Here is a 57671-nt window from a genome sequence, read left to right as displayed (position 1 = left end):
AATAGCCACGACGACTGTCGCCAGTGCGTTCATTTCCGGATTCATGCCCAATCGCACTCTTGAGAAAACGACCAGAGGTAACGTGGTTGACCCTGGCCCGGAAAGAAACGCGCTCAGGATAAGATCGTCGACTGATATCGTAAATGAGAGAAGCCACCCTGATACGACTGCCTGATAGATGAGCGGGAGGGTTATGTAGAAGAAAACACGGACTGGCCCGGCGCCAAGGTCAAGTGCGGCTTCCTCAGTTGCCTTGTCCAGTTCCTTTACGCGGGATTGCACTACGATTGCGACGTAGGACACGCAAAGAACGGTATGGCCTATGGTCATCGTGAGCCAACCTCGCCCGCGCGGCCAGCCGAACAATTGCTCCATTGCAACGAAAAGCAATAGCAACGCAATCCCGATGATCACCTCAGGAATGACAAGCGGCGCATTGATCATCAAGGAGAACAGCGTTCGACCTTGAAATCGATTGAAGTGCGCGAGGATAAACCCTGCCCACGTACCCACTACCGTTGAGGCGCACGCCGTCAGGAGCGCGATTTTTAGCGAGAGTACGGCGGCATCAATTAACTCGTCGTCGCTCAACAGCGCGGTGTACCACCGAAACGAGAAATGAGACCACACGCTGACGAGTCTCGAGTCGTTGAATGAATAAATGACGACGCTCATTATGGGAGCGTACAGAAACAGAAATCCCATGACTAGCACTGCAGTGCTGGCTTTGGCCGTTGCGTTTTTCATGCTACACACCTCGCTCTCGATTTTGATAATGTTGAAACGCAGCGATGGGGCCCAACAGCAGTACCACCATCGCGACGGTGACAGCAGACGCCATCGGCCAATCGGTGTTGTTGAAGAACTCGTCCCACATAAGCCGTCCGATCATCAACGTGCCAGAGCCGCCCAATATCTCAGGGATGACGTACTCGCCAACCGAAGGGATAAAGACCAGCAAACTACCTGCGATGATGCCGTTTCGGGAAAGTGGGATGGTCACGCGGAAGAACGCCTCAACAGGTCCCGCTCCGAGATCGTAGGCTGCCTCGAGCAGATTCAGATCCATCTTTGCAAGGTGCGCGCAGAGTGGCATCACCATGAAGGGCAGGTACGAGTACACCATCCCGATGTAGACGCCAAGGTCAGTGTGGTAAAGACGTATCGGAGACGCTATAAACCCAGCTGCCATTAGCGCGCGATTGAGCAATCCATCGTCCTTGAGGATTCCGACCCACGCGTAAACGCGAATTAGAAATGATGTCCAGAACGGAAGCATCACGCCGATCATCAGAAGATTTCTCTTGCCAGGCGCTGCCCTGGATATGCAATAGGCAAACGGATATCCAATTACCAGGCTGAGGATGGTTGAGATGGATGCAATTTTGAGGGAGCTAACGTATGTCGAAACGTAAAGATGATCCGTCAGGATGTACGCGTAGTGTTGGAGACTAAGGACAATACGAATCACTGAATCGCGTACGGAAGTCGTGTCGGTGTAGGGCGGGCTGCGAAGCGCCACTTCTGAAAAACTGATTTTGAGCACGAGCAGCAGCGGAATCGCGAGAAAGAGCACGAGCCATGCAGAGGGAACAGCGATGGCAGTCGTGCGGCGGGAAGGCAATATCAACCGCAAGCGCGCCAACGCAGTGTGCAACGCTACCAGCGGACCAGTTGCCGCAGATCGGGTTTGGAATGTTTTCATGACGTAAGTACCACCCCGTCAACTGCATCCCACGATACGAAGACATGATCCCCGCATTCCGGGACCTTCTCATCCGTTGCGCCGTGTATTGGAATGTTCGCCAGTAAGACCATGCCGGCAGGAAGCCGAACATGACAAATCGAATAGTCGCCCATATAGGCCACGTCGGTTACAAGGGCGGAAGACCAGTTAGCCGGCTGACGCGGGCTGCGGAAAGAAACGCGAACGCGAGCGGGTCGAACTGAAATAGAAACGGACATGCCGACTGGGCCGGTAATGCCATGGTTGATATACAAGGGCGAATCCAACTGGTCGCACCGGATGACAACATGATCTGCTTCGTCCTCCACCGTGACACCGTTAAAAATATTAGCCGTACCGATGAAGCTTGCTGTGAAGCGGCTATTCGGGAACTCGTAAACTGCGCGAGGTGTTCCGCATTGAACGATTGCGCCGCCGCTCATTACGGCGAGGCGATCGGCCATGGTCATCGCTTCTTCCTGGTCGTGCGTCACCATAATGCACGTGACCCCGACGTTTTCGATGATCTTCGCAAGTTCTAGCTGCGTCTTCTGGCGGATTTGCCTGTCTAGCGCCGACATGGGCTCATCAAGCAGGAGAAGTTTGGGCTGTTTGGCAAGCGATCGGGCAAGCGCAACGCGTTGTTGCTGGCCTCCCGACAACTGGCTGGGCTTCCTGTGCGAAAACTGTGTCATCTGAACTAGCTCTAGCATGCCCATAACACGCTCTCTGCGTTCGCCACGCGTCAAATTCTCCCATTTCAAGCCGAAGCTGACGTTTTCTGCAGCGGTCATGTGAGGGAAAAGCGCGTATGACTGGAACATCATGTTGACCGGTCTGCGATAGGGGGGAAGGTCTGTGATGTCCATACCGTCCACAAGAATGCGGCCGGTCGTGGGCGCCTCGAAGCCCGCGAGCATCCGAAGCAGCGTCGACTTTCCGCATCCGGAACTCCCCAGTAAGGCGAATAATTCGCCTTTATCCACCGAAAGATTTACGTCTTGTACAGCCGCCACGTCCCCAAACTTTTTAACCACGTTCTCGATAAGTACGAACTGGGATTGGCGGTGCGCTTGATGATTGTGTCTAGCCTGCTGCTGGAGCGAGGGCGGGGCATCAGTGAGATTCATGAATGTATGAGCCGTCTGAAATGGAGATTGCGTTGACTGGATGGGGCGTGCATCGCGCCGTGGGGAGCGACGTACGCCTCGAGTGGGGATCAATGCTCAGAAGGTATAGACGAGCGTCGTGCCAATCACGTCGTTGCTCTTTCGCCAGGAGCCGTCTGCTCTTTGGAAAACATTGCGATTTGACCAGTCATGTCTGTATTCGACCTTAACTGTGTAACTCACGGCCGGGTAGAACATCAGGTCCAGCGCTATATCCTGATGGTTTGCACCTTTACAACTTTGCCCGTTGTTATTGGACGAAGCGAGGCACGCGGGATCGATACCAAATCCATTGAGGCCGTCTGTTCCAGGCGATGCTGAGCCGGCAATAGACGATCCCCCTACATAAGTATTTCCGCCGCCGCCGCCGTTTTTGCTGTCGTTAAGATAGTCCCAGCGCGCCGCGAATCCCATTAAGCCGATAGTCGGGAGGCGCCACTTTTGGGTGTACAGGAGCGAGAAGCCCCACCAGGTCGCATCGCCGCCGTTCCATGCAGCGTGTTTCTGGTTGCCTAGATCGAACTCGGCATTGAAGGTGGAATCGGCGACCGCGTACGAAGCGTCGATCTCCGTGAACATGTAGGTCGAAAACGCACCACTGCTTGAGCAGTTATAGCCGAACCCTCCTGACGTGCAATCCCCTGCAGCATTGCCGGAATAAATCAGCTGTCGACCAACAGCGGCCGACCAACCCCAATCCCACGCACCCTTGGACCGGTCAATCCGCCAGTTGATCATCGGCGTGAGGTTTGTATGAAGACGTGCGCTTGAGTCCGATGCGGTTGCTGCATGCGTCAGATTCTGTTCATTGCCTAGAATAACCTTCCACGTGTACTCGCCGTGTGAGCCGTTGTAGCCAATTCCAACAAAATATCCGGGAATACTGAAGTCGTATAAGAGGTTGTGCGTGAGCGTCGGCAACGTGTTCGATTGCTGATACTCATATCCCGCCAAACTGGGCATCAAGCCGGCCACGAACTGATTCGCGTCGTCGTGCGGAATCGTCACGAAGGCCGTGTTGAACATGTTGTTACCCTTCGCGCCGTCGAGCGTGGTATTGCCCGCGCCACGGTTTGGCTGGATCTGGATTTCTGCAGAGGGCGCTAGTGGGCCGACGCCAAATGTCTTCTTGATATCCAGATAAACATCTCCTGCATTTCCGTTGTAATACGTATATGCACTGTTATGGTCCAGGAAGGAGAACCCGCCGCTACGGGCGTTTCGATTGTAGAGGTATACCGGGTCGAGATAACCTGTAACAGAAAGGCCCGCGGTTGGACCTTCACTGGCGGCAGTGCTCAAGGTCTCGACCTGCAAATCCTGTTTGGCTACCTGTTGCTTAAGCGAGGCAAATTCAGTGGCTGACACACCCGGGTCCGGGTTCTGCGGCTTTGCGGAGGCGGCTGCGGCCGCCGACTTTTCAAGGTCATCAACCTTCCGCTGAAGAGTGAGCAGCTCCGATTTCAGTTCGTCGATGCTGGTATCTGCGTGCGAAACGCCAGGCAAACCGGCAATCAACAATGCTCCTATTATTTTCTTCATTACGCGAATCCCGAGTGTTTATTTATTTAGGTATGCGATGTATTTGAGAGATATTCGATATCTCGTTTGAGACGCCGCCGGCGGCGACGTCTCGAAGTCTTATCGGCCTGCCTTGAGCTCCAGATAATCCCGATTGATCTGACGCATAACGGCAATAGGCAGCGGTTTCTCCATGATCACCCTCTTCATGTCCTGGGGCAGGGGATAGATCGCGGTGTCGTTGATGATCTTGGGGTCGATCAAAGGTCGGGCGGCACCCACCGACGTTGGATATTTGAGTTCGTTTGTTTGTGCTGCCGCGACGTCTGGGCGGAGCATGAAATCAATGAACTTCGTCGCGTTTTCCTTGTGGGAAGATGCAGCAGGGATGGCAAACATATCGACCCAGAGTGGGGCACCTTCCTTGGGTATAACAAATGTTAGATCGAATTTCCGGCCGGCGGCCTTTGCCTGTAACTTGGCAGTTTGAGCATCGCCTGAATAGGCTACTGCTGCGCAAATGTCGCCTCCGGCGAGGTCGTCTATATAACTGTTTGAACTGAACTGGGTGATGGATGGACGGATCGCTTTCAGCGTCTGGAGCGCTACCTTGAAGTCTTTAGGATCCGTGGTGTCGGGATTGAGCTTCGCACCGAACAGCGCGTCCTGAAAAGTTTCCCCGCCGTTGTCTTGCAAGGAGAGGCCGCAAGATTTCAGCTTTCCGGCCCACTTTGGATCGAAGATCATGTCCCAGCTGTCCAGCGGGGCGTCGGCGCCTACGCGTTTTTTTACCTCTGTGATGTTGTAGGCGATACCTGTGATACCCCAGATGTATGGAACGCCGTATTCCCCCTTTGGATCGTTCGCTTTGATAAGTTCGACAATTTGCGGATCAAGATTCTTTAGCTTCGAAAGCTTGGACAGATCAATTTTCGCGAAAATACCCGCCTCTTTCTCCTTGGCGAAATAGTTGTTGCTGGGTACCACGATGTCGTAGTCCGATCCGCCGGCGAGCAACTTGGTCATGAGCGTGTCGTCTGAATCGTAGACGTCGTAGGTGACCTTGATGCCCGTTTCCTTCTCAAACTTTTCGATGGTGCCAGGCGCTATGTTCTGGGAGAAATTGTAGATATGGAGAGAATTTCCGTCGTCGGCCCTTGCTAGTCCGCAGAACGCCATTGCCACAGACACGCATGAAATCGCAATTCGTATTGCTTTCAGGTGAGGTTTGGGTACCATGATTTTTGATAGATCCATGAATATGGGAAGTGGCTTACGCACGAGAAAGGAGACGCCCGGCGACCTTGAATCGAATCCGTGTTGCATTGCCAGGCAGATAGGAGAGAGGTATGTCCTCCTGTTCGAGCACTTCGACGGTGGCCGGGTCGGCTCCGGCCAGGATGGCGGCCTGAATTGCCTCATTTCGCAACGACGCCAAAGTCTGCTCACGGATTTCATCACGCATGGTGACGATGCGGTCAACCTCCCCGCTGACATCTCCGATGGCTACCCCGATCGCATTGGCGGCGCCGAAGTTTGCGGGCCGGATGACTTCGTCGGTTCCGTCGATATGGTCAGGGAACAACGCGCTTCCGCCGCCAACCAGGATCACGGGTAGGGGAGCGGCATTGGTCCTGATGCGATCGACCCCTGTGGCGAGCCGCTTCAATACACTGTCGAATGCTCGGCTGCAGAATGTAGCCGGGACATCGGGGACGCAATTTCCTATGCGAAGACCGACCCCTAGAACAGTTGAAATGTCGGTCAAAGTCAAAGTCTTTCCGCCGAATACCATCGCTTCCGTCGTCAATCTATAGCCGACGCTTTGCGGGCCAATTACCGGTTCGCCCGTTGAATCTTTCGTGATGACGGTGCCTCCTCCTACCGCGAGAGAGATGATGTCCGGCATTCTGAAGTTCGTCCGCACCCCGCCAATATCGACGGCAAGCGCGGATTGACGCGGAAAGCCTTTGGACAGCATGCCGATGTCGGCAGTCGTTCCGCCGACATCAACGACAATCGCGTCTTTTCTGCCGGAGAGAAAGGCTGCGCCCTTTAGAGAGTTGGTCGGCCCGCATCCTATTGTAAGAACGGGGAACGTACGTGCAACATCCGCAGACATAAGCGTGCCGTCGTTTTGCCCGATCAGGGCGCGCACGTGGTCGAGTTTGGTCGCCTTTAGTGCTTCTGCGAAGCCGGAAATCACGTCGCCCATCACTTCGCCAAGCGCAGCGTTCAAAATAGAGGCATTTTCACGCGGCAGAAATCCCAGGGAGCCGATTCGGTGCGACAGGGTGATGCTTATCGGGCCCAGTTCTTCGAGGATCCACTGCTCAGCGAGGCATTCCTGCTCGCTATTGATATTGGAGAACACGCCACAGATAGCAACGGCGTCGACATTTCCTCGCCATTCGCGAGCAACTGCGCGAATCTCATCTTCAACTAATTGACTGAGGATGCGACCGTCGTACTCGTAACCGCCGCCCACGATCTGCCACTTCAGTGCGACTGCTGCTGCGAGGTCCTCGGGCCAGTTAGCCAACGGTGGGACAGCTGCCGTGGCAGGACCGGCCAGTCTCAGCAATCCAACTCGCTGAAGGCGCTTGCGCTCAACGATGGCGTTGGTGCAGTGTGTCGTGCCCAGCATCGCCAACCCGATATCGCGCGCGGCGATGCCGGTCTCGGACAGCAGCGTATTAATCGCAGCACGCACTCCGCCGAAGACGTCGTCGGTCGTCGACACCTTTGCGGTCGCTATGCATCTGAGATTTTCGTCGAGGATCGCGGCGTCCGTGTTTGTACCCCCGACATCAATACCAATCCGATAGGCAGTCATGCCAGCCTCCTGGCGATCTGCTCGACCGGTTCATAGTCGACGCCATAGCCAAAATAACGGGGGCCAGTCGTCTTAATGCCTATATTCGTGCGCCATTGGGCGTGGCAAGGACAAGCGAGAAGGGCGACGCGCATACCGTACGCAAGCGTCTCGGTAGGGACCGCCCGCGCAGTTTCGCGGTCAACGAGCGTAATCAGATCGGGCGTCGTCGCAAGTACATTGACCTCGTCCTTTGCGACCAGAAATTCATTCTGGAAATTGACGGTCACGCGGCGGCCGCTATCTCGCTCGACCCCCTCAATCACCATCGAACCTCGCGTGAATCCACCCTTCGTGTGACGTTTCAGATCAACGATCTTACCTTCGATCAGCAGGTAGCCGTTTAAGGCTGAAACGAGGTCGGAAACCACCGTGTCGGCCGTTCGTTGACTGGTACCTGAAATCAGCGCGCCGACTGCTTCCGCCTGAGTGACGGTGCCAGGTATCGCGCAGCGGCGGACTTCCTCGCCGTTGAGCGGGAAGTCGCACACGGTCGCGTTTGCGCCCATTGCATCGACCAAGGGGCGGCAAATGCGTTCGCCCCACTCTCCATCGATGGGGTGGACGGTGGCACGATTTCCACGCTCATCTGCGAACGTCGCTATGCGTGCGCCGAGTCCGTGGAGATGAAAGGAAACCATCTGGTATTCGGGAAATGCCCGGCCCATTGCATCCGCGTCCACGACGGGTAGTTTTCTGCGCGCACCCAGAATGAGAGGGACGAGCGCGTTTCCTCCACCGATTTCTACCGGCATCGTCGCGAATGCCTTTTTCCCGAGCGCAGACTCCATGTCGTCAAACACAGTGTCTAACTCGCGTCCTGATGGCAGTTTCTCGATGGATACGGCCGGCGCGCCCATCATCGACGTCGGCAAAATCAACGCATCGGAAGGCACTTCCTGTACGTCGAGTAGCTCGATCGGACCGTTGCGCCGGATTTCCTCCAAGGCCATGAAAAGACCGACGGCCGTATCGCCGCCGCCGCCCGTGCCTAGGACCGCTGCGCCCAAAGCGATGTTTTTGACTGCATCCTCATCGAGAAATCGCATGCGCACCTCCACTCGTGGATTGGCATGCGATTCCCGGCGCGTTGGCCGGTTGCTTCGTCCATTGTTCCATTTGCTGAATCGTCTCGGTTCTCTGGTTTCACCACAAAGCCGAAGGCGCATTGCGCCCGGCGTCTCGTTGGTGATAGTCGAGCACCAAATTCAGATGGTCATTGGACAAGATACGTAACCAAACGCCGGTCGTTTATCTCGTCGGGATAGTGCGCTTCCAGTGAGGTTGCGGTGCCGACGGCAGCGCAGCTGACTCGTTAGCCAGAACTCCGGGACAGCTTCAGGGCGAGATGTAATGCGAACTGCGAGCCATCCCGGATGGGTAAGCCGCCCATGATCTGTTCTATTTTGTCGAGGCGGTACTTGAGCGTTTTAGGGTGAATACCTAGACGATGGGCGGCCAGTTTGTGAGACTGTCCGGAATCGAAAAACGTCTCGAGCGTCAGGACAAGCTCGCTTCGTTGCAGCAGGTCGTGCGATGCGAGTCTTCCGACAACGCTCTCCACCCACCTTTGCGCGGCCGGTTGCGAAACGATCTGCCGAAACAGGATGTCGATTGCCACATCGTCATAGGCCACGGGGCCATTGACATGTTCAGGTGTATCGAGTGCAAACACGGCCTCGGCATCCTGCACGCTCTGGTGCAGCAGATTAGCGGATCCGACCGGCGCGCCGGACGCGATGCGCCATACGGCAATCCCGTTGTCTACCAGCCGGTCCCACACCCGTCGGACTTTGGTATCGACCGCGATTCGAACTTCCGCAAGCGAAGCACTGGGAGCGATAGACGGTAGCCAAAGCAGGCGGCCTTCCCACTCGAAGACGAGGGGTTTTTCTTCCGTCGCATATATCGCCTGCCAGGCGCTACGCGTTTCCGGGTCTCCCGATGTCCAACTTTCCTGCGACGGTTGAACACGCTGAAACATCACTGCCACACGCAAAGACGCGAGGTCCAGAGACTGCGCCGAAGCAAATGTTCGAGCAGTTTCAAAGTCACCTGCCAAGAGATATCTCATCCAGGTTCTGAAAGGCTCGGCGTACGTCTCGTCTGCTACCCGAAGCTTGGCGAGTTCCAATGTCAGAAGCGCAGCGCCCTGATCCAGCATCGCGGCCTCGAGAGCAGACGGAGCAACTGCGTCGGGAGAATTCACAATCAGGAATCCCTCGATCGGGATGTCGGGCCGGCGGGCAAGTGCCGTGATCCAGGCAGACCTTCTGACGATGGTCTTGGCAGGCGCGACATACTGCGGCAAATGGGCAATCACGTCGGCACCGACCCAATCGTCGGAAGATGCATAGAGCACGCCTCGATTGTCAACTACAGCCACTGACCTTCGAAAATGACCGGCGAGCAAGGAAACGAGAGAACCCAATCCGCCGCCGTTCAGCATTTCCTTCAGGAGTTGTTGCTGAACGAGGCTTGCTTCGCGGACGAGATAGCCGTTTTCGCCCTGAACCGCGCAAATGAGCGGGGTAAGAATATCTGCGTAATCCACACTCAAAGGCAGTTCAAAAAGCGGAAGCGAGAGTTCATCAGCTGCGTGCAAAACCGCCGGTCGCAAAGGGGCAACGAGCCCGACCTGGAAGACGAGTGCAACGCATCCGCCTCGGCTCAATTGTCTGATTAATTCAACCTGTCGATTTGTGTCGTTGCCTGCAAAGTTGAAAGTCGTCAGGAACAGGTGGTTTCGGATATCCCAATGGTCATCGTCCTCGGTAACGGCCTCGAGCACGTTAACGTGGCTCACAATGTTCGAGAGTCCCTTCTTGCCTGCGAGAAGACGTCCTTGTCGCATCCCTCCGATACTGGATGCCTCTTCAACTGTTAATCCCACCCTTGTGTCTCCTTGCTTCGGCACGATTTAACCGATCATCCCGACGCCGATCGTCGGCCATCGGGGGCGTTAGGCGCCAAATAATACCGGGTCAATATCTCGGTTGGGGACGTACTGCGTCGCGCGGCGCCATCTGACTCAAGCTTCGGCCCATGTGCAACTGAATGTACAGCTGGACTAGGGCAGTTGCAGAGCAGTGCATTGAGCGGCGGTACTGCTCAATGGTATGACCTGTCCTTGGCCGCGCATTGTAAATGGCCCATGGAACTGTTGATGCGCATGGGCGCAACACTTCGTTTCAACTCTATGAATGAGAAGGGAAATGGCGGCGGAGGCAACGGCACCTGGGACTGGTGGACAACATGCTTCGGGTTTGCCAATCGTGTCTTGCGTCGTCTGCGACGAATGACAGCGAAAGCAGGGTGCAGATCGGGTGGAGATTACTGGCAGCGCTGCTGCGACGCATCGTGGTCTGTCGAATCGACGAGGTCGACAGGTTAATCAGTTCGTTGATCGCAATTTTCACCGCAGCCAAACCGACGACGGTCGCTGGGCAACAGGGCAGTCGGTGTTTCGGGTTCAATACGACGACCCAAACCTACTGCCCGACTGTACAGCACCGTCACCGCAGTTTGACAATGGTCGATTTCAACTCGGTGTATTTTTCCAATGCGTGCAGCGAGTTGTCGCGACCGTTGCCCGATTCCTTGAAACCGCCGAACGGGAAGTTCATGTTGTCGGTTTCCTCATAGCAGTTGACCCACACGGTACCGGCGCGCAGTCGGCGTGCCGTTTCGTGTGCAGTCGAAAGGTCGGCGCTCCAGACCGATGCGGCGAGCCCGTACACCGTATCGTTGGCAAGGGCGACTGCTTCGTCCAGCGAGTCGAACGTCACGACTGACAGCACGGGACCAAAGATTTCCTCGTTCACGAGAGCGATATCGGCGCGCGGACAATCGAATACCGTCGGTTCGATATATTGACCGCCGCTGCCGTTTAACGCGCGTAGACCACCTGTCAGTAGCGTGGCCTCGTCGCGCCCCTGCTGGATATAACTCAAAACTCGATCGACTTGCGATGCATCGATCAGGCTGCCCATGCGTGTATCCGGTGACAGTGGATTGCCCGGCGCATAGCCCTGCGCGGCGGCGAGCACCCGTTCGACGAACTCGCCTTTGATATCGCGATGGACCAGCAGGCGCGAACCTGCTGTGCACATCTGCCCAGTGTTGTAGAACACCGCATGGGCGACCGTGCGTGCCGCACGGTCGAGATCGGGACAGTCGGGCAGCACGATCTGAGGCGACTTGCCGCCCAATTCGAGCCAGGCACGCTTGAGATTGGATTCGGCGGCGTACCGCGCGATCTTGCGGCCTACCGCCGTCGATCCAGTAAACGCGATGCAGTCGACATCCATATGAGTTGCAAGCGCCTGTCCTGTGTCTCCGAACCCAGGCACAACGTTGAGCGCGCCCGGCGGCAGTCCGGCTTCGATGGCGAGTTGGGCCAGCCGGATTGCACTCAACGGCGATTTCTCCGACGGTTTGAGCACGACGCTATTGCCGCATGCGAGTGCCGGTGCACATTTCCATATCGCGATGAGTGCTGGAAAATTCCACGGAACGACGGCAGCTACGACGCCCACCGGTTCACGCGTCACCAGCCCCAGCAGATGCGTGCTGGTGGGCGCCACCTCGCCGCCGACCTTGTCGATGGCTTCCGCAAACCAGCTGATGCAGTAAGCGGCTGACGGAATGTCCACGTTCGTGGTATCGGCGATCGGCTTGCCTGTATCGAGCGTTTCGAGCAAGGCAATTTCATCCGCCTGCTGGACTACGAGCTCTGCCCAGCGCAGCAGTACGCTCTTGCGCGCGCGAGGTTCCAAGTCTCGCCATACGCCGCTTTCGAAGCAGCGCCGCGCGGCGCGAACCGCCTGATTCACCTCCTCTTCGCCGCAACGTGCCACTTGGGCGAGCATGCGCCCATCGATCGGGCTGGTGCAAGCAAACGTCGCGCTGTCGTGCGCATCGCTGAGTTTACCGTCGATGAAGGCGCGGCCTTCAATGCAGAGTTGGGCGGCCTGGGTACTCCATGATTCGCGCGTCATATTCTCGTCTTTCGTCAGGTAGGGTGGCTATGGTTGATTGCAATGACTCGTCCCGCATCGGCGGGGCGTGGGTCTTGTGCGTGTGCCGTCCGGATCACGTCGAGCCGCGTTTGCAGTTCGAGCGGAAAAGGCGCTGTACGTCCTGCTTTCATATCCACGTGCATAAGCAGTTGCTCCGCAGTGGCTAGCAATGTGTCGCTTGCCGCGTGAACCATCTCGTGGAAGATATGGAGCCGCTTGTGGTCGAAGTCGAGTAGACGCAGCGTTAAGCGCAATGGCTCGCCGAGCGCCACTTCGCGGAGGTGGCGTATATGCGTTTCTGCCGTATAGATCGAATGACCGCCTGAGCGGTAGTCGTCGTCAACACCGAAGTACCGGAAGAACGCGTCGCTGTTGTCGCCGAACACGAGCAAATAGCACGACTCGCTCATGTGGCGGTTGTAGTCGACCCATTCCGGTTTTACCGTGCACCGATGCAGTTCGAGCGGTTTGGCAACCGCGGCGTTCAGATCGAACGCCTCTGTCTTTTGTCCTTCATAAGCAGACCGTAGCTGATGCACAGATGCAGCATCCTTGTTGTTCATGTGAGTTGCGCTCCCAACATAGGGTGGTTTCGACTGAGCCCGAGCGATGCGCGAGACAGTGTGTTGAATGGCTGTCCGTCACGTTTCACAAGATCGCTAACGCATCAACATCCGGATGGTAGATCGAGTTGAACGTTTTTTCAACTTCGGAAAGAGTACTCCCATGCAAACACTGATATGTTGTCGATTCGATTAATATTGAAAAATCGTTCAGTATTGCTTACCCTCGGACTCCATCGCACGATCAGATATCGAGAGACATCGCTGGCATGAAGTGGCGTTTGGCACACACTATCTAGTGTCCAAAATGACTGACATGTATGCGGCAGTGGATTGGATGCATGCATCCGGGGGCGTCGATGTGGTGATCGGTTATAGCTTTACGCCGTCTCAGAGCCGCAACCAGATCACCGCGCGCGTTGACATGCGGAGGTGTCGTTTATGGAGAGGCGAGTGCTGCGGGCGGTTCCATTCCAGCGGAGCACGCCCACGCCATTGGCGTACACAAACGCGCGCGGCTTGACTGCTCCGGCAGCCAGGAGAAAATCGAAGCAATGGATCGGCTCAAGCGCGCCTTGGATCCGCTCTGTCTTCTCTATCAGGGTCTGGTCGTCTGAGATGTTGGCCGCTTGCCCGCTTTGACGAAGCAGGTCAAAGCGGGCAAGCGGCATTGCATCAAGCGTCAAGACGGATCAACGCATCCACCGCCACGGCGTCGTGTTCGAGCACCAACAGCGGATTGACATCGAGTTCCATCAACCTGTCTGCGTGCGCCTGCGCGAATCGGGCAATCGCCATGACGTTGTGCACGACAGCATCGAGATCGGCATGCGGGCCGCCCCGATAGCCGGTGAGGAGCGGGGCGAGTTTCAGACCCAGCAACGCCGCGCGCACGTCTTCTTCACGAACGGGCAACAGCAGGGTCGCCGTATCGCGGATCAGTTCAACGAGCACACCGCCGCTGCCAAGCACGAGCGCCAGCCCGAAATCCTCCTCACGCTTGATGCCGACGATCAGTTCCAGAATCGTGGCGCCTGCCATGCGCTCAACCAGAATGCGCTCAACCTTCACCTCCGGCGCATACTGCGCAACGCTTTGCGTCATGCGCTCGACTGCCTGCGCGACGGCTTGCGGCGAATCCAGTTTGAGCGCCACCGCGCCGGCTTCGGTTTTGTGTGGGAGCTGCTCGCTCACGATCTTCACGCATACCGGAAAGCCTAGCCGTTGGGCCGCTGCGGGTGCATTGGCGGGCGCCACCCGTTCGCTCGCGGGCACCGTCAATCCGTACTCCGCGAGCATGCGCTTGCTGTCCCATTCGTCGTACAGGCGGCTCGATCCCGTGCCCTGGCCTGCTTGCAGCACCGGCAGCGCTGAGAGGCTGTCCGCTTCGAGAATGCGTGAGCGTGTGGCGCCGTACCACATCGCCGCACCGATCGCCGCGATACCGTCGGAGAGTCCCTGCAAGGGCGCGACGCCGGCAGCCGCCATTTGCGCGGCATGTTCGGGCGGAGTCAGATCGGGGAACACCGAAATGATTGCGCCGATTACACCATGCCGGCGAGCCGAATCGGCGAACGCGTGGGCGGCGATATCACAATCGGGGCGCTCGCCGGTGCTTTCTTTGGGGTAGTCCAGAATCATGGCTGCCGCGCCCGGTCCATCGCTCAGCAAGGCGTCGCAGCAGACGCGCATCGCGTCCGGATTGCCCCACGGCGTGGTCGTGAAGTCGAGCGGGTTGGCGATGTTCGCGTAAGCCGGCAATACCTGTTGCAGCGTGGCCCGACCTTGTGCGCTGACAGGCGGAAACTCGATGCCGTGTGTTTCCGCGAGATCGGCGACGAGACCCGCGTCGCCGCCGGACGTCGCGAGCGCCGCGAGTTTGCCGTTTTTCGGCACGCCGCCTAGCGACAGGAATTTCAACGTTTCCACGAGACTGACAGGATCCTTGACGCGGATGATGCCGAGCCGTTTGAAGAGCGCGTCGTACAACGCGTCGGAGCCCGCGAGCGAGCTTGTGTGGCTAAGCGCGAGTTGCGCGCCGAGCTTCGATACGCCGCTCTTGAGCGCGACGATCGGCACACCTCGCGCCAGGGCGCGGGCGGCCGCAGCGCTAAACGCATGGACGTTCTTGAGTCCTTCCAGATGGACGCCGATGGCGCGGACCTTGGGGTTGTCGAGAAACGCATCGATCAGCAGGGCCACGTCGACCATTGCCTGATTGCCCACGCTCACGAGATACGCGAAGGGCACCGTGCGGCTGCTCATCGAGAGGTTGTACGCGAGATTGCCGCTTTGCGTGATGACGGCCACGCCTTCATCGACACGCGCGGCGCCATGCGCGACCGGCCACAGCGCGCTGCCGTTCAGGCCGTTAAGTAATCCGTAACAGTTCGGACCGAGCACGGCCATGTCGCCGGCGGCTTCGAGCAGGCTGGCTTGCAAGGCGGCGCCGTCCCCTCCCATTTCCGAAAAGCCCGATGCATACGCGACTGCACCGCCGGCTCCGCGCGCGGCGAGATCGCGCACGACGCCGACCGTCTGTGCAGCCGGCACCGCGACGAATACCGCGTCAGGCGCAGAGGGTAGTTCGGTGATGCTCGCGTAGCAGCGGACGCCGTCGATTTCGGCGTGGGTCGGATTGACAAGGTAGATATCGCCGGTAAAGCCGAAGTCGCGGCAGCGCTGCACTGCGCCGGCGATGCTGCGGCCACCGATAAACGCGATGCTCGCGGGATTGAGAAGGCGGCGCAGATTCGCGGCCCGCAGCGCGTCGCGGCTCGCGGTGGCGGGAGTGTGTCCCATGGCATGTCTCTTGAATGATTGAGGGCGCGACTGCAATGCGCACCCTGCATTTTTGTTGGTAGCGCGATATCGTGCAGGTGTGCGCACGATACCGCGCCAGCCGCAAGCACTCCGGCGTTAGCTATACCTTCTGAGGATTTCCTTCGAGAGGATATGCCGCTGAATCTCCGAAGTGCCTTCCCAGATGCGCTCGATGCGCGCGTCGCGCCAAAAGCGTTCGATCGGCAGTTCGTCCATCAAGCCCATTCCGCCGTAGATCTGAACGGCATGGTCCGTGACGCGGCCGAGTGTTTCTGTCGCGAGGAGCTTGGCGAGCGCGGCATCGCCATCGGTCATGGTGCCCTTGTCGAGTTTGTCGGCGGTAAAGAGTGCCACGAGTTCCGCGGCGCGAATTTCCGTCGCCATGTCGGCGAGCTTGAACGACGTGCCCTGGAATTCGCCGATGCGCTTGCCGAACTGCTGTCGCGTGGCAGCCCATTCCGCGGCCATTTCAAAGGCCCGTTGCGCACGGCCGATATTGTTCGCGGCAACCATCACGCGGCCGGCCGTCAACCACTCGCTCGCCAGTTCGAAACCGCGGTGCTCTTCGCCAAGTATTTGCTGTGCGCTGACGCGGCAATCCGTGAAGAAGATCTCCGACTGGTGATAGCCGCGCAGACTCGTGCAATGCGGCCCGCGATGCATCGTCATGCCAGGCGTACCCTTGTCGATCAGAAAGCAGGTTACCTGTTTGCGTTTGCGTCCGCGGAATTCCTCTTCACCGGTGACCGCGAAGAGAATCACATAGTCCGCGGTTTCAGCGTGGCTGATGAAGTGCTTGCTGCCATTAATGACGTAGTCGCCGCCGTCGCGGACCGCGTGGGTGCGAATGCCCATCGCGTCAGACCCGGCGCCCGGTTCGGTCAGCGCGAAGCAGTCCACCAGTTCGCCGCGCACTGTTGGCTTCAGGTAACGCTCGATCTGGTCGCCTTTGCAGGCCATCAGAATTTTGCTCGGACGGCCGACGAACACATGCAGCGCCCAACTCGTGCGACCCAGCTCGCGCTCGACGAGCGCCTGCGTCAGGAAGTCGAGTCCTGCGCCGCCGACGCTGTCCGGCATGTTGAAGGCATAGAAGCCGAGCTCGATGGCTTTCTTGCGAATTGAGGCGGCCAGCTCCGGCGGAACTTCGTCCGCGCGATCCACTGCGAATTCGTGAGGCTGCAATTCTTTCTCAACGAAAGTGCGTAGCGACGAGACCAGCATGTCCTGCTCGTGGGTCAGCGAAAAATCCATGAATTATCTCCCTGCAAACAGTGGGGCGCGTCCTTCAATCGACGCGCGCAGTGCTTCCTGACCATCCTCGCTATGTCCGCAAGCGACGCCGGCTGCCATCTCGCGCTCCAGTTGTTCTGCCAGCGTGGCGGACAACGAAGCGGCGAGCAAGGCCTTTGCGTGATCGAATGCGACACTCGGGCCGCTCGCGAGCCGGTCGGCAAAGCGACCGACATGTTCCTGAAAGGCGCTGTCCTCGATCACTTCGGAGACGAGCCCGGCGGCGCAGGCGTCCTGCGCCGACCAGCGCTCGTTCAGAAAGATGAAGCGTTTTGCCACATCCGGCCTTGCGATGCGCGGCAAAAACCAGGTGCCTCCCATGTCGGGGCTGTAGCCCATCCCGGTGTACCCGCATCGCAACGAGGCCGATGCGCTGGCGATCCGGAAATCGCAGGCGAAACCGATGTCCGTGCCGGCGCCGACGGCCGAGCCGTTGATGGCAGCCACGGTGGGGCGCGGAAAGGCCGCTAGCGCCTGCACCAGAGCATGCGCCTTATCGGTCCAGCCGTAAGTGTCCAGCTCGCCGCGGGCTTCAGCCTGGGCCCATTCGTCCACATCTGCGCCTGCACAGAAAGCTTTCCCGGTTCCGGTAATCACCAGGCACCGCACTGACGGATCCTTTGCATAACTGACGAGTAATTCGCGCAGAACGTCCAGATGAGGGCGTGCCAGCGAATTGCGTTTAGCTGGACGGTCGAGACGAATGGTTCTGACACCGTTACGTTGCTCGACATGAATGTCTTCGATTGTCATAGTGATCGCATGTCTCCTTCGTGGTTGTATCTGATAGCCAGCAAGGGTCAGCGCTACTTGCAGGCCGCATTTCGGTATAGTATAAATTCAATTAAATGAACGTTCAACCCAAATCGGGAGATGGCGGGGAGACGAAGGCTGGAAGCAGCTCATGCAATATTAACGACGCCGCTGCGTGGCGCTCGCCGGTGGCGCGGATGAGCACAAGCCGGGTTTTGAGCGGCACCGGGCTGATGATCGACCGTGTGTCAAAGAGCTAATGCAGGGTGATGGCGGTGCGGGAAACCGCCATTGGTATTCCGCGTGGCGAGTTTCTAATTATTCTCGGTCCCTCCGGTTCGGGAAAGACAACGCTGTTGCTGCTGGCGAGTTGCAGTGTGATTGCCTTGTCGCTGACCCGCAAACGTGCGGTCGGCGATCTTTGAATTCAGGTGCTTTGGAGAATTACCCAACATGAAGGTATTGATCGTTCACGCTCATCCCGAGCCGCAGTCCTTTACCGCTTCGATGCAATGTCATGCAGTGGAAACATTGCAGGCGCACGGGCATGAAGTGATGGTGTCGGACCTGTACGCGATGAACTGGAATCCGGTGGCGAGTGCTACCGATTTCGGCGTGCGCAAGAATAGCGATTATCTGGTCTACGCGCTCGAACAACGGGAAAACGTCGCAGCTGGCGCTATCGCGCCGGACATTCGCACCGAACTCGACAAGCTACTGGTCTGTGATCTGATCATCTTCAGCTTTCCGCTTTTCTGGTGCTCGGTGCCGGCCATCATGAAAGGCTGGCTCGATCGCGTGCTTGTATCGGGCAAGGTTTACGGCGGACAGCGGTTTTATGACCGCGGTGGAATGCGCGGCAAGCGTGCGTTGCTGGCTTATACCTGCGGCGGCCGCGATTTCATGTTCGATGCACACGGCGTCCATGGAGAGATGGATCTGATGTTGCGTCATATGCTGCGCGGTACGCTCGGTTACGCGGGGTTCGATGTGTTGCCATCGTTCGTTGCATATCACGTGCCTTACATTACGCCGGGCGAACGCGAGGCGATGCTTGGTCGTTACGGCGACTATCTAACGAAACTCGATCAGCTTAAGCCGTTGTCTTTCCCGTCACTCGATGATTTCGATGCGGAAATGGCCCCGCGTGTGCGCGATCCGCAGGTCACGGAGCAGAACTGAGTCGACGAACGGGGACAGTGAAAATGAGTATGAAACTGATGGTGGCGGTGAAACGGGTGACGGATTACAACGTGAAAGTGCGGGTGAAATCGGACGGCACGGGCGTCGACATCGCGAACGTGAAGATGTCGATGAATCCGTTCGACGAAATCGCGGTTGAAGAAGCCGTTCGTCTGAGGGAAGCAGGTGTAGCGACCGAAGTGATCGCTGTCTCTTGCGGCGTGACACAGGCGCAGGAAACGCTGCGCACGGCGCTGGCAATCGGCGCGGATCGCGCGATCCTGATCGAGTCGTCTGAAGAGTTGCAGCCGCTGGCGGTTGCCAAGCTGCTGAAGGCGCTGGTTGATAAAGAGCAGCCTTCGCTGATCGTTCTCGGCAAGCAGGCCATCGACGACGATTCGAACCAGACCGGCCAGATGCTGGCTGCACTGGCGAACCTGCCGCAAGCTACCTTCGCGTCGAAGGTTGTCGTCGCTGACGGCAAGGCTACGGTGTCGCGTGAAGTGGACGGTGGTGCGGAAACGCTGTCGCTAACATTGCCGGCTGTGATTACGACCGATCTGCGCCTGAACGAGCCGCGCTACGTGACGCTGCCCAACATCATGAAGGCGAAGAAAAAGCCGCTGGAAATCGTCACGCCGGAACACCTCGGCGTTGAGGTGACGCCGCGCCTGAAGACGTTGAAGGTCGTCGAGCCGCCGAAGCGCACCGCCGGTGTGAAGGTGCCCGATGCGAAGACGCTGGTCGAGAAGTTGAAGACCGAAGCCAAGGTGTTGTAGTTAGGACCTGAGAGATAAAAATGACGAATCTGGTTAGTCTTGTAATAGCAGAACACGACGCCCCGAAGGAAGCCCCCTTGGGGGGCAACGCGTCGATCAAGGCCGCGACGCTGAATACGATTGCAGCCGCACAGCAGATTGGTGGCGATATTCACGTGCTGGTTGCGGGTCATAACGCGCAAGCCGCCGCGGATGCGGCAGCGAAGATTACAGGCGTGAGCAAGGTGTTGTTGGCCGACGCGCCGCAACTGGCAGCAGGTTTGGCAGAAATCGTCGAAGCAACGGTTCTGAACATCGCGAAGGCCTACACGCACATCCTCGCGCCGGCGACTGCTTACGGCAAGAACATCGCGCCGCGTATCGCCGCGACGCTGGACGTCGCACAGATCAGTGAGATCACGGCAGTGGTTAGCGCCGATACGTTCGAGCGCCCGATCTACGCCGGCAACGCAATCGCAACCGTTCAATCGGCAGACACGATCAAGGTCATCACGATCCGCACAACTGGTTTCGATCCGGTCGCAGCTGAAGGCGGAAGCGCAACGGTCGAAAGGATCGAAGCGGCAGCCGACACAGGCCTGTCGCAATTCGTGAGCCGTGAAGTCACGAAGCTCGACCGTCCGGAACTGACGTCGGCGAAGATCATCGTGTCGGGTGGCCGCGGTCTGGGCAACGGCGAGAACTACACGAAGGTGCTTGAGCCGCTGGCCGACAAGCTGAACGCCGCGCTGGGCGCATCGCGCGCAGCCGTCGATGCGGGCTTCGTACCGAATGACTATCAGGTCGGCCAGACCGGCAAGATCGTCGCGCCGCAGCTGTACGTTGCAGTCGGCATCTCGGGTGCGATCCAGCATCTGGCCGGCATGAAGGACTCGAAGGTGATCGTGGCAATCAACAAGGACCCGGAAGCGCCGATTTTCAGCGTCGCCGATTATGGATTGGTCGGAGACCTGTTCGCAGTCGTGCCGGAACTGGGCGTGCAATTGAGCCAAACGCGATGACCATGACGTCTAGCGACGTACTGATCTTTATCACGGGGCTCCTCACGCTCTTTTGCCCACCGGTAGCGATGCCGATGTATGCGTCCGTGACCGGACATTTTCCCGATTCGACGCAGCGGCAAATTGCATGGCGGCTGTTCGCCTGGATTGGGGCCTTAATGGTAGGTGCGGTTTGGGGCGGCCAGTTTTTGCTGCGGATGCTTGGCTTGACCCTCGGCGCGCTGACATTGACGGGTGGCCTCGTGCTTTGCCTGTGGTCAATTCCGATGATGCGCGGTACCAATAACGATGAGCGGCGCGGCGGAACGGTCAAACTGGAATACGCGCAATGGCGCAGTTCTATTGAGATGCTGGCGAAGGGCATAGGCGAACTATTGCCTGGTCTTGCTTCGTGAGCGTCAAACAATGATTCACACCGGAACATCGGATCGAACCGGCCTCCAGACTGATGGATGAAATGGCATGAAAACAGTGGGCATGTATCTGGTAGAACTCCTCGCGGCATACGGCGTGGACACCGTCTTCGGCATTCCAGGCGTTCATACGATCGACTTGTACCGTGGACTTTCCGGAAGCACCGTACGTCATATCACGGCGCGCCATGAACAGGGGTTGGGTTTCATGGCGGACGGCTACGCACGAGCGACGGGCCGTCCCGGCGTGTGCTTCGTGATCACCGGCCCTGGCGTGACCAATATCGCCACGGCGATGGCGCAGGCTTATGCCGATTCAATCCCGATGCTAGTGATCTCCAGCGTCAATCGGTTGGGGCATCTCGGCTCCGGTAATGGTCATCTGCATGAATTGCCCGACCAGCGGCTGCTCACTAGCGGCTTGGCAGAATTCAGTCATACGGTCACGCTTGCCGAGGAATTGCCGCAGGTGGTGGCGCGTGCGTTCGCGGTGTTCTCAAGTGGAAGGCCGCGCCCGGTGCATATCGAGTTGCCGCTCGACGTCATTAGCGCTTCGGCGCGGGATCTGCCCGCTATCCCCGCCGCACCGCCGCGTGTGAGTGCGGGACCGGCCGCGCCGCGCGCGATCGAGGCGGCGCTCGAACTCATCGGCAAGGCGCGTGCGCCGTTGATTCTTGCGGGCGGCGGGGCACTGGCCGCGGCTGAAGAAGTGGAGCGCTTTGCACAAGCGCTCGATGCGCCCGTCGTCATGACAATCAACGGACGCGGCATCCTGCCACCAGAACATGGACTCGGTATCTCGCTGTCAGGATCGAGCCAGGCAGTGCGCACCTTGATGCGCGAGAGCGATCTGATTGTCGCGCTCGGCACTGAGCTCGGACCGACCGACTACGATCTTTACGCGGACGGCAGTTTTGTGCCGCCAGCGAACCTGTTGCGTATCGACATCGACGCCCAGCAGCTCTTTCGCAACGCGGCGCCGACGCTGCCCATGCTGGGCGACGTCGGCGAGACGCTAGCGGCGCTGCTTCAGGCGTGGTCGGCGCCTGAACACCGCGGCAATGGGGCGGCCCGCGTGGCGGAGTGCCGTGCCGCTGGCGAGCGCGAGCTCGATGCCGTCACGCGCCGTGATCTCGACGTGCTGGCTTGTGTCAGACAGGCTTTGCCGAACGCGAGCATCGTCGGCGATTCCACGCGCTTTGTGTACTCGGGCAATGTTGGCTATGCAGCGCCGCGCCCGCGTTCGTGGTTCAACGCATCGGTGGGATTCGGCTCGCTCGGTTACGGCCTGCCTGCCGCCATCGGCGCGAGTCTTGGCGATGCCACCCGTCCTGTGGTGTGTCTCGCGGGCGATGGCGGTTTTCAGTTCACTTTGGGCGAACTCGGCACGGCGGCGCAACATAAGGCGCGCGTAATCGTGCTGTTGCTTAACAATGGTGGCTACGGTGAAATAAAAAGCGCGATGCTCAATCGCCAGGTCGAACCGATCGGAGTCGATTTGCATACCCCCGATTTTGTTGCGATTGCGCAAGCCTACGGGTGGGCCGCCGAGCGACTCGACGAAGGCACGCCGCTGGCTGATGCACTCGCACGCGCGATGCAGCAAACGGTGCCCTCACTGATCGAAATCGCGGCCGCTTGAGTCCGCCGAGCCGCTATTGCTGAGACGCCGCTGGGCCCATGACGGAGGATCGGGGCGCCCCGGCGTTAAAAAAACCGCCTCCCGGAAAAATTTGGGACGGCGGTTTTTTTACCCAGCCGGTCGACTGGCTGGCATGGGCAAACTTACGCTTTAATTACACGTCCGTCACGCTCGTTTCCTGCTCGTCGTCGGCGGCGGCAGGAAGCTCTCTACGACCTGCATGCAGCTGCGCAGCGCTTCGTCGGCTGTAAACGAAGTGGGATCTCGAGCAAGTTCGAGCCAGAAACCGTCGATGACCGCTGTCAGCGTCAATGCGGCGAGCTCGCTGTTGATCGGCGCACTGCGCTCCGCGCCTATCTGGTCGAACAGTTTCTCCAGCGCTTGTCTGTAGCCGCTATACAGTTCCTTGTGCGCCTTGCGGATCACGGGGTCGCTATGCGCGACACTCCAGAACCCGAGCCAGACCTTGACGTTCTTGGGCGCAAACACGGGCGGAGCGAAACACACCTTGATAATGGCTCTAAGTTTCTCTTCAGGGCCCGCAGCGTTCGCTGCTGCCTCCCTGGAAACCATAAGCAGATCCGCCGCCAGCCGTTTGTAAGTCTGCGCCATCAGTTCGTCTTTCGACTGGAAATGATGGTTGATCAGGCCACGCGAGACTTTCGCCTCGACGCAGATCCGGTCGATGGTGGTTTCGGAATAGCTGTAGCGAGCAATGCAGCGCATCGTCGCGTCGATGATCGATTGCTGACGCACAGCCGGCGTTTCGCGGACACCGCGTCCGCGTGTCGGGACGGGTTCCTTACCGATGATTTTTTTCACTCCATGGCCTTTCACAGTCGTTACGCGGCCGATTATAGGTGAGTACAGAACGATTGTTCAATTGATCTGTACCGGGCTTCGCTTTGATAACTGCTCCGACAAGCCGTCGATGCGTTTCGAACCCTGCATGCAAGCATAGGGACGCCGTAAAAATCTTCTGATAGGGAATATTGAAAAATGTTGAACTATCGTTCAACAGAACATATACTCATACGCACATGCAGGTTGGTCGACCATTCAACAAGGCATGGCAGCACTGGTTACGGGAAACGCTAGCGAGGGAGTAAGGAGATGGATTTTCGAAGCGTCAATCTCTGGGCACATCGTACCGCGCTCGAAAACGTCTCGAAATGCCTCTTCATGTGCTCGGTGAAACGCACACCGAAGTTGTTGCGCGCGCCGAACATTTGCTCGAACGTGTCGGCGTTGCCGATAAACGCGCTATTTACCCGATTCAGATCCTGTTGCCGACCCTCGTGGGTGAAACGGCCATGCTGCTGAAATCGACCGCGCAGCCGTCGACAGTGGCGGTCATGGACGTGTTGGGTGCCGCGAACTATATTCGCGCTTAGACCCTGCGCATTTACGATGCCGTTGCTTGCGATCCCGATCATATATGTCGTGTTCGCTTTCGTCATTGAAATGGGGGTTGGCAATCTGGAACATCGCGTGCCGGTCCATTCGTTACGCTTAACCTGAACCGCGGCGGTTGGCCTCGCGGGGGCAAGCGGTCCCGCGTCTGCCGCTGCAAGGAGTCCTTGAATGAAGTATTCGAATCTGGTGGACCGTCTGCAAGGTAAGCGGACCTCGGCCTGGGAGATTCACTATTCCGCACAGAAGGCGCTTGCCCAAGGCGAGGACGTCATTCTGCTGAGCGTAGGGGATCCCGATTTTGCTACGCCGGAGGTCATCGTCGAGCGCGCGGTCACTGCGTTGCGCAGCGGAGATACGCACTACAGCGAGGTGGCGGGCCGTGCGGCGTTGCGCACGGCGATTGCGCAGGAACATACGCGTGCGACGGGCCACGCTGTCGCCGCGGAGAATGTGATTGTGGTGGCGGGTACGCAAAATGGGCTGTTTGCCGCATCACTTTGCCTGTGCGAGACAGGCGATGAAGTGATCGTGCCTGAGCCGATGTATCTGACCTACGAGGCAAGCGTGCGCGCATCGGGCGCTACCCTCGTGCCCGTTCCGGTTGATCCGACGCGCGGTTTTCATATCGATTGCTATGCGCTTGAAGCGGCTATTACGCCACGCACGAAAGCCATTTTTTTTGCCACACCCTGCAATCCAACGGGCGTCGTGATGCCTCGGGCCGATCTTGAACGAATTGCACAGTTGGCGTGCCAGCATGATCTTTGGGTGCTCGCTGATGAGGTCTACGGGGACCTGACTTTCGAACGCGATCACTTGAGCATTGCATCCTTTACCGGCATGGCCGGGCGCACGGTGACGATAAGCAGTTTGTCAAAGTCTCACGCGATGCCCGGGTGGCGGATAGGTTGGGTTATTGGGCCGGCGCTGCTAGTCGAACATCTTGAACGCCTTGCGCTATGCATGCTCTACGGTTTGCCGGGTTTTATTCAGCAGGCGGCACTGACGGCGCTGGAGCATAAAGTGCAGATTGTTGCCGATATGCGCGAACTCTACAGGCGTCGGCGTGATGTGGTCTACAACCGTTTGCGGCAGGTGCCGGGCTTGCGTTGCCTGTTGCCGGAAGCGGGCATGTTCATGATGGTTGACGTGACGGGGACGGGCCTCAGTGCGTTCGATTTCACATGGCAGCTATTTCGCGAGCAAGGCGTGGCTCTGCTCGATGCCAGCGCGTTCGGCGATACGGCTAGCGGTTTTGTGCGTTTTGGCTTCGTGGTCGATGAAGCGCGGTTAGTGGATGCTTGTGAGCGAATCGCAACGTTTGTCAAGGGTCTGGGTGCCGGTGCATCAGTCGGGGAACCGGCGCGGTGCGTCTGAATCAGGGGCTGGTCATGCTCGAAGATATTTCGCTGACACTGAACAGCGATTCGCGCCATCCCCTGGTATTGCGGGCGTGGCGGCTTGCACGACAGGGGGGCCGCATGTGTATTTATAGGCAGGTGTTCATGCAGATGAGTTCGCCGGCATGCCGGTGTTGCACAGACTGCTGCCGCGCCTCGAGCATGCGCACGCGGCCGGACGTTTGCGCGGTATGGTGACCGTCGTGCCGCGAGCCAATCCGCTCGGCATCCAGCAGTTTTGCAACGGCCGTATTCTCGGTCGCTTTCATGGAGCCACAAGCCGCAATTTCGTTGGTCATTTCAACGAGTTTGCTGCGCTGCAACGGCCAGCAACGACGTTCGCCACGTGGCAGAGAGCGATCGTCGATCTAGCGGTTGACGGCCAGATCGTGCTGTACCTGGCTATTGTCAGAAAGGAACAGCCCCCGAAGCCCGTATTTTCCTCATTGGGGCGTCGCTGCCGTAGCCATCATCCCCCATACATTTGTTCCACTGCGAACGGCCGCTACGTAAGGCGCCCAAGGTCGCTTGTGGGTCGATCTCAGACCCTTGAGGCCAGATGGACGGCGGTTGGTTGCCTCGCAAGCTCCGCCGGAATTAGCCGTTGCGAGACTCTTGCCGTGATAATCCTATGGATTATCGCGGCAACGTTAAGCTGGATTTGGCCGCTGTCGTCCCGGTCGTTGCCAACTGGTCGATGTCGTTTCAACATCAAAGCACTACGTAAGCTGGCTGTACCATGGCCGGGAGGTGTGCGATGAATACGCTTGCGCAGGCCGTTCTCAACCCGCCAAACTGCTTCAAACAACTCGGCGACCTTCGATCGGATATCCCGGATCCGTATAGCCCGGCGTCGATGCGTGGCCGGGCGGCACCAGACTGTCCACGAACTTCTCGTCTTCGGGTCCCAGTTGCACATTCAGCGCTTGCGCATAGCTGTCCCAGTGGGCCTCTGTACGAGGACCGGCAATAGTCGAACTGACGAGTTTGTTCTTGAGCACCCACGCCAAGGCGAAAGCGATCGAAGTCGTACCGCGTGCCTCAGCGTGAGCGGCAACTTGTTGTGCGATCGCCAGCGATTCAGGCCGCCATTCAGTTTGCTGGATGCGCTTGTCGCCGCGCCCCGCGCGCGAATCCGGCGGCGGCGCGCCATCCAGCGCGTATTTGCCGGTCAGCACGCCGCGAGCCAGCGGGCTATAAGGGACGACGCCAATGCCATAGTGTGCGGCTGCGGGCAGTTGCTCGACCTCGGCGGTACGATCCACCATGTTGTAGAGCGGCTCACTTGCCACCGGCCGATCGATGCCGAGTTGGTCAGCAAGGCGCACGATTTCGGCGATGCGCCAGCCGCGGAAATTGGACAAGCCGAAGTAACGGACTTTGCCCTGGCGAATCAGATCGCCAATCGCGCGGACGCCTTCTTCGAGCGGCGCATCGAGTAGCGCGCGATGGAAGTAGAGGATGTCGATGTAGTCCGTGCCCAGGCGCTTGAGACTGGCTTCCACTGACTGAATAATCCATTTGCGCGACTGGCCTTGTTCGTTCGGACCCTGAGTCGTCGGATAGCCAAACTTCGTGGCGATCACCCAGCTGTCGCGCCGCTCGCCAAGCGCACGGCCGACGATTTCCTCGGAACGGCCGGCGTGGTAAACGTCCGCCGTATCGATGAAATTGACGCCTTGGTCGAACGCTTTATCGATGATGCGTTTCGACGTGGCTTCGTCCGTTTCGCCACCAAACATCATCGCGCCCAGGCACAGGGGCGAAACCTTGAGGGCGCTGCGGCCCAGATATCGGTAATCCATTATCTTTCTCCATGCAGGCTATGCCTGCGGTTTGTCACGATCGCTTATCCCGCTGCGAAGCTGCCATCGGCCGCCAGCGCGTGACGGACTGCGAAGCCGATTGCTGGACTGCAAAGCCAGAGCGCTGCGGAAGCGATTTACTGGGTCAGATGAAATGATAGACACATACCGTCTATAGATTAAGTCCATGAAACCGCAAGCTGTTATGAACGAGATTCATGAATTCGGATGTGCGTCTCGATCCTTGATTGCGGGCTATGGGGTACGAGCCCTATGTGATCGTGCCAAAGGCACCGCTCGTTCAAGACAGCATTGTGGGTAAGGCGGAACACAAGCTAACATTGACCTTGCGAATTAACCAGTGCGCACATGTGCGACTAGTGGTTAAATTTCGCAAACACCTATGAGGTCAGTTCATTAATGCCACGCGAAAATTTCAACGACCTGCTTGCCTTCATCGCTGTCGCCCGGGAGCGTAGCTTCACCCGCGCGGCTGCACAGTTAGGTGTGTCCCAATCGGCTTTGAGCCATACGATCCGCGCGCTCGAAAGCAGACTCGGGCTGCGGCTGTTGACGCGAACCACGCGCAGCGTATCGCCGACGGAGGCGGGCGAGCGCATCCTGCGGACAGTGGCGCCGCGCTTCGAGGAGATCGAAGCTGAACTGACGGCGGTAACCGAGCTTCGAGATATGCCTGCCGGTACTATTCGTATCACGGCGACAGATTACGCGACGAACACGATTCTCTGGCCCAAGCTGTCCAAACTGCTCCGCAAATATCCGGAGATCAAGGTTGAAATCATTACGGATTATGGTCTCTCCGATATCGTGGCGGATCGCTACGACATTGGCGTTCGTAATGGGGACCAGGTCGCGAAGGACATGATCGCGGTTCGCATTGCACCGGACATGAAGATGTCGATCGTTGGCTCGCCGGCGTACCTGGAAAAGCAGCCGCTGCCGAAAACGCCTCAGGACCTGATGGCGCACAACTGCATCAATCTGCGTCTGCCGACACTTGGGGTGTTTTACGCGTGGGAGCTAAAAAAGGGAAGTCGTGAAGTTCAGGTTCGCGTGGAGGGCCAGCTCGCTTTTAACGGCACCTATCACATGCTCGACGCCGCGTTGGCAGGCTACGGCCTTGCATACCTGCCGTCTGACCTGGCGCAGCCTCACGTTGCCGCGGGGCGTCTCGCTCGTGTCCTCGACGATTGGTGTCCGACGTTTCCAGGCTTGCATGCGTACTATGCGAGTCGTTCTGAATCCTCGCGAGCCATGGCACTGGTTATCGATTCGCTACGCTATCGTCCGAAAACGAGCTAGAGCCACGGCGGCCTTTAGGAACTCATGATTTGCCCTGGCATCATCGCGACGCCGATGGTCACCGGCATGATCGAGCGTGAACCCGAGGCGATGGATGCGTTGATGAAGGAGCAGCCCATCGGGCGACTCGGCCGGCCTGAAGAGATTGCGTCCGCAGTGCTCTGGCTTTGCAGTGCCGGCGCCAGCTTCGTGATTGGCCACGCGCTGGCTGTCGACGGCGGTTACACGGTGCGGTAAGAGAGTGGGGGCGCCCCTGTCGGATTCATCAAGAGGTAGGGATGGATTTCGGTTGAAAGAAGGATCCGTCACGCAGCATGGCGAACAGTACGTCGCAGCGTCGTCTAGCAAGAGCAATGCGCGCTGATTCTGATGCTTGCCTTGCTAGACCTTGCGAGCGTAGCAGGTCCTCGAGACCTGGTCCCGCAAGACGGCAAAGGCGGAGAGGGAGAGTGCTCTCTTGAGGACCTTGTTGCCGCATCTGGAGGGGTGTTCGTCACGGATGGACGAGCCCGAGCTTCGGGGCGAGGCCGGCGTAGGCGGCAAGATGCGCAGCTGAAGCGAAGGCTGCGTGGGCGACTTCCGTGAGGAGTCTGGCAGCGGTCCTGACGCCGACTCCCGGCATGCTGGTCAGGACCGGATTCCGCGCGATGTGCGCGCATGTCGAGCCAGGTTGAGCTCACTGCAGACGCTCACGACGAGCCATCCGGAGGTACCATTTTGCGCATCCGGTAGTCAGTCGGTGTCGTCGCCAGATACTTTCTGAACAGCTTGGCCAATTGGCCGCCGCTACCGATACCGCAGCGCCGGGCGATCTTGTCGACCGGCAAACGCGATTCGAGGAGCATCCGGCAACTCATGTTCAAGCGGGCCCGAAGCAGATAATCGGAAGGCGTCATGCCGATCTCGCTCTTGAAGCGCCGCAGGAAGTTGCGCTCACTCATTGCTGCAACCTGGGCTGCTTCGTCGATCGAGATGGGGCGATCAACATTGGCCTCCAGCCAACGCGCCGAGGCCATGATCTTTTCGCTGACTTGTGACGTCGCGTTATGGGTTATTGACGCGTTGAAGGGCGTCCTGTGCTCCGGCGCGACGGATTGGGCAACCAGCCGCGCCAGTTCGAGTCCCAGATCCTCTTCGACGACGCGCAGTACTGTGTGCACGGCGGCCGGCGCATCAGTGAGCGGGCTTGCCTGATAAAGATCGTGCGCTTCATTGTCGCCATACAGAAGCGCGCAATAGCGGCTGGGAAGCCCAGCCGCTTCCAGAAGCAGCCGTCCTTCCGCGATTGGATGAACGATCTCGCTGAAGGGGTGTCGGCGGCGCAGCCAGTTGCCAAGGCGTTCATCGCGGCACGCGTGCTGCACGCCCGCACCGCCTGCGATGAAGAGCAGGTGCGTGTCATTCGTTCCGCGGTGCGAGTCGACGCTGTCCGTCCAGACGAACACCGACGACGAGCTCGCGATGCGGCCGCCTGAAGCCGAAAGCAATGAAACGTCGTAGCGTGTGCGGCCCGATCGCTGCGCTGCGACGAGTGCGTTTGCCTTCTGGAAGATTTCGATAATCGCTGCGACCTTTGGCAGCGCAAAACCATTGAACAACGCTATGTCGACGCGGGTGATGTCGTTCGCTTGCGTCCCCACCGCACTTTGCCGCGAGCAGCGCGGCAGAGTATGCACCTGTTCCATTTTTTCCCCGGAATGTTTGGCCTGCAAAGTCCCTTCTCACGACTCTGTCTTTATTTTTGTTAAACGCATGCTATACAAATGATTCCGGCGCCATTATTACATGGCTGGATTAGCCAATACATTGGCAGTTTGAGACATTCGGATTGGGAAGCGCACGGTCGCGGTGCACATTCATGCCGGATGAGTCGCGGCATAATGCGGCAAGATATTGGAAAAATTGGCGCGATATTATTTTTTTAGTAAATGAGACGGAGTGTATGGAGCGCATTTTGAAATGCTTTATATGTTGATTGATATGAAAGAAAATCATTGAGACATTGGTGCCGGTGCATTGCTGCCAGCGTTTTCCGCTGCAGGCCTTTGCGGCTGTCGACGTAGGGCTTTTCTGAGTCCGTTTTGACGGGAGTCGCCCTTGCCATGAGAGGCGCAACGTCGGCTCGATTGCCGCACGCGGCGGGTGGCAGGCCAGCCTCAGACCGGAAGGTGTCGATGGCGGCGGTCATGCTTTTGGCAAACGATTGCACACAGGGCTAAAAAAGCCTGCCGTGCCGCCGTTAACGCGTTCATGCACAGACAAGACATTCAGACAATCGTTAATGCCGCCTGCGAAACCGCCGATTCCATCGTCGGTGCGCGCGAGTGGGATATGGCCGAAGATGCCAGCGCGATGCACGACTTGATCTTCTGGGACATGATTGGCAAGAAATTGCCCGACATCAGCGTCGCCGACGTGCTGTCGATCCTGGGACGCAGCGCATAAGGCCAGAGGTTGGCCAAGGTAGTTTCGGGCGAACCATACCGGTGCCTGCATCCTGGATGCGGTCGGCGACTGCGGTATGGGATTGGCAGACGATAAGCGCGTATTCGATAAACCGATAATACGCCCGCTTGGACGCACCAGCCTTCGTTGACATTCGCAATGCCGGTGCCACTCTGTGGCGTTCACGCTCACAAGCGAGTCTAGCTAAGATCCGCTCCGCCCATCTTTGAGGTCCGTAAAGGTGAGCGACGCGCACAGAAACACGTCCTCGATTGCCGCGGCGTGTTCGCTCATTGAGCCGCGGCCTGGTTCGCTTGAGGATCGGACGGTGGCGCTACGTTGGATAGCCCGTCGCATGCGCTCCAGTTCGTTGATTGTTGGAGCAGTCTTGGCGAGCAGCGCTGCGATTAACGTCTGGTATGCAAGGAGTTGCATCCGCATCTGAAGAATGTCTTCCATGAGCATCTCGTTCGTAAAGGTGCAGGCCATGCCCGGCGAGCGCACTGTTTGCGATTCCCAACATGTCGTCAATCGACCGTGTGGGACAGCTTCAATGTAACTGTCAATGAGCCTGTCTTGTCGTAGTCGAAGAGGCGTGACCTCACTTTCAGGATGCCGTCGAATCCCATCTCGTCCACCACCATTGTTACGTTGTCTCCGACAAGAGGAAGCTGATTTGCCGCGCGAGTCTGGATCGTGCGGTATGTGCCAAAGCCACCGGTGTACTCGTACACAACGGTTATTTCTTCGTTCATATGTGCGCCATTGGAAGTCTTGTTTCACAAAAGTCTCGCACAACTACGGATGCACCTGTTTTGCATCCTCGGAGGCTTTCGCCGGGTAATAGCGATCGCACCAGAGCGATTCGATAAAGCTGCTGAGGGCATGAAAAACCTTATGTGCAAAGGCTCGGGCAGGAATGACCTGTCCAAATAGCGGAGGCCAATCGACTCGACGTGCTGTGGATGTCAGCTCGAATTACCCACGCGGCGTGGCGGATGCGATCATGCCTTTGGCTGTTCCGCACAATAGATAGATGGCATGGCCAGTGCTCGATTCGAAGATGGCAGACGCAAATATCGGGCGCACAGATTGAAAGCGCCGCTGCATGTCACGTGATTTCTCGCCGACGTGCGAGCAGCACACCTATGCACCGCAATCACGGCGAGGAGCCGTAAATTGACGATTTGCAAACACGGACATGATGTGCCAATAGATTAAATATTTTCGAGTTTTAAAAAATTTTAATAAGTTAATTGTAAGCGCGTGTCGAAGTTCGATTATAGCTATCCAGTTTTGAATGACACTGCGAATTGATCATAGCCGCCAACATGTTGGTCGATTCAGTCATTGATTTATGGCCCGGATCATCCTTATGTACGATCGGTCTGACAAAATTGTCCGGCTCAAAGCAAGCAGGATAGGGCCAACTAATCGCCGGGGAAATTCTGATGGGGTATTCTTCAGCCGTTCACACTGCCAACGAAACGTCGCTCCATGTTTCGCCAGACATCGCCACCGTAAGGCGTGTCGGCATCGTGCTGTTTAGTGGCTTTGCCCTTCCTCAAGCCGCGGCGATCGCGGAGGTATTTCAGTCGGCGAATGCGCTCACCGAGAGCGACCGGCGCCACGGCATACGTTACCGAGTCAGTTTGTTGTCGGCCGCGGGCGGCAGGATTGACAGTTCTTCGTCGGTATTTGTGTGGACCGAAGACATCGAGGCACGCCGCCAGCCAGAGGGCTTTCACGCTTTGTTTATTGCTGGCGGCGCAGGCGTGAACAATGCACTACACGATGATGGCCTGATTGCCTGGTTGCGCCGGACTCATCCGAGAAGCGAACTGGTATTCCCCATCGGTGAAGGAAGGTTGCTGCTCGACGTTGCCGGTTTTAGGCAGGCCAGCAGCGCTAGGCGCCACGGCGAACGCACTGGTGACATCGTGCGGACCGCTGCAGATAGCAACCCTTCGAGCGCCTCGACCAGCCCATTGCGACACGCCCTTGCAGTGGTCGAGGAGGATCTTGGCGCCGAAGTCGCGCGTCAGATCGCTGATTGGGTTGCACCGTCCGGCGACAATCGTTTCACCGCTATCGTGCGCAAGAACACTTCGGCCGCCGTTAGCGAAGAAATCAAGAGGTCGGCGAGATGGCTGGAATCGAACGGTCATCGACCGGTCTCGATCAACGAAGCAGCTCAGGTCGCCGTCATGAGCGAGCGCAATTTCCTGAGACGTTTCAAGATTGAAATGGGCGTAACGCCCTCTGACTATTTGCTCCATGTGCGGCTTGATATGAGCTGCCGCCTCCTTCTTGAAAGCGATCTGCCGGTCGACAAAGTCGCACGTCGTTGCGGCATTGGATGCGGTGGCCGGCTCGCGAAACTCTTCCGCAAACATCTCGCGACAACGCCGGGAGAATACCGCGCCGGCAAGCGACTTTGAGCAACCAATGTTGCTTCGAGCGAAAAACGTAGCCTCCTTCGTCAGCAGCCGTCAAAGAGGACGAGGCAATTCGAATGTATGCGGTCTGCCTGGTCCATCGATTGACGGTGCGCCAATCGCGTCCGGTTCGGCCAAAAGCCGAATCGCTTCCGCCATGCGTGGTTATCTATTCGAATGAGGCTCTATGCTGCGGCGTGATCGGCGGAAGAGCGCGAAAAGCAGTTCGTCCGCGCGGGGGCGGCAGCCGATAGATCCCCCAAGGGCCAACCCACGCGCAATTTGACCGGGCGGCCCGTCATCGATCAAGCGAAGCGCCGTCGGCTGCGGGCGAGGCGTCGATGCGGGCAATCGCAGATCGACCATATAAAAGACATTCGGAGTTTCACATGCTAAAAGTGACTAAAGCAGTATTTCCAGTGGCAGGTCTTGGCACCCGGTTCCTCCCTGCCACGAAGGCTAGCCCGAAAGAGATGCTGCCGATCGTCGACAAGCCGCTGATTCAATACGCAGTGGAAGAGGCGATGGCGGCCGGCATCACCGAAATGATCTTTGTCACGGGCCGGAGTAAGCGTGCGATCGAAGACCATTTCGATAAGTCGTATGAAGTCGAAGCGGAGCTGGAGGCGCGCGGTAAGGAAAAGCTACTCGAGCTCGTGCGCAGCATCAAGCCGAGCCATGTCGATTGCTTTTACGTCCGCCAGCCGGAAGCGCTCGGCCTCGGCCACGCGGTGATGTGCGCCGAGAAACTGGTGGGTGACAACCCGTTCGCCGTGATTCTCGCGGACGACTTGCTGTACGGCACGCCGCCCGTGATGACGCAGATGATCGAGGTGTTCGACCACTATCACAGTTCGGTGATCGGGGTCGAAGAGATCCCGGCTGCGGACACGAAGTCGTACGGGATTATCGATGGTAAGGCGTGGGAGGAGGCGATCATCAAGATGTCGGGCATCGTCGAGAAACCGGAGCCAAGCGTGGCGCCTTCGAACCTCGGCGTGGTGGGGCGCTATGTGCTGAAGCCGCGCATCTTCAAACACCTTCGCTCGATTAAGCCGGGCGCAGGCGGCGAATTGCAGCTGACTGACGCCATTCAATCGCTGCTCGCCGATGAGCAGGTGCTGGCGTACAAGTATCGCGGAACGCGTTTCGACTGCGGCAGCAAGCTTGGCTACCTGAAGGCAACAGTGGAGTTCGCGTTGCGGCACCCCGAGGTACGCGCCGACTTCAGAGCGTATCTGGAGGAACACCTCTCTCTGATGCTTGACTGACGGCGCCGAGCGCGCCCCACAGCAAGCGTCTCGAGATCGATTAACAGACGCTTTTTGCCATCGCATGGTTGACCTGTCACGGCGTGCCGCCCGAGTCTTGGTTCCATCTTCATCGCTATGTGTCTCAGGCTGCGCAACGTCGCGCGGCTTTTTTATTGCTTCGGTCAAGAAATTTCAGATTGCATAGGAAACCGAAAATTGTGTCGAAGTAAGACTAGTCGTTGCAAGGGACGTAGCCTGTAACGCCGCAATTCGAGTCGTCTGCTGCGATTTGTCCTCGATCGCCAACCTATTATCCTAATCAGCCATCTAGCGACGCTATGCGCGCTGCTTATGTACGATTATCGAGACAGTTAAAACGGCTCGAAACGCAGCTGTAGGAGGCCACTTATTTTCGGGGGATGGCTGGATGGCAGTTTTTTTTGCCCGCGCTAGTCGCGATGCGGCTCAGCGTCAGGTAGTGCACGATGTGCGCGCAGTAAAACGTATCGGAATCGCACTGTTTAACGGCTTCGCGCTACCAGAGGCAGCCACGGTTGTGGAGATTTTTCAGTCAGCCAATGCGCTCGGTACGTCAATGCGTATCAATGGACCACGTTACGATGTCCACTTGCTGTCTGTCGGCGGTGGCAGGATAGCGAGTTCGTCATCGATGTTCGTTTGGACTGACAGCATCGAATCACGCGGTCACGCGGGTGATCTCCACGCGCTCTTCATTGCCGGCGGCGCTGCTGTTCACAGTATGCTCACCGAAGAGCGCATGGTCGACTGGCTGCGCCGGCTCGACTTGCGCCACGAGCAGATTTTTCCCATTGCGGAGGGGCGCTTGCTGCTCGATGCCGCTGAATCCCCGGATACATCCCGCAAACTGCGGCGCGGCGAGGGCGCTCATGCGATTGCGTGGAATGGATTGAATGTGTCTACATCCCAACGATCCAGCACTCCACTGCGAGCTGCACTAGCATTGATTGAAAAAGACTTTGGTGCGGAAGTGGCGCTCGAAATTACTGGCGTGGTGAGGTTGCGCTTCGAGGCGCAGTTTGCCGCCGCTCCGAATCAAAACGCGTTTGGAACTCCGAGTGAAAAAATTCGGGCATCCGCGCAGTGGTTGGAAATGAACTGCGGTAGAACGATCACGATCGAAGAAGCCGCACAATTCGTCGCGATGAGTGAGCGAAATTTCCTGCGTCGCTTCAAGGTGGAAATGGGTGTGACGCCGTCTGACTATCTTCTATACGTTCGCATTGATAAGTGCTGCCATCTTCTTTCTGAAACCGACCTTCCGGTTGACAAGATCGCGCGGCGTTGCGGAATGGGCAGCGGCGGACAACTCTCCAAAAATTTCCGCAGATATCTTGGTGTGACGCCGACTGAGTACCGGGCTAGCAAACGGTCCTTTAGCGAGGCGCGACGAGAGCTGATTTGAAGTCATTCGAGGTGCACCGGTGGAACGACCTGAAGTTGATCTACCGGATGCATGTCATTCGCCCATGAACGACGATGGCTATCAATACACCTCAGCCATGCTGAAGCTTGTACCCGTTGCGTCGCGTGCGGACGTGATCGGCGCCTTGTCAAGCTCCCAGGCAATTGCGATATCGGGATCGTCCCACCGCAACGTGCGTTCATGCTCGACAAAGCCACGCTCAGTTGTCTTGTAGAGTATCTCCGCGACATCCGACAATACCAGAGAGCCATGCGCGAATCCCGGCGGGATCCATAGTTGACAGCAGTTTGATGCCGATAGCCGCGCACTGATCCAGCGGCCGAATGTGGGCGACCAGCGTCGCAAATCGACTGCCACATCGACCACCTCACCGTTCAGCACGCGCACCAGTTTCCCCTGCGGGCGCTGGATCTGATAGTGCAGGCCACATAGCACATTATGGGCAGACACGGTGTGGTGCTCCTGCACGAACTGGTAGCCGCGCGCTACGTGCTCCTCGAATTCTTCCTGGTCGAAGCTGACAAAGGAAACGCCTCGTTTATCGGAGAGAATAGATGGCTCGATCAGCTTTACGTCGCGAATTGCCGTGTGCTTAACCCGAATTGGCATCTGTGGAAGATAAGATGAGAGATTGAAATCAACTTTGCAATGCTTGCCGCTCGACGGATGACGGTGAACACTGCGAGTTGGCCAGCGTCTCGTCAGTACGAGTGGGGTGTTGTGAATATGGCGCACACCGATCCAGCCGTTGCGCCATCGCCAAAATCTTGGCTACCTCGGTATCCCATCTGCTGGCGACAACTTCAATCTTCATTGTGTTGGCGCTTCTAAGTCCATGGATGGTACAAGAACGGTATTGGCCATTAGCGCCAAAAGATTGGTGCGACACGCCATTTGAAGGTTCAACCGGTAATTGCCAATTGACCGGTTCGGGTGGTGGATTCCAGGTCAACTTAGCTCGCCACGGTGTCGATAGAGCGGTTATCCATAGTCGGCGGAATCCTTCAATGTTTTGGCGGGCCGGCGCATATTGGATATAGGACTATCCGTCGCGGGCACCCGATTTCTTGTGGTGTTGGAGGCACAATCGCCGGGGGAGCCTCGATAGTCTCTCTACGTTCGTGCCATGCAGGACCGTACCCATTTCTGATCGCACATTGCCGCACGACCGAATATTCCTGTGCGTTTCGTCTGGAAAAGATTGACAACATGTTCGAGCCGTATGCGTAATGCCGCCTGCTCTCCCTATTGAAAATGCTTAGGTTAAGTTATCGCGGTACCAACGTGTGCATCGATCTGCTGACTTATCTCGTCGTGTCACAGCTAGTTAGGTATCGTCTGACCGACAGGTGGCTTACGGCGCGGCAAGTGGTCGAATCCACGCATCTTTGGATGTGTGTTAACGGCAGAATCGACTTGCTGCAGCGTGTAACGTTAGGCAGTTGGGCGCAGGATATCGCCGCACATGTGCTGCGAGTGACGAAGGTGCAATTCAACGCCGAAGCTTTAACAGGCGTATTTGTCGACTTCATTCACCTCGACTACCGGTCTCCAGTGGTAGCGGAAGCCCACCACGCCTGCGTAGTGCACGTAATGTTCGGGGCGAATTCTGCAGGACACCGGGAAAAGCGTGACATGCAATAGGGCGCTGCGACATCGCTATTGTCGGCTCATGCTGAAAGATAGTACGTGGGTGACGATGCGTGGGGTTCGCCGTTCGAAGACGGTTTGCGGGGCAAGGTGTCGCTATATGGCACTTTTCTGCTGGTGAAGTGCGCGGGACTTTGAGCGACTCGCAATGGAGCGCGCGACTCTGGAAGAGATAAGGAACAACAGTTTCTTTGGCGTTCTGGTGCAAACGTATGTCTGAATCGCATAGCGATTACCGACAACAATACTGTTCTCTCAAGCCTCCGGTGGTGGCCCTCGGAATAGCCGGAAGCTTCTTTAAACCGACACGATGTGTCGGTTTTTTTTTCTGACGTCAACTAGGCCCCTACCGGTTCGGTCGAAAGAACTCCCGCACGTCGATTCAGACGGCGGTGGCGAACGCGGCGCTGCAATCGACACACTGGTCGGCATCGCCAAACTGAATGGCCTTGATGCCGGGGCCTACCTGCGCCACATCATCGCTTTTATCGCCGAGCATCCTGTCAATCGCGTCGACGAACTGTCGCGATGGATCGTTGCTGATCTCCTTCAAGCCGACGCCGCCCGAATTCAACGGGCTGCCTTTGACTGCTCGATATCAACGCGCTGTCGAGAACGGTCTTGGTTGGACGGCTACGTTGCACCGAAAGCATCAATAGTAGCTTTTCAACACCCGTCACGTTGTCCTCTCATATGGACCAGTCGGCTGGCCGTACTGTACCCATCCCTGTGAACAACCATGTTCCATGTGGGCGGATGGAGCCACATCTTTGGCGGATACCTTTAGCAGAAAACACGCCGGCATGGTGTTCATGTAAGAAGGCAACGCCGTGTTGTGCAAGAGAGCGCGATTCTTGTTCGGAATATGCATGAATAAGACGGATGCAGCCAAACGTTTGTCATGAAACACGAAGCATCGGCCGGTAGTCTTGAAGAACCTCTACCGTTGCTCCTAAGTCGGTGAAATATATGGTAATTCTTCTTTCTATCCTCGCAAATTTCTGCTTCGGATTGGCGATCGTCTACCTGGTTTGCAGCGTGTTCTCCGCGTTGAAGGTCGGGAGGCGGCACTACCAGCCTTTGATATTTCTCGAGTTCCAGCCGCATCGGGCGCGTGGGGCCTGGGAACTATCACGGGCGAAACTGATGATGCGCTTGCGGCTATGGGCAATTCTTAGCGTGTTGATTGGTATTGCGTCTCTTACTGGGTATGTGTTTTTTTCCTAAAGGCCGCCAGCTCGTGCGCAGCCTCGTCGGCTGTCGTCTGCAATCAGCAAGGAAATTGGTGTCAGGCGGCCAGAATAGTGGCGCAACCTGCCAGGGGCATTTGCCTAAATGCGCCACGCCCGAGAACTTTTTTTGGTGATTCAGAAGACGGGGCTGAGCGCATATTCGAGCGACGGAAGAGTCGTCGATCGTCTTTCTTTCATTGGCGCCTTGTCGGTATTCGAGCTAACGCGCGGAAGGCGGAATCCGATGTACTTGACGAACCTTCGATGCGAGTCAAGTAGAGCGAATTTGCCGGGCTCCCTATAGCCTTGATGTCCGCGGATTTCGCCCCGACGTACGTAGGATAAGCGACTATCAGACTACCAAAGTCAGCGAGATCGGGGACCGATAGACGCTTCGATAACTCGCAAAAGAGGAGGCGCTCGCGACTTCCCGGCGCGTTGCTCCGGCGACTTATAGCAACTTTCCGCGGTTAGGCGCATGCGTTCGTCAGTTCCGAAAAATTCCTTTTCCGGGGCGTGATAAGCGAATGGGCTAAAACGCCAACATGTTGGCGTTTTCCGTCAGTCACACAATGTCGGAGAGTCGCCTATGTATGATGCACTGCAACTGAGGTCGAGGCACTTTTTGCGAGTAAGCGGTTGACGCAACGTCCGAAATGCGAAAGGGAAAGCGCAACTTTTCTGGCAACGCGAGTACCACTAGCGTTGCCAGTAGGAGAGAAATGAGCATTGACCGATTTGGATCGGAATACGTTTGTAGTCGAAAGACCGCGCATGGATTCTAAAGCAGTACGCGACTTTCACTTTGAATTCGCTCGCGCGATAGACGGGCGAAAGTCGGAAGTGGCTGGAGACGCCACGAATATCAAATCGGTTCGGTCCACCACAGATGCTGTTGTGTAGATGGACAAGTCCTTTTTTTGGACCTACGAACTACCCCGGTTGATGGATAACGATGACCCGTAACCGAAGGGTTTCGGTATTGTTTTTTTTAATTCGGCTGTGCAACTGTCCGTGCACCCAAGTCCATCGAAGTGGGCTGGAATCAACAGTTGCGCTATACGAAATGAATAGTGTTGAGCAAAAAACTGCTGTGCGAAGACTGCTCAAGTTGGAACTACGAATAGGACTGCATATGACGAAGACCTCAACGGATGAAGCTGTCGCGCACGCTGACGCCAGCAACGCCGTTTCGACGGAACAGGGGTTCTCCGTCGGGTCCGTTCGACTCGTTCCGGTGGTGCTCGCCGGCGGGGCTGGCTCACGGCTGTGGCCCATGTCGCGCGAACAGTATCCGAAGCAGTTGATTGACGTACTCGGTTCGGAATCGCTGCTGCAAGCTACCGTGCAGCGGATGAAAGGCTTCAATGCGCATGGGCGATTGGTGGGTACTCCGATTGTCGTCTGTGGAGACGAGCACCGTTTCGTTACGTCGGAACAGTTGCGTGAACAGGGTGTCGAGGCACGCATCGTGGTAGAACCGGCTCGCCGAGACACTGCGCCGGCACTCACATTGGCGGCCGCGATAGCGTGCGCGGATGGGGATGATGCGATCGTGCTGGTAATGCCGGCGGACCACGCGATCGTCGACGTCGCGGCCTTCCAGGCAGCAATCGCTCTGGCCGCACGGCACGCCGAGCGTGGCGCGATCGTGGCACTGGGTGTGCCGCCCACGCGTGCTGATACAGGCTTCGGCTATATCAAGCTTGGTGATGAGATGAGTGATGAAGCGCATCGCATTGAGCGCTTCGTCGAGAAGCCTGCGGCAGAAATTGCTGCTCAATACGTGGCGTCGAACCAGTACTGGTGGAATAGCGGCATCTTTGTTTTGCGCGCGAGTGTGTGGCTCGCGACGCTCAAGCGGCTCCAGCCGGCAATGTATGACGCATGTTTGCAGGCGCAGGCACAGGGTCACAGCGACGCTTCGTATTTCCGACCGGGCACGGAAGCGTTCAAGTCGTCCCCGGCCGACTCGATCGACTATGCGGTGATGGAACACCTCGGGTCGCAACAGGGCATCGCGGAGGGTGTCGTGGTGCCGCTCAGCGCGGGCTGGTCCGACCTCGGTTCGTGGGACGCGGTCTGGGATGCACTCGAGAAAGACGAAGACGGCAACGCTTCCCGCGGACGGGTTGTTTTCGAAGGCGCCACGTCCAGCTTTGCGCATTCCGAGAAGCGTCTGATCGCATGCGTTGGCGTGACCAACGTGGTGGTGGTTGAAACGGACGACGCCGTGCTGGTAGCCGACCGTTCCCGCGTCCAGGAAGTGAAGAGTTTGGTTACCCGGATGCGGGAATTGCAGGCGCCTGAAGCGGAGGTCCATCGCAAGGTGCGTCGTCCGTGGGGTTACTACGATTCGATTGACCACGGTGAACGCTTCCAGGTCAAGCGGATCGTTGTCAACCCGGGCGGTCGCCTGTCGCTGCAACTGCATCACCACCGTGCCGAACATTGGATCGTGGTGAGTGGCACCGCCTTGGTCACACGTGGCAACGAGGAATTCCTGTTGAGTGAGAACCAGTCGACGTTCATTCCGGTGGGCGTGACGCATCGACTCGAGAACCCTGGAAGGTTTCCGCTCGAGTTGATCGAAGTGCAATCCGGCTCATATCTCGGTGAAGACGACATTGTTCGGTTTGACGATACATACGGGCGGGCGTGACGCTTCGGCGAAGCACGCTGTTCACCTTCTGGCGGGGAAATCGCAACATGCTCGGAATACAAGGGTTATTGGCGCGGCTTGTCGACGTGATTCTCATCGTGGCCGGTGCGTTGCTGGCGTCTCGCATTCGCTTTGAGGATCTCGCGCAGACTCGGGTGGATGGCGCGTTCATTACGTTTTCGGTGGCGCTTGCTTTGGTCTCGTTTCCGGTATTCGGCCTCTATGAATCGTGGCGTGGTCGCTCATTGTTGCGTCTGAGCGGGCAGGTTTCGTTGGCGTGGCTGCTGGTCCAGGCGGGCGGGCTCGTGCTGATGTTCTCAGTGCATCGCACGGACATGATCTCGCGCCTCTGGTTCATCTATTGGACCGCGACGAGCGCCGCCGCGTTGATTGGCGCGCGATTGGTGCTGCATGGGGTGCTACGCAGCATGCGCTATGCCGGTATGAATCTGCGCAATGTCGCTGTGGTGGGCGGTGGCGAGCATTGCAGGGAAGTCGTTGGCAAGATGCAGGCGTCTCCGGCGAGTGGTTTCCGCGCGTCCGCGTTGTTCGAAGTCGGCGCAGAAGAAATTTTCGCGCCGAAGGGGGTGCCCGTATTCGACGACTTCGAGAAGTTCTCGGAATACGTGCGCAAGGATGGAATCCAGGAAATCTGGCTGGCGTTGCCGCTGTCCGAAGCGCAGATCATGTTACGTTTTGTTAGTGAATTCCGCGACGACCTCGTGAACATTCGCTTCATTCCAGATGTACGCAGCATGGCGCTGTTCGACCCAGGGGTAGTCGATCTGATTGGCGCGCCGGCGATCAGCCTCGTTGCGTCGCCATTGCCAGCGCGAGCGATGGTGCAGAAAGAGATCTTCGACCGCCTGTTTGCCGCGCTGGCGTTGCTCGCTCTGACACCACTGTTGGCGGTCGTCGCGATTGCGGTGAAGTGCTCGTCGCGCGGGCCCGTGTTTTTTACGCAGTATCGCAAAGGCGCGGATGGTCACGTGTTCAAGATCTATAAGTTCCGGACCATGCGCGCTCATGCTGAGAAAAAAGGCATCGTGACTCAAGCGACTAAGGGCGATCCGCGAATTACTCGTGTGGGTGCGATCCTGCGCCGGACGAGTCTCGATGAATTGCCGCAGTTTATTAACGTGCTTCGCGGTGAAATGTCGGTAGTTGGACCGCGTCCGCACGCGATTGAGCATGACGAGGTGTATCAGAAGGTAGTGGACGGCTATATCCATCGCTACCGGATAAAACCTGGCATTACCGGCTGGGCGCAGATTAACGGATACAGGGGAGAGACCGACCAGATCGAGAAGATGCAGGGCAGAGTCGAACACGACCTGTATTACCTGTGCAATTGGTCATTTGGACTCGACATGCGAATTGTCGCTGCCACCATAGCGAAGGGTTTCGTTCATAGCAACGCGTATTGAAGAACCTGGGAATAAACGTGGCGAGTTGAGCAGGCTGGATTCACCTTCCTCTGAAGGTGGTCCGCGGGCTCGTTGCGTCCCGGCAAACATTGTTCAATGCGCTCACCATCGGTCCATGCTGTTCATGGATCGCGCGACAAATAATCGGTTTTTCAGAATACTTCGTCATGAATATGGACGCCCGAAACACGCTGAGCATCGCTTTGACAAAATTTATGTATTTTAAGCTTGAGAACCTAAAAATGTTAATCGGCGTATGCGCAATGACCGCGTTAAGCGGTTGCGTGTTCGCGCCCGGTATGAAATTCGATGCCAATACACCGCTCGATGCATCAACACCCGCTTCGGTTCCAAGCGTTATCGATATAACGCCGACCTTGGTGGCGCAAAACAGCGTCGCGCGTCGAAAGACGGAGATGCAGGACGCGGGCTATAGCGACCTCATGCGCAAACCGCCGATCTATAAAATCGGCCCGGCCGATGTCCTGTCCGTCATTGTGTGGGATCACCCCGAATTGGTGATGCCGAATATCACTTACACAATTGGTTCGACTAGCGGCAATCTGCCGACTGCCGCAGGCCTGAGTACACAAAGCTTGCCGGGCTACATTGTCAGCCAGGACGGTTACATTCAGTTCCCTTATATCGGGACCTTGAAGGTTGCGGGTTTGACGGAAGTTGAAGCCAATCGCGCTCTCACTGCGCAACTCGATAAATACCTGAAGAGCCCGCAGATCACCCTTCGTGTGATTGGCTATCGCAGCCAGAAGGTGTTTATCGACGGCGAGGTTCGGGGCGCCGGCCTTCAATCGATCACCGATATGCCGATGACGTTGCCGCTGGCACTCAATGAAGCTGGGGGCATCGCGAGTACGGGAGACCCCACCCGGATAGCGTTGAGCCGCGGTGGCAAGACATACACGATCAGCATTCCACAACTCGTTGCAAATGGCGTCAATCCCAACGACATCGGCTTACTTGATAACGACGTCCTTCATATTCCCCAACTGCTGGATAGTCGCGTCTATGTAATGGGTGAGGTCACGCGGCAATCGGCAGTTCCGTTTCGTTCCGATGGGCGTCTGAGTCTCAGCGAGGCGCTTGGCGATGCAGGCGGGGTCAATCCGGTCAGCGCCGATCCAAACGGGATCTACGTCATTCGTCCGATTGCTGCCGGCGCAGTCCCTCTCGTGTATCGCCTTGAGAGCCGTTCCCCGACCGCACTGGGTCTCGCGCAGAACTTCCAGTTGCAAGCGGGCGATCTGGTCTATGTCGAAGCCGCTGGCGTTGTCAGGTGGAACCGCCTGGTGTCGCAACTGGTGGGCGGGACGACCGGTGCTTACTACCTGCAGCACACTATTACGCCTAACTGATGATTCGATCTGTTCTTACCGTTTGCGTCGGGAACATCTGCCGCAGTCCGATGGCAGAAGCCCTGTTACGCGCCAAATTGCCGGAGCTGGAGATCGCCTCGGCGGGACTGGCGGCGCCCTCAGGCGCGCTCGCGGACCCGACGGCACAGGAGCTCATGCTGGAACGCGGCATGAATATCAGTGCGCATCGTGCCACGCGCGTCATTCCGCCGAGCATTGCGGGGAGTGATCTCATCCTCGTCATGGACCTCGAGCAGAAGTCGACGATCGAGCGAGAGCACCCGATAGCAAGAGGAAAGGTTTTTCGGTTAGGAGAGTTCGGCAAGTTTGAGATCTTTGATCCGTTTCGCCTCGGACGAGAAGAGTTTGTGAAGTGCCTGAACTTGATAGATCAAGGAGTGGACGCCTGGGTCAAGCGGATTCACGCAGTAGCGTAATTGATCCCGCGTCGGCCATGACGTCGAACGTCACCTCAAACATCGAATAGAGCAAGATGAAAGAAATAAACCCGCAGTTCAACGAGAACGAGCGTGATGATGAGTTTGATTTCATCACCCTATTGGACATCCTGCTTCAGAATCGTTGGCTGATCGTTGGATCCGCCGTGGTCTTCCTGGTGATCGGCGGACTCTACGCGTTGCTCGCCAAGCCCATCTACTCCGCCGACATCAGCGTCCAGGTTGAGGACAGTCCGGACACGTCCGCCGCGAAGAGCTTGATCGGCGACGTGTCTTCGCTATTCGAGGTCAAGTCGACGGCTGCGGCGGAAGCTCAGATACTAGGCTCGCGCATGGTGGTGACGAATGCGGTCGAGAACCTTCTGCTGTACATCAACGCCAAGCCGCGCTATTTCCCATTGATTGGCGAACGTATCGCCAAGAAAAACAAGCAACTCTCGGAGCCGGGGCTGTTCGGGTTCGGCGGCTTTGCCTGGGGCAACGAGAAGATTGCCGTCAAGCAATTCGATGTTCCCGCAGAAATCTATGACAAAGAATTCAATCTGATTTCTGTTAAGAACGGACACTACAGAATCTCAAGCTCCGTCCTCGATGAGGATCTAACTGGGACTATCGGGCAACCGTTGCAGTTCAATACATCGGCGGGGCCGGCCACATTGCTGGTGGATTCGATTCACGCCCGCCCGGGAGCCAGGTTCGTACTGAGCAGGAGTTCGAAACTCAAAACCATATCGGACTTGCAGGATGCGCTCGACATTCAGGAGAAGGTGAAACAGTCTGGCGTGGTGATTGCCACTCTGCAGAACCCGGATCCCGATCTGGTTTCGCACGAGCTGAATGAGATTGCCCATCAGTACATTAAGCAAAACATCGAACGGAAGTCGGCGGACGCGGCGCAATCGCTTGATTTCCTCAATTCCCGTCTGCCGGCACTCAAGCATGAACTTGAGGAATCCGAGCAGCGTTACACGACACTGCGGAATGCCAAGGGCACGGTCGATCTAACTGAAGAGGCTAAGCTGTCGCTCGGTCAGGCCGCGGACGCGCAAACCAGAATGCTCGAACTGCGTCAGAAGCGCGACGAACTGGAGACACGATTCAACCCTTCGCATCCTTCGATCATCGCATTGAACGAGCAGATTGCAGCGTTGGCCGCGCAAGCTTCCACGTATGACCAGCAAGTCAAACGCCTCCCAGACATTCAGCAGGACGTGGTGCGCCTGATGCTCGACGTGCAGATCAACACGAACCTTTACACCGCGCTCCTCAACAGTGCGCAGCAGCTCCAGTTGGTCAAGGCCGGTAAGGTCGGGAACGTCCGTTGGGTCGATCACGCGGCAATCCCTGAAATTCCGGTCAAGCCGAAGAAACTGCTCGTTCTTGCGATTGCCACTGTATTGGGAATTTTTGTTGGAGTAGGGATTGCATTTCTGCGCGACATGCTGTTTCGCGGCGTTGAAGATCCGAGTCAGATCGAACGTTTCACGGGGCTCAACGTCTATGCCACGATTCCGTTCAGTCAAAATCAGTTGATGCTGGCGAGAAAGCTTGGGGAAAAGGGCAACTCGCCATCGATTCTCAGTACAACCCATCCCAAGGAAGCAGCCGTAGAAAGCCTGAGGAGTTTCCGCACCGCGTTGCAGTTTGCAATGCTCGAGGCCCGGAATAATGTCGTATTGCTCACCGGTCCGGCTCCTGGCGTTGGGAAGTCTTTCGTATCGACCAACTTCGCCACCATTCTCGCGGCGGCCGGAAAGCGGGTACTGCTGATTGACGGTGACATGCGTAAGGGCTACCTGCAGCAATATTTCGGTTTGGAGCGCGCGGGTGGATTTTCCGAAGTCATTTCAGGCTCGATAACGCTGGCGCAAGCAACGCACCGAAACGTCGTCGAAAACCTCGACTTTTTGTCCACAGGTGTATTACCGCCCAATCCTGCCGAGTTGCTGTTGAACGAACGTGTACCTAAGCTTTTCCAGGAAGCTTCTGCTCTGTATGACATTGTGGTCATCGACTCTCCTCCGGTTCTCGTCGCGGCGGATGCACCGACGATTGCCCTGAGCGTAGGCGCGACGTTCCTTGTTGCGCGATCGGGTGTAACGAAGATCGGTGAGATCGCAGAGTCCGCCAAGCGGTTGGCGCAAGTGGGAGTTCTGGTCAATGGTGTGCTGTTCAACGGCATTCGTTCTGGCATTGGCCGTTATTCGTACGGTTCCAAGTACGGAAGCTATCGCTACGCCGCGTACAACTACGCACCGCCGGATAAAAGTTGAACCAGTGAAGGGGCGTTCGTGATCCAGACTTGAGGCACAAACGCCGCTAGGCCAGTCAACGCCTCACCAGCCTAATTCGCAAGGTATTCTGATCAATGAGCAACGTTCTTTATTCCGGCTTTCGACACGACCACCATAATGACGGGGCTGGTTATGACCGGGTCGTTCCTGACGGAGCAGCGTATGTCTGCGGGAATGTCCTGCCATTTGGAAAGCGGCCGATAGGAACTAAAGGGCGAAGCCTCAACTTCCTGATTGTGGATATCCTGACTTTCCTCAGGGGGCTTCGGTTCCCTGTGATTCACTACATCTATCCTGAGAATACAGCTTACGTGTCGTCCTTCATATTGAAGGCGCTCGGCAAGAGGATTGTTTTTACTATCCACCTCAACGAGGACTTCTGGGTCGGTAAGCCTAGCAGTCTGTTCTACAAGTTGAAGCAACTGAATCTTCGGTGCGCCGACTTCGTCATCACTTTGAGTCAGGATCAGGAGCACCGTTTGCATGATATTTTTCCCGGAAAGACGGTGAAGTTCTTGAAGCACGGGCTCGAATTTAAGAACGAAACGCTCTCTAGCGAAATTGTGGCATCGCGTCGAAGCGCGTCGAAATTGCTGGTGGTCGGAAATAACTATCGGGATTTCGATACGTTGAAGAAGATCGCGACCGACCTGAAGAAACACAATATGGAGTTGCATCTGGTTGGCACCGGCCTATCCGGTGCGGATTTCAACGGATCGTCTGAGAAGGTGGTCGTTCACGGCAGATTGACCGCCAGCGAGTACGAGAAGCTGCTGCTTGAATCATTCGCGATGGTGTTGCCCCTCACGTTTGCGACGGCCAACAACGCGTTGCTCGAGGCGCACAAATTCGCGCTACCCGCCATTTGCAGTGACATTGACGGCGTGAGTGACTATGCGACTTCCAGCACGCGGTTCTTCACGTCGGTCGACGAATTCTGGCGCGAGATTGATAGTTTGAGGGCGCTTTCCGTCGACGAGTATTCGTCTCTGTGCTTTGCCGGTCGAGACGATGCGGAAAAGATCTACGACTGGTCCGTGCTCCAGAAAGACACACAAGAATTTTTCTCAATAGAGTGAGATTGTCTGATGTTCACCTGAGGATCTAATTGAGATTTCCATGAAGATATTTTATTTGAATCAATTGTATTCGCCTCATGTCGCGGGCGGCTCGGAGATTTGTCTTCAGGAAGAAGCGCATGGGATGCTGGCGCGCGGGCATGAGGTTACGGTGCTCGCGACAGGCCCAACACCCGGCATTACGATCGACCACGTCAACGGCGTGAAGGTCATTCGAGCCGGTACAAATAACGTCTACTGGCACTACAAGAAAGAGCAGCGTTCATTCGTCCAGGGAAAGACCTGGCATATCAAGGATAGCTATAACGCTTCGATGGCCACCATTGTCGAGACCGTGCTGGACACGGAGGCGCCGGATCTGGTTGCGGTTCATACGCTTCCGGGCTGGTCCGCGGCCGCGTGGCAAGCGATTGCAAACAAGAACATCCCAATCGTTCAGGTCCTGCATGATCTTTACCACCTTTGCCCCACCACGCAGATGTTTAAAGGCGGGGAGGTATGTGAACAGCGGTGCATTAGCTGCCGTCTGCTCAGAGTGCGCAGCCGCGGTGCTTCTAGCGTGGTCTCTGCTGTCGTAGGCGTTAGCCGCTTTGTACTGGATAAGCATCTGTCGGCGGGATTTTTCAGCAACGCCTCGATCAGAAAGGTCGTGTTCAATGCCCGAAGCCTAAAGGGAGAAGACGTCATTAGCACGTCCGAGACCCGTACGTCTTCCGACGTGCGATTCGGCTTCATTGGTACGCTCTCGCAAGCGAAGGGGCTCGAGTTCCTATTGAATCAGTTTTCAGGGAAGCTGCCAGGAGCAACGCTGTCCATCGCAGGTCGTGGCGATCCGGCATATGTTGATCCGCTCAAGCAAAAATACGAGAGCGAATCGGTCCGCTTTCTGGGCTACGTGAAGCCGAACGACTTTTTTGCCTCGATCGACGTTCTCGTCGTGCCTTCGCTTTGGAATGACACCTATCCCGGTGTGGTCGTTGAGGCGCATATCTACGGGGTGCCGGTGATCGGCTCGGCCAGGGGGGGGATTCCGGAAATCATCACTGAGAAGGTGACAGGATTGATTTTCGAGCCTACGGAAGACGGTGCGTTGCTCAAGACCATGAAGCATTTTGTGGACGCCCCGGAGCAGGTAAAAAAGATGGGCGCAGCAGCGAAAGAGTCAAGCAAGTCGATGGTCGACATCAAATCGTGGCTCGACACCTACGAGAACATCTATATGAACCTTCTGGAGGCCACCGTTGGCTGAGCGCCGGTTTCTGACGAGGTTGCTGCTAGGTGTCTGGATCGTTGCGGTCTTTTCCGACGCTACGGCAGGCATATTGCGGTTCGCGCTCGCTAGTGTTGGGCTCGTGTGGGTCAGCTATTTGCCGAAGGCGCTGGTAGTGGCTTTTGGCATTTTTGCCATTTTCAGAAAGACGAGATCCTTTGTGCAACTCGGTTCGTTTACGATTCTGGCATTTGCGGCAGTGATCGGCATCGCAAACGGATTGCGATTCGAGCAGATCGCATCTGCCTTCATGCTATTCATGCCGCTTATTTTCGGCGCGGAATGTTTCGATAACTTCGACAGATCTCGTTCCGTAGTTGTCAAGTGGCTGCTCCTTGTCTACGCAGTCAGTTGCGTTGGCGTTTTGCTCACCAACTTCGTCTCCGTGCCATGGTCGGAATTGGCCTATAACGTTGGCGACGTCGCTGTTGAGGGCGTAAGAAGCTGGTCGTACGAAGGATTCAACCGGCCACCCGGATTCACGCGTAGCTCGGTCGCAGTGGCGACCATTCTGATGATCAGTACGTGTCTGCTGTATCCCGTGGCCTGGAACAAGAGCAAGATCGTTGCCATTGTGCTAGTGATTGTCGGGGTCGGATGTGCCGTCGTCAGTACCACCAAGGGCGTGGTGGCGGCAATCGTACTGGCCTTATTCATATTTTCGCTGCCAAGAAAGCTTTATAGCCTCGCCACCGGCTCCTTTGTCGTGCTGATCATGGTGATTCCACTCAGTACGGTGTTCGTCAGATATACGTTGGGGTTCGATAACCCGTTCATCGCTTTTCTGACCCTCAGCTTTGACGAACGGCTTACGAATACGTGGCCCAACGGTATCGATATTGTTTGGCGTTATGGAATCCCATTTATGGGAAGGGGCTTGGGAGGGGTAGGCACTGCGGCGAGATATCTTGGGGATTCTGGCGGTCCGCTCGCCTCCGCCTCCGTGATGGATAACTTTGCCTTGTATATGTACGGGCATTTCGGCTTAATCGGTATTGCGCTCTTCGTCTATATGGCGCGTTGCGCAGTCAAGTTGATCAAACGCACAGACCCCTTTGATCGCGGCCTCGGACTTTGTCTGCTCGCGCTGCTAATTAGCGGCCTCAGTATGGATTTTATTGAAAGTTTGCCGGCAACCATCGTTGTCGGAATGGCGCTTGCCGCGGCTGCGCGGCGCCGGACGAAGCCCGTTATTAAATTTACACGGGCATTTTCTCCCGAATCGACTCTGACAGGATACGGCGCATGAGCATCTTCAATCGCTGCGCTTCGATCTACGTGTCCTACCATAGCGAAAAGTACATTGATTGTTTTCTGGGCAGGCACCGGCAGGAGTTAGGGGAAACGGTACTGATCGTTAATTCAACGCCCGAGAAATACGCGGGGGATCTTTCAGACGTCAAGTGTCTGGAGGCTCGAAAGAATGTCGGATTTGCCGCAGCAAATAACCTTGGCATCGTCGGGCTATCTGGCGGCGCGCACGACTTCATTATTTTCATCAATCCCGACGTTGTTATGCCGCAGGGGTGGTTGGGCTCGTTTTCAAAGATTTGCGACTTACCCGAGTATCGGGATGTTGGGGTCTTCACGGGCCCGCTACTCGGCTATTCTTTCGCTCGCGACGAACCTACAGGCCTGATAGACAGCCTCGGGATTTGGCGAACCAGTTATGGCAAATGGTTCGATAAGCAGCAAGGCCAGCCGACCACAGCGCCCGATTCAGTGATCACTGAACCTCAGGAAGTGCCGGCCGTATGCGGGGCACTGATGGTTGTACGGAAGAAGGTAATCGAAGAGCTTGTCTCTGAGTACGGTTTTTTCTTCGACGAATCCTACTTTATGTACAAGGAGGATATCGAGGTTTCACTAAGAATTCGCCGGAAAGGTTGGCGGACACTTTTGCATCCGAGCCTCGCCGCTTACCACTGCAGGGGCTGGGACCCCAATCGGGGTGCGATGCCCAAGTGGACCCGTTCAATCTCGTCTCGTAACGAGCTGAAGATGCATTTGCGACATCAGTGGCGGGGTGTGCCCTATTCGTTGTTGAAATATCTGTACGTTAAGTTGATGGAAAAATGAAACAGCAACGGCAAATTTGCTCGATACAGGTGTTGCGGGGTGCCGCCGCGCTGCTAGTGGTGGTACATCACGCGTGCAACTTCCTGGTCGAGCACACTTTCGGCGGGGGGTACGATTTCAAAATCGGTGCGATCGGGGTCGACATATTTTTTATCATTAGTGGCTTCATCATGTACTGCAGTACGTTGGGACACAAGGGCAGCCTTAAAGAAACCCTTGCTTTTTGGAAAAAAAGAATAGTTCGAATTGTCCCATTGTATTGGCTGATCACTGCCTTCATTGTGATTGCCTCATTCGCGCAGCCAGCATCAGCTTCGTCAGCAGCGGTAACGCTCACCGGGTTTGTTAAATCGATTCTGTTCATTCCTTACGTCAGTACCGGTGGACTAATGCAGCCAGTGGTCGGGCAAGGGTGGACCCTGAATTACGAAATGTTCTTCTATGCGGTGCTTGGATGTGTTCTGCTGGTATCGCCACGCCATACGCTGGTAGGGATCGCCGCCGTCTTCGCCATCTTTCAGTTTTCTGCCTGGTGTGCTTCTGGGAAATCTGTCGTATTGGGTTTCTACGCGAGCCCAATGATGCTCGAGTTCGTTGCTGGGGTGGTTCTAGCAAAGCTGTACCTGAGGCATCAATTGCCCCCCCAATGGTTATTGAACTGCGGGATCGTTCTGGGAGCATTTCTCCTGACACGTGATCAGGGATTCAAGGCGTACTTTTCATCCGAATGGCATCGGATCGCCGTTTGGGGCGTGTTCTCGTTCATTCTTGTTGCCGGACTGCTGCGAAGCGAATCTTGGTGGTCGAGCAAGGCCCCACGAATCATGACATTTCTGGGCAATGCGTCATACTCCATTTATCTATCGCACGTCGTCGCGTTCTCAATTTTTTGGAAAGTGCTGGCGCGGCTTCCTGTCGCTCATGAGCCGCCGGCCGCTGCGGTGTTGGTCACCCTTTGCCTGTTCGCGACGCTTTTTGGTTCCGCCTTGTATTGGTTTGTGGAACGTGGGCTGACGAAGATCTTTTCCGGTAGCAAGCATCGTCTTGTGATTCAGAGTTGATATTTGAAAAGGCCTGCTAATCCAACCTAACGCATATGATGGTATTTTGATGAGTGAATCACTACGACACAGCGTCTTAAGCGGTTTGTTCTGGTCCCTGTTGCAAAACTGGGGCGGCCGGCTCGTAACGTTTATTCTATTTACGATTCTCGCGCGTCTATTGGGGCCGCGAGATTTCGGCGTGTTCGCGGCCGCCGTCGCGGTCATCTCGATTCTTGAGATCTTCGTCGAGCAGGGATTGGGAGACGCTCTGATTCAGAAGGAACATGTGTCGCTGGAGTTGCTGAATACAACGTTCCTTCTCAATCTCACGCTGTCGATAGTGCTGGTTTCGTTGCTAGTCGCGTTCGCGCCGCTCGTGGCGGCGCTGATGAAGGTTCCGCAACTGACCAACATCCTGCGGGTGGCGTGCATCAGCACGCTGATCAACGCGTTCGGCTTCTGTCAGCAGGCGATGTACCGAAGGAATTTCGCTTATAGATGGTTGGCGCTAAGGTTTCTGATCGCCACGGCTATTTCGGGAATCGTGGGCGTTGCTGTCGCTTACGCCGGGGGAGGCGCGTGGAGCCTAGTTGCTCAGGTCGTCTGCGCGTCGCTGATCAATGTCGGACTGCTGTGGGCTAAGCCGCAGTGGAAATTGTCCGCAAGATTTGATTTCAGAGAGGGAGCGACGCTGCTGCGCTTCAGTTCGAACATATTGGGTATGCGAATACTCGATTTTGGCAACACCCGGTTTATTGAGATTTTCATCGCTGCGACGCTGGGCCCGACCGTGCTCGGTATCTACGCCGTCGGGGTGCGTATTTATCAGATATCCATGCAGTTACTGAGTTCCGCGATCCTGGATGTTGCCCATAGCGGCTTTTCCCGGCTGGCGAAAGATCGCGAAAAGTTCAACCTGGCGTACTACAAGGCAACAACAATTAGCGCGACGTTGGCGGTACCTTGCTTTGTGCTTCTGGCTACGGTCGCTCCAGAATTGTGCATTAGCCTTTTTGGACAAAAGTGGGCAAATAGCGCGCAGGTATTGACGCCCATGGCGCTGCTAGGCGCGGTTCAGGTTATCCAGTTTTATAACGGGGCGAGTTTTAATGCGCTGGGTATGCCGGTTGTAACCCTCGCGATAAACCTTGTAAAAATTGCCTTCACGGCCTTTTCGTTGTGGATAACGCTGGGAAGCGATCTTGACCATATGGTGGTTGCGTTTGCTATCGCCCAGGCACTGGTAACTCCACTCAATTTTTATCTGGCGAAGAGAAAGCTGGGCATCGATCTTGGGAGATTGTTCAAGAATGTCTATCCCGTCTTTCTCGCCTGCGGGGTAATGGCCGGTGCAGTGATCATGTGCCGGTCGTTCCTGAGCCACCATGAGCTTTCAATTTATGTGAAATTCCCGGCTTTGCTGGGAGTTGGTGCGGGGGTATATCTGGCTTTGTTGATCTTGTTTATTAAGAAAAATTATCTTGAAGTTTTGAATGTATTTGAATTGAGAAGGCACAGTCCAGCATGAACGATATCGCCAAAAAAAGCACGATTCCCATGTTTTACTGGTCAGCCGAGCGAAACTTCGGCGATGAGCTCTCCAGCGCCGTTGTCGAATGGGTTTCGGGATACCCCACAAAGCTAGTGGAGACAAATTACGCAAACAAGCTGGTTGCAGTTGGCTCAATCCTTGAGCGGGCACGTAACGGCGATATCATATGGGGCAGCGGTGTCCACCCGACGCAGCATGATCTGTTCTGGCAGAAGCCGGTCCGTAAGTGGTATCGAAAAACGCAGGAAAGAGAGACGGACATTGAGGTGTGGGCGATACGCGGGCCGCTTTCGAGAGACGCCCTGCTTTATCGCGGTGTGGAGTGCCCAGAGCGCTTCGGCGATCCGGGCGTTCTGACTGCGCTTGTCTATCCAAAGAGCAGAGATCCGAATAAGAAGTGGGGTTTGATTCCTCATTTCAGGGATAAAGATGTGCTGGACGGTAACGATATTCATGTCATTAACGTCCATGACAAGTGGGAGAATGTGGTTGATCAGATAATTCAGTGTGAATGCATTATCTCTTCGTCGCTACATGGGATTGTGGTGGCGGAGGCATATGGAGTGCCGGCAATATGGCTGAGAACCCTGAGCGGCGAGGGCTTCATCAAATACATGGACTACTACGCGGGGACGGGACGTATTCCTAACCCACGTTATAGCCTTGACGATGCATTGAAAACGCCGTTTCCGCCGGTGCCGGATTTGCGCCCGTCGCAGCAGGATCTTATTTCGGCGTTCGATAAATCCAAAGTCAAGCGTATCGTGATCTAGCCGCGTCAAATGCGTGACGGACACGATGATAACTGTCCACAAGCTCCGAAGTTGGCGCGTTCGCTGCCTCATGGGCGATCCGCGCCGAGTCTAACTCAATACGGTGAGCCATGAAACGCAACGTATTAAGAGCCCTATATTTTTTGTCGGTTTTGGGGGTCCCGCTCCACCTCCTGGCTTCGCAGCCGCAGATAACCGTGAAGAGCGGCGCGCCGTCCAATGTATTTGTCGCGACAGATCCGGAATTCGATACCGTTGGAGGCAATCAGACCGGCTGGACTCTGACAAGCTGGAAGCAGTCGATCATTGCGTCGGGTGTTCTGAATGGTTCCGGGAAGCTCAGTTTCAAGGGCATGCAAACCGGGTATTACAAGCTGACCATCTCCGGAGATCCGAATCCCATATATTTTGGTGTCTTGCCAAGAATTGTCTCATCGCCGGATAACCGGGTGGCGTCCGATAGCGCGCATAGCTGGATCGTGCCGCCGGATCACCTCAAGCTGGTTGGGGAGTTGGAGAGATTAGCCGGACTGAAAACCGTGCGCGATCGCTTTAGCTGGTCCCAGATTCAGCCGACGCCAGGCCCGTTCGCATGGCGTAACTATGACAAGAGCGCTTCTGTCATGCAGTCGAATGGAATAGAGACGCTGGGGGTTTTTCACGATGCCCCCAAATGGACTCGCGGAAAATTTAACAAATTGCCGGATAACCTGCTTGCCCTGAATAGTTTTTGCAGTGCAGCCAGCGCCCACTTCAAGGGCCGCGTTAGCGCCTGGGAGTTCTGGAACGAAGAAGATATCGGGTTCAACACGGATCCTGCATGGAATTTCGCGGCGGGGCAGAAGGCATGTTATCTCGGCTTCAAACAGGGAAATCCGGGCGCTATCGTCCTGCTTGGTTCGGTGGCCCAGCCTATGAAGAAAGGTAGTTTGCTAGATGTAATCTTCTCAAATGGAGCGTCGGACTATTTCGATGTCTTCAACTTCCACATCTACCTGCCGTCGCGGAAGCCGAGTGTTCTACTCGATAAGATGGTCGACTCCAACCAAGCTATTCTGAATGCGCACTCAATTCGAAAGCCATTCTGGGTGACGGAAGTGGGATTGGGCTTTGAAGGCGACGGCCGGGCAAAGACGGAAGTGAATGGTCAGGTCCACGCTGAACATGACGCGGCGCAGGAGATTGAGCAGGCCAACGCGCTGGTGCGATCACAGTTGATGTTGATGGCGTTGGGGAGTCAGCGCAGTTTTTCGTTTATTTTTCCGCCGCTCAATGAGAAGAATAAAGTGTGGGGATTCTTGAGGTGGGACTATAGCGTCAAGCCGGCTTACGTCGCGCTAGCAAATCTGAACTATCAGCTACAGGGTAAATCGTATAGCGGTACTGTGAACTTGGGCAATTCAGTCACGGGATATCTTTTTGGTGGAGGGAGCGATCAAGTTTTGATCATTCCTGACGCGGATAGAAACGTGCTTTCCGCTAAATTCGCTCTCGGTGACAGGGTAAAAGCTTATGACCTGATGGGGACGCCGGTCACGGATCTCCAGACGGTGGACGGTACAGCGATTTACCTTAGGGGTTTAAATGGTCTTGTGGCCGAGTCTACCGCATTCGCGGCGGTCTACGACAAGGCCAAGCCATCCAATATCGTGGTCAATGTCAAAGTTGATAGCGGATTTCAGGTGAAGGATCGAGTTTGGGTCGTGGGCAGTGACGGTTCGGCGATATTGGACGTCTACAACTTCGCGGATCAGCCGCAAACGGGAGCAATTACAGCCGATTTGGGGCCGAACAACGTTGCTATACAGGGGCTGCCGCAAAGTGTAACGCTCGCGGCGAAATCCATGCGAAGTTTTCCGGTACACCTGGTATCTCGTGAATCCGCTTCGTCATTGCGGTTATGGATAGAGTTCGCGGGAGACAGGCGGATTGCGGCCGTCGTGCCATTTGCTTCGAATTAGCGATTGCTCGAACCGGCCCGCGTCGATCTAAAGCGTGGATGCGCGGCCGGTATAGGCCGGTAGCGAGACGTATGCTTCTTACGCGGAACGCGTCGGTTAAACAGAGCGCCGACGCTTCCCGCCAATGCGGCGCAGTCTGCCCAAACACGCTAGCCAGCTTCTCGTTCGACATGCGTGAACTTGACGGACGCTTTGCCGTCCACCGCGGTGTACGCCGCGGGGTTGACGATCAGCGCAGGCCGCACGTCTCGAACAACCGCACGGACCTGGTCCAGATTGGACAGATCCAGCGTGGCGCGGTCGACCGCGACTACGTTGCCGAGCCCTTGCAGCGTACGCGCGAGCTCGAAGCCAACCTGGCCATTTACCCCGGTGACGAGAATCGTCCGCCTGGCATCATGTGCGCTCATACGGTAACCCCTTATGCGTAGACTTCAGCATCGGCAAGACGCTTGCCTGCCGCGTCTTTCGCGGCCAGCAACGGCTCGAAGTCAATCGGCCACTCGATACCC

Annotated in this window: 49 protein-coding genes and 4 pseudogenes (1 of these 53 running past the window's edge); 31 read left to right on the top strand and 22 right to left on the bottom strand. The window is 56.8% G+C overall.

From position 1 onward, the window contains the following. The 8 genes from HHL24_RS13870 to HHL24_RS13835 all read right to left on the bottom strand — a co-directional run. Positions 1-747: the 5' portion of an ABC transporter permease subunit gene (locus HHL24_RS13870; RefSeq protein ID WP_169486028.1), read on the bottom strand. It extends 129 nt beyond the left edge of the window; only the first 747 of its 876 coding nucleotides appear in the window; the start codon lies at positions 745-747; its stop codon lies beyond the left edge, outside the window. 1 nt (position 748) lies between these two features. Next, positions 749-1705 carry an ABC transporter permease subunit gene (locus HHL24_RS13865; protein ID WP_169486027.1) on the bottom strand — a complete coding sequence of 319 codons (957 nt, stop codon included), beginning with the start codon at positions 1703-1705 and terminating at the stop codon, positions 749-751. After that, positions 1702-2856, bottom strand: coding sequence for an ABC transporter ATP-binding protein (locus HHL24_RS13860; RefSeq protein WP_169486026.1), 1155 nt, complete (start codon positions 2854-2856; stop codon positions 1702-1704). The genes HHL24_RS13865 and HHL24_RS13860 overlap by 4 nt, the downstream gene beginning before the upstream one ends. Positions 2857-2952: 96 nt before the next feature. Continuing rightward, positions 2953-4437: a DUF3138 family protein gene (locus tag HHL24_RS13855; protein WP_169486025.1), complete on the bottom strand. Its 1485-nt coding sequence runs from the start codon at positions 4435-4437 to the stop codon at positions 2953-2955. A gap of 99 nt (positions 4438-4536) precedes the next feature. Then, the gene (locus HHL24_RS13850) at positions 4537-5673 is read right to left on the bottom strand and encodes an extracellular solute-binding protein (protein ID WP_169486024.1); all 1137 of its coding nucleotides are present in this window, start codon (positions 5671-5673) and stop codon (positions 4537-4539) included. Between the two features lie 16 nt (positions 5674-5689). Further along, positions 5690-7252, bottom strand: a complete 1563-nt coding sequence (locus tag HHL24_RS13845; protein ID WP_169486023.1) for a hydantoinase/oxoprolinase N-terminal domain-containing protein — start codon at positions 7250-7252, stop codon at positions 5690-5692. Further along, complete coding sequence (locus tag HHL24_RS13840; RefSeq protein ID WP_169486022.1) at positions 7249-8340, bottom strand: DUF917 domain-containing protein; 1092 nt, start codon at positions 8338-8340, stop codon at positions 7249-7251. The genes HHL24_RS13845 and HHL24_RS13840 overlap by 4 nt, the downstream gene beginning before the upstream one ends. Positions 8341-8606: 266 nt before the next feature. Then, positions 8607-10184, bottom strand: coding sequence for a PucR family transcriptional regulator (locus tag HHL24_RS13835; protein ID WP_169486021.1), 1578 nt, complete (start codon positions 10182-10184; stop codon positions 8607-8609). A 186-nt stretch (positions 10185-10370) separates the two neighbouring features. Here HHL24_RS13835 and HHL24_RS45055 point away from each other — a divergent pair, with 186 nt between their 5' ends. Beyond that, the gene (locus HHL24_RS45055) at positions 10371-10685 is read left to right on the top strand and encodes a DUF3138 family protein (protein WP_169486020.1); all 315 of its coding nucleotides are present in this window, start codon (positions 10371-10373) and stop codon (positions 10683-10685) included. 121 nt (positions 10686-10806) lie between these two features. Here HHL24_RS45055 and HHL24_RS13825 read toward each other — a convergent pair whose 3' ends face one another. Continuing rightward, positions 10807-12291 carry an aldehyde dehydrogenase gene (locus HHL24_RS13825; RefSeq protein WP_169486019.1) on the bottom strand — a complete coding sequence of 495 codons (1485 nt, stop codon included), beginning with the start codon at positions 12289-12291 and terminating at the stop codon, positions 10807-10809. 14 nt (positions 12292-12305) lie between these two features. Next, the gene (locus tag HHL24_RS13820; protein WP_169486018.1) at positions 12306-12875 is read right to left on the bottom strand and encodes a thioesterase family protein; all 570 of its coding nucleotides are present in this window, start codon (positions 12873-12875) and stop codon (positions 12306-12308) included. A gap of 419 nt (positions 12876-13294) precedes the next feature. On the opposite strand from HHL24_RS13820, the gene HHL24_RS45050 reads away from it, so the two are divergent. Next, entirely contained in the window at positions 13295-13492 is a 198-nt protein-coding gene (locus HHL24_RS45050) for an FAD-linked oxidase C-terminal domain-containing protein (RefSeq protein ID WP_169486017.1), read from the top strand. Positions 13493-13550: 58 nt separating this feature from the next. Here HHL24_RS45050 and HHL24_RS13810 read toward each other — a convergent pair whose 3' ends face one another. The 3 genes from HHL24_RS13810 to HHL24_RS13800 all read right to left on the bottom strand — a co-directional run bounded on the left by HHL24_RS13810 (position 13551) and on the right by HHL24_RS13800 (position 17744). Continuing rightward, the gene (locus tag HHL24_RS13810) at positions 13551-15677 is read right to left on the bottom strand and encodes an acetate--CoA ligase family protein (protein WP_169486016.1); all 2127 of its coding nucleotides are present in this window, start codon (positions 15675-15677) and stop codon (positions 13551-13553) included. Between the two features lie 117 nt (positions 15678-15794). Beyond that, positions 15795-16952, bottom strand: coding sequence for an acyl-CoA dehydrogenase family protein (locus HHL24_RS13805; RefSeq protein WP_169486015.1), 1158 nt, complete (start codon positions 16950-16952; stop codon positions 15795-15797). A 3-nt stretch (positions 16953-16955) separates the two neighbouring features. Beyond that, positions 16956-17744 carry an enoyl-CoA hydratase/isomerase family protein gene (locus HHL24_RS13800; RefSeq protein ID WP_169486014.1) on the bottom strand — a complete coding sequence of 263 codons (789 nt, stop codon included), beginning with the start codon at positions 17742-17744 and terminating at the stop codon, positions 16956-16958. A 269-nt stretch (positions 17745-18013) separates the two neighbouring features. Here HHL24_RS13800 and HHL24_RS13795 point away from each other — a divergent pair, with 269 nt between their 5' ends. The 6 genes from HHL24_RS13795 (at position 18014) to HHL24_RS13770 (ending at position 22761) form a co-directional block, all read left to right on the top strand. Then, positions 18014-18169, top strand: a complete 156-nt coding sequence (locus HHL24_RS13795; RefSeq protein WP_169486013.1) for an ATP-binding cassette domain-containing protein — start codon at positions 18014-18016, stop codon at positions 18167-18169. Between the two features lie 28 nt (positions 18170-18197). Beyond that, positions 18198-18926, top strand: coding sequence for an NAD(P)H-dependent oxidoreductase (locus HHL24_RS13790; RefSeq protein ID WP_169486012.1), 729 nt, complete (start codon positions 18198-18200; stop codon positions 18924-18926). 29 nt (positions 18927-18955) lie between these two features. Beyond that, entirely contained in the window at positions 18956-19705 is a 750-nt protein-coding gene (locus tag HHL24_RS13785; RefSeq protein ID WP_169486122.1) for an electron transfer flavoprotein subunit beta/FixA family protein, read from the top strand. 29 nt (positions 19706-19734) lie between these two features. Further along, positions 19735-20706, top strand: a complete 972-nt coding sequence (locus tag HHL24_RS13780; protein WP_407947504.1) for an electron transfer flavoprotein subunit alpha/FixB family protein — start codon at positions 19735-19737, stop codon at positions 20704-20706. Between the two features lie 2 nt (positions 20707-20708). Beyond that, positions 20709-21101: a MarC family protein gene (locus HHL24_RS13775; RefSeq protein ID WP_230417450.1), complete on the top strand. Its 393-nt coding sequence runs from the start codon at positions 20709-20711 to the stop codon at positions 21099-21101. Between the two features lie 67 nt (positions 21102-21168). Then, entirely contained in the window at positions 21169-22761 is a 1593-nt protein-coding gene (locus tag HHL24_RS13770) for a 5-guanidino-2-oxopentanoate decarboxylase (protein WP_169486011.1), read from the top strand. Positions 22762-22926: 165 nt separating this feature from the next. Here HHL24_RS13770 and HHL24_RS13765 read toward each other — a convergent pair whose 3' ends face one another. Then, positions 22927-23583 (bottom strand): TetR family transcriptional regulator C-terminal domain-containing protein, encoded by a 657-nt coding sequence (locus HHL24_RS13765; RefSeq protein WP_329606642.1) that lies wholly within the window; start codon positions 23581-23583, stop codon positions 22927-22929. A 350-nt stretch (positions 23584-23933) separates the two neighbouring features. Between HHL24_RS13765 and HHL24_RS43990 the strand changes: the two genes are divergently transcribed. From HHL24_RS43990 to HHL24_RS45045, 3 genes are all read left to right on the top strand, one after another. Continuing rightward, positions 23934-24155, top strand: coding sequence for a hypothetical protein (locus HHL24_RS43990; protein ID WP_230417449.1), 222 nt, complete (start codon positions 23934-23936; stop codon positions 24153-24155). A 190-nt stretch (positions 24156-24345) separates the two neighbouring features. Further along, on the top strand, positions 24346-25554 hold the full coding sequence (locus HHL24_RS13750) for a pyridoxal phosphate-dependent aminotransferase (RefSeq protein WP_169486010.1): 1209 nt from the start codon (positions 24346-24348) through the stop codon (positions 25552-25554). 148 nt (positions 25555-25702) lie between these two features. Further along, positions 25703-26338, top strand: a complete 636-nt coding sequence (locus tag HHL24_RS45045) for a M14 family metallopeptidase (RefSeq protein WP_206002854.1) — start codon at positions 25703-25705, stop codon at positions 26336-26338. A gap of 39 nt (positions 26339-26377) precedes the next feature. Here HHL24_RS45045 and HHL24_RS13740 read toward each other — a convergent pair whose 3' ends face one another. Beyond that, complete coding sequence (locus tag HHL24_RS13740) at positions 26378-27382, bottom strand: aldo/keto reductase (RefSeq protein WP_169486009.1); 1005 nt, start codon at positions 27380-27382, stop codon at positions 26378-26380. 420 nt (positions 27383-27802) lie between these two features. Between HHL24_RS13740 and HHL24_RS13735 the strand changes: the two genes are divergently transcribed. Together HHL24_RS13735 and HHL24_RS13730 are read left to right on the top strand one after the other, a co-directional pair. Further along, positions 27803-28705: a LysR family transcriptional regulator gene (locus tag HHL24_RS13735; protein ID WP_169486008.1), complete on the top strand. Its 903-nt coding sequence runs from the start codon at positions 27803-27805 to the stop codon at positions 28703-28705. 24 nt (positions 28706-28729) lie between these two features. Beyond that, complete coding sequence (locus HHL24_RS13730) at positions 28730-28942, top strand: SDR family oxidoreductase (protein WP_407947501.1); 213 nt, start codon at positions 28730-28732, stop codon at positions 28940-28942. Positions 28943-28970: 28 nt separating this feature from the next. On the opposite strand, the pseudogene HHL24_RS13725 reads toward HHL24_RS13730, so the two are convergent. Both HHL24_RS13725 and HHL24_RS13720 read right to left on the bottom strand, forming a co-directional pair. After that, a pseudogene (locus HHL24_RS13725) lies at positions 28971-29342 on the bottom strand (transposase); the annotation flags it as partial. A 52-nt stretch (positions 29343-29394) separates the two neighbouring features. Beyond that, entirely contained in the window at positions 29395-30390 is a 996-nt protein-coding gene (locus tag HHL24_RS13720) for a GlxA family transcriptional regulator (protein WP_169486007.1), read from the bottom strand. A 565-nt stretch (positions 30391-30955) separates the two neighbouring features. Here HHL24_RS13720 and HHL24_RS13715 point away from each other — a divergent pair. Continuing rightward, positions 30956-31150, top strand: coding sequence for a hypothetical protein (locus tag HHL24_RS13715; RefSeq protein WP_169486006.1), 195 nt, complete (start codon positions 30956-30958; stop codon positions 31148-31150). Positions 31151-31354: 204 nt separating this feature from the next. Here HHL24_RS13715 and HHL24_RS13710 read toward each other — a convergent pair whose 3' ends face one another. Continuing rightward, positions 31355-31609 carry a hypothetical protein gene (locus HHL24_RS13710; protein ID WP_169486005.1) on the bottom strand — a complete coding sequence of 85 codons (255 nt, stop codon included), beginning with the start codon at positions 31607-31609 and terminating at the stop codon, positions 31355-31357. A gap of 68 nt (positions 31610-31677) precedes the next feature. Then, complete coding sequence (locus HHL24_RS13705) at positions 31678-31905, bottom strand: hypothetical protein (RefSeq protein WP_169486004.1); 228 nt, start codon at positions 31903-31905, stop codon at positions 31678-31680. A 696-nt stretch (positions 31906-32601) separates the two neighbouring features. On the opposite strand from HHL24_RS13705, the gene HHL24_RS13700 reads away from it, so the two are divergent. The 3 genes from HHL24_RS13700 to HHL24_RS13690 all read left to right on the top strand — a co-directional run bounded on the left by HHL24_RS13700 (position 32602) and on the right by HHL24_RS13690 (position 36285). Further along, a complete protein-coding gene (locus tag HHL24_RS13700) occupies positions 32602-33591 on the top strand; it encodes a GlxA family transcriptional regulator (protein WP_169486003.1) in 990 nt (329 codons plus the stop codon). Positions 33592-33977: 386 nt separating this feature from the next. Continuing rightward, the gene (galU, locus tag HHL24_RS13695; protein ID WP_169486002.1) at positions 33978-34859 is read left to right on the top strand and encodes a UTP--glucose-1-phosphate uridylyltransferase GalU; all 882 of its coding nucleotides are present in this window, start codon (positions 33978-33980) and stop codon (positions 34857-34859) included. A gap of 409 nt (positions 34860-35268) precedes the next feature. Beyond that, a complete protein-coding gene (locus HHL24_RS13690) occupies positions 35269-36285 on the top strand; it encodes a GlxA family transcriptional regulator (protein WP_169486001.1) in 1017 nt (338 codons plus the stop codon). A gap of 81 nt (positions 36286-36366) precedes the next feature. Here the strand turns inward: HHL24_RS13690 and rfbC are convergent, their stop codons facing one another. Continuing rightward, positions 36367-36915 (bottom strand): dTDP-4-dehydrorhamnose 3,5-epimerase, encoded by a 549-nt coding sequence (gene rfbC, locus HHL24_RS13685; RefSeq protein ID WP_169486120.1) that lies wholly within the window; start codon positions 36913-36915, stop codon positions 36367-36369. A 1414-nt stretch (positions 36916-38329) separates the two neighbouring features. Between rfbC and HHL24_RS45320 the strand changes: the two are divergent. The 14 genes and pseudogenes from HHL24_RS45320 to HHL24_RS43975 all read left to right on the top strand — a co-directional run. Further along, positions 38330-38509: pseudogene (locus HHL24_RS45320) on the top strand (transposase domain-containing protein); the annotation flags it as partial. Positions 38510-40323: 1814 nt separating this feature from the next. Continuing rightward, positions 40324-41850 (top strand): mannose-1-phosphate guanylyltransferase/mannose-6-phosphate isomerase, encoded by a 1527-nt coding sequence (locus HHL24_RS13675; protein WP_169485999.1) that lies wholly within the window; start codon positions 40324-40326, stop codon positions 41848-41850. A gap of 47 nt (positions 41851-41897) precedes the next feature. Continuing rightward, complete coding sequence (locus HHL24_RS13670) at positions 41898-43277, top strand: undecaprenyl-phosphate glucose phosphotransferase (RefSeq protein WP_169485998.1); 1380 nt, start codon at positions 41898-41900, stop codon at positions 43275-43277. A 167-nt stretch (positions 43278-43444) separates the two neighbouring features. Next, a complete protein-coding gene (locus HHL24_RS13665; protein ID WP_230417447.1) occupies positions 43445-44650 on the top strand; it encodes a polysaccharide biosynthesis/export family protein in 1206 nt (401 codons plus the stop codon). Further along, positions 44650-45087: a low molecular weight protein-tyrosine-phosphatase gene (locus HHL24_RS13660; protein ID WP_169485997.1), complete on the top strand. Its 438-nt coding sequence runs from the start codon at positions 44650-44652 to the stop codon at positions 45085-45087. Before HHL24_RS13665 ends, HHL24_RS13660 begins: the two co-directional genes overlap by 1 nt. A 56-nt stretch (positions 45088-45143) precedes the next feature. Beyond that, a complete protein-coding gene (locus tag HHL24_RS13655; protein WP_169485996.1) occupies positions 45144-47381 on the top strand; it encodes a polysaccharide biosynthesis tyrosine autokinase in 2238 nt (745 codons plus the stop codon). Positions 47382-47476: 95 nt separating this feature from the next. Continuing rightward, positions 47477-48481, top strand: coding sequence for a glycosyltransferase (locus HHL24_RS13650; RefSeq protein ID WP_169485995.1), 1005 nt, complete (start codon positions 47477-47479; stop codon positions 48479-48481). A gap of 40 nt (positions 48482-48521) precedes the next feature. Continuing rightward, positions 48522-49730, top strand: a complete 1209-nt coding sequence (locus HHL24_RS13645) for a glycosyltransferase family 4 protein (protein ID WP_169485994.1) — start codon at positions 48522-48524, stop codon at positions 49728-49730. Further along, positions 49723-51000, top strand: coding sequence for a hypothetical protein (locus HHL24_RS13640; protein WP_169485993.1), 1278 nt, complete (start codon positions 49723-49725; stop codon positions 50998-51000). The genes HHL24_RS13645 and HHL24_RS13640 overlap by 8 nt, the downstream gene beginning before the upstream one ends. Further along, on the top strand, positions 50997-51830 hold the full coding sequence (locus HHL24_RS13635) for a glycosyltransferase family protein (protein WP_169485992.1): 834 nt from the start codon (positions 50997-50999) through the stop codon (positions 51828-51830). Before HHL24_RS13640 ends, HHL24_RS13635 begins: the two co-directional genes overlap by 4 nt. Next, positions 51827-52891: an acyltransferase family protein gene (locus HHL24_RS13630; RefSeq protein ID WP_169485991.1), complete on the top strand. Its 1065-nt coding sequence runs from the start codon at positions 51827-51829 to the stop codon at positions 52889-52891. The genes HHL24_RS13635 and HHL24_RS13630 overlap by 4 nt, the downstream gene beginning before the upstream one ends. 49 nt (positions 52892-52940) lie before the next feature. Beyond that, on the top strand, positions 52941-54401 hold the full coding sequence (locus HHL24_RS13625; protein WP_169485990.1) for a lipopolysaccharide biosynthesis protein: 1461 nt from the start codon (positions 52941-52943) through the stop codon (positions 54399-54401). After that, positions 54398-55198: a polysaccharide pyruvyl transferase family protein gene (locus tag HHL24_RS13620; RefSeq protein ID WP_169485989.1), complete on the top strand. Its 801-nt coding sequence runs from the start codon at positions 54398-54400 to the stop codon at positions 55196-55198. The genes HHL24_RS13625 and HHL24_RS13620 overlap by 4 nt, the downstream gene beginning before the upstream one ends. Positions 55199-55308: 110 nt before the next feature. Then, a complete protein-coding gene (locus HHL24_RS43975) occupies positions 55309-57159 on the top strand; it encodes an endo-1,4-beta-xylanase (protein WP_230417446.1) in 1851 nt (616 codons plus the stop codon). A gap of 197 nt (positions 57160-57356) precedes the next feature. Here HHL24_RS43975 and HHL24_RS13610 read toward each other — a convergent pair. Continuing rightward, a pseudogene (locus HHL24_RS13610) lies at positions 57357-57569 on the bottom strand (sugar nucleotide-binding protein); the annotation flags it as partial. 11 nt (positions 57570-57580) lie between these two features. Then, positions 57581-57671: pseudogene (locus tag HHL24_RS13605) on the bottom strand (dTDP-4-dehydrorhamnose 3,5-epimerase); the annotation flags it as partial.

The sequence above is a fragment of the Paraburkholderia polaris genome, from assembly GCF_012927345.1.
Lineage (GTDB): Bacteria > Pseudomonadota > Gammaproteobacteria > Burkholderiales > Burkholderiaceae > Paraburkholderia > Paraburkholderia polaris.
The sequence above is the reverse complement of the archived record's forward strand: the minus strand, read 5'-3'. Positions and strand labels throughout refer to the sequence as shown.

Excerpts from the sequence above, each read along its gene's own strand:
- HHL24_RS13865 (WP_169486027.1), bottom strand. The coding sequence starts at position 1,705 with ATGAAAACATTCCAAACCCGATCTGCGGCAACTGGTCCGCTGGTAGCG.
- HHL24_RS13860 (WP_169486026.1), bottom strand. The coding sequence starts at position 2,856 with ATGAATCTCACTGATGCCCCGCCCTCGCTCCAGCAGCAGGCTAGACAC.
- HHL24_RS13855 (WP_169486025.1), bottom strand. The coding sequence starts at position 4,437 with ATGAAGAAAATAATAGGAGCATTGTTGATTGCCGGTTTGCCTGGCGTT.
- HHL24_RS13850 (WP_169486024.1), bottom strand. The coding sequence starts at position 5,673 with ATGGATCTATCAAAAATCATGGTACCCAAACCTCACCTGAAAGCAATA.
- HHL24_RS13845 (WP_169486023.1), bottom strand. The coding sequence starts at position 7,252 with ATGACTGCCTATCGGATTGGTATTGATGTCGGGGGTACAAACACGGAC.
- HHL24_RS13840 (WP_169486022.1), bottom strand. The coding sequence starts at position 8,340 with ATGCGATTTCTCGATGAGGATGCAGTCAAAAACATCGCTTTGGGCGCA.
- HHL24_RS13825 (WP_169486019.1), bottom strand. The coding sequence starts at position 12,291 with ATGACGCGCGAATCATGGAGTACCCAGGCCGCCCAACTCTGCATTGAA.
- HHL24_RS13820 (WP_169486018.1), bottom strand. The coding sequence starts at position 12,875 with ATGAACAACAAGGATGCTGCATCTGTGCATCAGCTACGGTCTGCTTAT.
- HHL24_RS13810 (WP_169486016.1), bottom strand. The coding sequence starts at position 15,677 with ATGGGACACACTCCCGCCACCGCGAGCCGCGACGCGCTGCGGGCCGCG.
- HHL24_RS13805 (WP_169486015.1), bottom strand. The coding sequence starts at position 16,952 with ATGGATTTTTCGCTGACCCACGAGCAGGACATGCTGGTCTCGTCGCTA.
- HHL24_RS13800 (WP_169486014.1), bottom strand. The coding sequence starts at position 17,744 with ATGACAATCGAAGACATTCATGTCGAGCAACGTAACGGTGTCAGAACC.
- HHL24_RS13795 (WP_169486013.1), top strand. The coding sequence starts at position 18,014 with ATGGCGGTGCGGGAAACCGCCATTGGTATTCCGCGTGGCGAGTTTCTA.
- HHL24_RS13790 (WP_169486012.1), top strand. The coding sequence starts at position 18,198 with ATGAAGGTATTGATCGTTCACGCTCATCCCGAGCCGCAGTCCTTTACC.
- HHL24_RS13785 (WP_169486122.1), top strand. The coding sequence starts at position 18,956 with ATGAAACTGATGGTGGCGGTGAAACGGGTGACGGATTACAACGTGAAA.
- HHL24_RS13775 (WP_230417450.1), top strand. The coding sequence starts at position 20,709 with ATGACGTCTAGCGACGTACTGATCTTTATCACGGGGCTCCTCACGCTC.
- HHL24_RS13770 (WP_169486011.1), top strand. The coding sequence starts at position 21,169 with ATGAAAACAGTGGGCATGTATCTGGTAGAACTCCTCGCGGCATACGGC.
- HHL24_RS43990 (WP_230417449.1), top strand. The coding sequence starts at position 23,934 with ATGCCTCTTCATGTGCTCGGTGAAACGCACACCGAAGTTGTTGCGCGC.
- HHL24_RS13750 (WP_169486010.1), top strand. The coding sequence starts at position 24,346 with ATGAAGTATTCGAATCTGGTGGACCGTCTGCAAGGTAAGCGGACCTCG.
- HHL24_RS45045 (WP_206002854.1), top strand. The coding sequence starts at position 25,703 with ATGCCGGTGTTGCACAGACTGCTGCCGCGCCTCGAGCATGCGCACGCG.
- HHL24_RS13740 (WP_169486009.1), bottom strand. The coding sequence starts at position 27,382 with ATGGATTACCGATATCTGGGCCGCAGCGCCCTCAAGGTTTCGCCCCTG.
- HHL24_RS13735 (WP_169486008.1), top strand. The coding sequence starts at position 27,803 with ATGCCACGCGAAAATTTCAACGACCTGCTTGCCTTCATCGCTGTCGCC.
- HHL24_RS13730 (WP_407947501.1), top strand. The coding sequence starts at position 28,730 with ATGATTTGCCCTGGCATCATCGCGACGCCGATGGTCACCGGCATGATC.
- HHL24_RS13720 (WP_169486007.1), bottom strand. The coding sequence starts at position 30,390 with ATGGAACAGGTGCATACTCTGCCGCGCTGCTCGCGGCAAAGTGCGGTG.
- HHL24_RS13715 (WP_169486006.1), top strand. The coding sequence starts at position 30,956 with ATGCACAGACAAGACATTCAGACAATCGTTAATGCCGCCTGCGAAACC.
- HHL24_RS13710 (WP_169486005.1), bottom strand. The coding sequence starts at position 31,609 with ATGGAAGACATTCTTCAGATGCGGATGCAACTCCTTGCATACCAGACG.
- HHL24_RS13705 (WP_169486004.1), bottom strand. The coding sequence starts at position 31,905 with ATGAACGAAGAAATAACCGTTGTGTACGAGTACACCGGTGGCTTTGGC.
- HHL24_RS13700 (WP_169486003.1), top strand. The coding sequence starts at position 32,602 with ATGGGGTATTCTTCAGCCGTTCACACTGCCAACGAAACGTCGCTCCAT.
- galU (WP_169486002.1), top strand. The coding sequence starts at position 33,978 with ATGCTAAAAGTGACTAAAGCAGTATTTCCAGTGGCAGGTCTTGGCACC.
- HHL24_RS13690 (WP_169486001.1), top strand. The coding sequence starts at position 35,269 with ATGGCAGTTTTTTTTGCCCGCGCTAGTCGCGATGCGGCTCAGCGTCAG.
- rfbC (WP_169486120.1), bottom strand. The coding sequence starts at position 36,915 with ATGCCAATTCGGGTTAAGCACACGGCAATTCGCGACGTAAAGCTGATC.
- HHL24_RS13675 (WP_169485999.1), top strand. The coding sequence starts at position 40,324 with ATGACGAAGACCTCAACGGATGAAGCTGTCGCGCACGCTGACGCCAGC.
- HHL24_RS13670 (WP_169485998.1), top strand. The coding sequence starts at position 41,898 with ATGCTCGGAATACAAGGGTTATTGGCGCGGCTTGTCGACGTGATTCTC.
- HHL24_RS13665 (WP_230417447.1), top strand. The coding sequence starts at position 43,445 with ATGAATATGGACGCCCGAAACACGCTGAGCATCGCTTTGACAAAATTT.
- HHL24_RS13660 (WP_169485997.1), top strand. The coding sequence starts at position 44,650 with ATGATTCGATCTGTTCTTACCGTTTGCGTCGGGAACATCTGCCGCAGT.
- HHL24_RS13655 (WP_169485996.1), top strand. The coding sequence starts at position 45,144 with ATGAAAGAAATAAACCCGCAGTTCAACGAGAACGAGCGTGATGATGAG.
- HHL24_RS13650 (WP_169485995.1), top strand. The coding sequence starts at position 47,477 with ATGAGCAACGTTCTTTATTCCGGCTTTCGACACGACCACCATAATGAC.
- HHL24_RS13645 (WP_169485994.1), top strand. The coding sequence starts at position 48,522 with ATGAAGATATTTTATTTGAATCAATTGTATTCGCCTCATGTCGCGGGC.
- HHL24_RS13635 (WP_169485992.1), top strand. The coding sequence starts at position 50,997 with ATGAGCATCTTCAATCGCTGCGCTTCGATCTACGTGTCCTACCATAGC.
- HHL24_RS13630 (WP_169485991.1), top strand. The coding sequence starts at position 51,827 with ATGAAACAGCAACGGCAAATTTGCTCGATACAGGTGTTGCGGGGTGCC.
- HHL24_RS13625 (WP_169485990.1), top strand. The coding sequence starts at position 52,941 with ATGAGTGAATCACTACGACACAGCGTCTTAAGCGGTTTGTTCTGGTCC.
- HHL24_RS13620 (WP_169485989.1), top strand. The coding sequence starts at position 54,398 with ATGAACGATATCGCCAAAAAAAGCACGATTCCCATGTTTTACTGGTCA.
- HHL24_RS43975 (WP_230417446.1), top strand. The coding sequence starts at position 55,309 with ATGAAACGCAACGTATTAAGAGCCCTATATTTTTTGTCGGTTTTGGGG.